The following is a 57671-nucleotide window of genomic DNA, read 5'->3' on the forward strand; positions in this document are numbered from 1 at the left end:
CTATAACTATAAAAAATAGCTATGAAAAAATCTATCGTCATAGATTTCTTCATAGCTAATCTTAGTATGTTTTTTATATTAATGTCTTTATTAATCATTTTGAAATTAGAATATCTTTAAAAATGACTACTTTATTTAATATATTTTTGTACAAATAAGGTAAATTTGAAACTTTCAATGACACTCCTTTAACTTTATAAGTATGTCTTATTTATATTGGAATTAATTGAAGTCATTTGCTTTATTAACTATAAAAGAGAACCTCAAATTTTTATTACGATTAACTTTAAGAACAATGTAGTTCTCTGACTATAAATGATTGGGTTACAAAGCTAAAGATAAAGTAAAGCACTATAGTTAATTAACTTATCATGATTCTTTTTTAAATGATATGAATTATCCAAGTGCAACGTCAAGAATCATCATAATTGTAAAACCAATCATTAGACTTAAAGTTGCCAAATCAGTGTTGTTACTTGATTGAGAATCAGGTATCAGTTCTTCAACAACAACGAAAATCATTGCACCTGCAGCAAACGCTAATGCATAAGGCAATATAGGATTTACCACTAAAATTGCTGCAGCACCGATAGTAGCGAAAATAGGCTCAACAATTGCTGAAGCTTGTCCATAATTAAATGCTTTCCAACGTGTTGCACCTGCAGCACGGATTGGCATCGATAGTGCTGCACCTTCAGGAATATTCTGTATGCCGATACCTATCGCTAGACCAATCGCACCTAAAAATGTAGCGTGACTGTTGCCAGATACAACACCACCGAATGCAACTCCGATAGATAGTCCTTCAGGTATGTTGTGAAGTGTGATAGCTAACACAAGTAATGCATTTTTTCCAAGAGAGGTAGGCACACCCTCTTGTTGTTGGTTTTTATCTTGGGCATTTTGGTGAATATGGGGAATAATATAATCTAGAACCCTGATAAAAACGCCACCGAGAATAAAACCTATTGCTGCAGGAAGCCATGGCATAGCACTATTTTCACTCGATTCAATTGCGGGTTGTAACAATGACCAAAACCTTGCATCGAATTTAAGACTTTATCATTCACTTTCTTAAATATAAAAACTGCTGCCGCACCCAAAGCAGTAAGTAACCACGTGATTATTCCGGCTATAAGCGCCTGAATATAGGGTGGTGCGTTTTGGAATAAATCTGACATATCTAAGTCTCCTTATATCATTTGAATCTAAAAAGGTGTATAATATATAGAACTGAATTTAGCTTAACAAAATTTTTTTGAAAATTCGATAGTTGACAATTTCCAGTATTTGAAAAGGAAGATAAGCATGGAAGCATACAAAATTGAACATTTAAATAAATCCTATGCAGATAAAGAAATTTTTAATGATCTTAACCTATCTATATCTGAGCATGAAAGAATTGGATTAGTAGGTATCAATGGAACAGGTAAAAGTACACTATTAAAAGTCATTGGTGGTCTAGATGAAGATTTTACTGCAGATATTACCCACCCTAATCAATATCGCATTCGTTATTCCTCTCAAAAACAAGACCTCAATGGCCATATGACTGTGTTCGAAGCTGTTTTAAGTTCGGATACTCCTACATTAAGAATTATAAAAAAATATGAAGAAGCAGTTAATCGCTATGCGTTAGATCAAAGTGACTCTAATTTTAATAAAATGATGGAAGCACAAGAAGAAATGGATCAAAAGGATGCATGGGACTATAATGCAGAAATTAAAACGATTTTATCTAAACTAGGGATTCACGATACAACTAAGAAAATAGTTGAACTTTCGGGTGGTCAACAAAAAAGAGTTGTATTGGCTAAAACTCTAATAGAACAACCGGATTTACTTTTGCTAGATGAACCGACGAACCATCTTGACTTTGAATCCATCCGTTGGCTCATTAATTATGTCAAGCAATATCCACATACAGTTTTATTTGTAACACATGATCGCTACTTTTTAAATGAAGTATCGACGCGAATTATTGAACTGGATAGAGGGAAGTTAAAAACATATCCAGGTAATTATGAAGATTACATAGTAATGCGTGCAGAAAATGAATTAGTAGAACAAAAACAACAAGAAAAACAAAAAGCATTGTATAAACAAGAGTTAGCATGGATGCGAGCAGGAGCAAAGGCAAGAACTACTAAACAACAGGCACGTATCAATAGATTTAATCAACTAGAATCAGACATTAAGACGCAACATACACAAGATAAGGGTGAACTTAATCTTGCATATTCAAGGTTAGGTAAACAAGTATATGAATTAAAGAATTTATCAAAATCAATTAATAATAAAGTTTTATTTGAAGATGTCACTGAAATTATTCAAAGTGGTAGACGTATAGGTATTGTAGGACCTAATGGAGCGGGAAAAACAACATTACTTAATATTTTAAGTAATGAAGATCAGGACTATGAGGGTGAGCTTAAAATCGGTCAGACTGTTAAGGTAGCTTATTTTAAGCAAACCGAAGAGACACTTGACCGTGATATAAGAGTGATTGACTACCTAAGAGAAGAAAGTGAAATGGCTAAAGAAAAAGATGGTACCTCAATTTCAGTTACACAATTGTTAGAAAGATTTTTATTTCCGAGCGCTACACACGGTAAAAAAGTTTATAAACTCTCAGGGGGAGAACAAAAGCGTCTGTATTTATTACGTTTACTTGTTCATAAACCTAATGTACTCCTTTTAGATGAACCGACTAATGATTTAGATACTGAAACACTTACGATTTTAGAAGATTACATTGATGATTTCGGTGGTTCTGTCATTACGGTCAGTCATGATCGTTATTTCTTAAATAAAGTGGTACAAGAATATTGGTTTATTCATGATGGTAAAATCGAAAAAATTATTGGATCATTTGAAGATTATGAATCTTTTAAAAAGGAACTTGAACGCCAAGCCATGCTATCTAAACAAACTGAACAACAAAATAAACATAAGCATCAACCAAAAAAGAAAACAGGACTTTCTTATAAAGAGAAGTTAGAATACGAAACAATTATGACGCGTATAGAAATGACTGAAACGCGTTTAGAAGACCTTGAACAAGAAATGATTAATGCAAGTGATAATTATGCAAGAATTAAAGAACTTAATGAGGAAAAAGAGCAACTTGAAGCAACCTATGAAGCAGACATCACGAGATGGAGTGAGCTTGAAGAAATTAAAGAACAATAAGGGGAATGTAATCATGCAAGAGACTTTATCGCATTATTTTGGTTATAAGTCATTTCGACCAGGACAAGAAGAAATTATAACTAAAATATTAAATCATCAGCATACACTGGGAGTACTACCTACCGGTGGCGGTAAATCGATATGCTATCAAGTACCAGGTTTAATGCAGGGTGGCACAACTATTGTTATAAGTCCACTTATTTCTTTGATGAAAGACCAAGTTGATCAACTACAAGCAATGGGAATTCAAGCTGCATATTTGAATAGTAGTTTGACTCATAAACAACAAAAAGAGATTGAAGAGCAAATAAAGCGTGGCGCCATTCAGTTTTTATATGTAGCTCCAGAGCGCTTTGAAAATACTTTTTTTCTAAATTTATTACGTAAAATAGAAATACCCCTTATCGCTTTTGATGAAGCACACTGTATATCGCAGTGGGGACATGATTTTAGACCTAGTTACCAAAGTGTCATACAAAAAGTTTTTACATTACCTCAAAACTTCACAATAGTTGCACTTACAGCTACTGCAACCGTTGAAGTTCAACAAGATATCATGTCTAAGTTATCAATTGGACAAAATGATGTTGTCAAAACAAGTACTAAAAGACGCAATTTAATCTTCAAAGTCAATCCGACTTATCAGCGACAAAAATTTGTTGTGGATTATGTTGCAAATCATGAAGGACAGGCAGGAATCATTTATTGTTCCACTCGTAAGCAGGTAGAAGAATTACACGAAGCTCTAAATAGTGAAAAAATTAAGAGCACAATTTATCATGCTGGTTTAACGAATAAAGAGAGAATTGAGGCGCAAAATGATTTCTTATATGATCGTGTAGAGGTTGTCATTGCGACAAATGCATTTGGTATGGGTATTGATAAATCAAATGTACGTTATGTCATTCACTATAACATGCCTGGAGATTTGGAATCTTACTATCAGGAAGCTGGACGCGCAGGACGTGATGGTTTAAAAAGTGAGTGTATCCTTTTGTTTAGTGAACGAGATAAGGGATTACATGAGTATTTTATTACTGTATCCCAAGCTGATGATGACTATAAAGATAAAATGGGCGAAAAATTAACGAAAATGATTCAATATACCAAAACGAAAAAGTGTTTAGAAGCGACAATTGTTCATTATTTTGAACCCAATGAAAATTTAGAGGAATGCAATCAATGTAGTAATTGTATACAGGAAAATAAAACGTATGATATGACTCGTGAAGCGAAAATGATTATTAGCTGTATTGCTCGAATGAAGCAACAGGAAAGTTATAGTGTTATTATACAAGTTTTACGTGGAGAAGTGACAGATTATATAAAACACCATCATTATAATGAATTAACGACACATGGGTTGATGAAAAATTATACAACATCTGAGTTATCACACTTAATTGATGAGCTACGTTTCAAAGGATATTTAAATGAAAATGATGAAATTCTTATGTGTGATACATCAGTGAAACAATTACTAAATAATCATACCAAGGTTTATACCACTCCGTTCAAACAAAAAACTAAAGAGAAGGTATTTATCAACACTGTTGAAGGTGTGGATAGAGCGTTATATCGTGAGCTTGTTGATGTACGTAAACAGCTAAGTGATAAACTTGGAATAGCACCTGTAAGTATATTTTCTGATTACACGCTCGAAGAATTTGCTAAGCGTAAACCTGAATCGAAACAAGAAATGATTGCTATTGATGGTGTAGGTAGTTATAAATTAAAGCATTATTGTCCTAAGTTTATCGAAACCATACAAAGCTATAAAACTAGAATATAAATGATTGAACGACGAAATCTCTTATCTTTTGATTTCGTCGTTTTTTAATTATATGAAGTTGGATATTAAGTATTCATAATACTTTTTGTTAATTTGAATTTTGAAATACAATAAATGTTAATTTTCAATTAAAAATGATTTAATAGGGAATATAGATTAAAATGGTCTACTATTTTGTAGAGGGAATGAAGGTGAAAAAGTGATTAAATTTAAAAATGTCACAAAGCGATATGCTAATAATATTGCTGTAGATAATGTAAGTTTTAATATTAAAGAAGGAGAATTTTTTGTGTTAATTGGTCCTTCAGGTTGTGGTAAGACAACAACACTTAAAATGATCAATCGTTTAATTCCTTTAAGCGAAGGTTACATATATTTTAAAGATAAACCAATTAGTGATTATCCAGTTTACGAAATGCGTTGGGATATTGGATATGTACTACAACAAATTGCATTATTTCCTCATATGACTATCAAAGAAAACATTGCACAAGTACCCCAAATGAAAAAGTGGAAAGATAACGATATTGATTTACGTGTGGATGAATTATTGACAATGGTAGGTTTAAATCCTGAGCAATTTAAAAATAGAAAACCTGATGAACTATCGGGTGGACAACGACAAAGGGTTGGTGTAGTGCGAGCATTAGCTGCAGATCCTCCCGTTATTATCATGGATGAGCCTTTTAGTGCTCTTGACCCAATTAGCAGAGAGAAGTTGCAGGACGATTTGATTTATTTGCAAACTCAAATTAAGAAAACAATAGTTTTTGTAACGCATGATATTCAAGAAGCGATGAAACTAGGTGACAGAATTTGTTTACTCAATGAAGGGCGTGTTGAACAAATTGATACACCTGATGGTTTTAGAACGCGACCTAAAAGTGACTTTGTAAAGCAATTCATGGGTAGTCATTTGGATACAACGCATAATATTGTGAATCAAGTGAAGATTAAAGATTTAGGAATTAATCGGTCTGTAGATGACAATGCAAGCGTTATTCATTATCCTGAAGTAGATGCTGAGTTGTACTTAAATAATATTTATGAAGATTTGTCTCATTATGATGCAGTTGTGGTCAACGATAAAGAACAACATCGTCGATATTTGTTAAATAGAGAAGATGTGTTTACTTATTTATCTCTTAATAAGGAGGAAGCGACACATGAATGAGTTCTTTGCGACATTAAGTGATAGAAAAGGGCAGCTATTTTCTACTATAATTGAACACATTCAACTTTCTTTTATAGCGCTTTTCATTGCAACTCTTATAGCAGTACCAATTGCAATTTTGCTCACTAAAACAAAAAAACTTTCAGAAATCGTCATGAATATTGCAGCTGTTCTACAAACAATTCCATCACTGGCACTACTTGGTTTGATGATACCAATTTTCGGAATTGGGAGACTTCCGGCAATTATCGCCTTAGTTGTATATGCGTTACTTCCTATTCTACGTAATACATACACAGGTATTAAGGAGGTCGATCCCTCTCTTATTGAAGCGGCTAAAGGCATTGGAATGAAACCACTTAGAAGATTGACCAAAGTCGAACTCCCTATTGCAATGCCTGTTATCATGGCAGGAATACGCACAGCTATGGTATTAATCATTGGTACTGCTACACTCGCAGCTTTAATAGGCGCTGGTGGTCTAGGAGATTTAATATTATTAGGCATTGATCGTAACAATAGTGCACTCATTTTAATAGGTGCTATTCCAGCTGCACTTCTAGCTATTATTTTTGATTTTATTTTAAGATACATGGAACGTTTATCATATAAAAAATTGCTCATTTCTTTAGGGACAATTGTAATTGTGATTATCATAGCTATTGCCATACCTATGGCAGCGCAAAAAGGTGATAAAATCACATTCGCAGGCAAGCTAGGTTCAGAACCGTCAATTATTACGAATATGTATAAAATACTTATTGAAGAAGACACAGATGATACTGTAGAAGTCAAAGATGGCATGGGTAAAACCTCATTCTTATTTAATGCGCTTAAGTCAGATGAAATTGATGGTTATTTAGAATTTACAGGTACTGTATTAGGTGAATTAACGAAAGAAGATTTAAAGTCTAAAAAAGAAAACGATGTATATCAACAAGCAAAGTCTAGTTTAGAAAAAAAATATGATATGACAATGCTTAAACCGATGAAATATAATAATACGTATGCATTAGCTGTAAAACGTGACTTTGCAAAAAAATATCAAATTAAGACAATAGGTGATTTACGCAAGGTAGAAGATAAACTTAAACCAGGTTTTACATTGGAATTTAATGATAGACCAGATGGATACAAAGCTGTTAAAAAAACGTATCATCTTAATCTTTCTAATGTTAAAACTATGGAACCTAAATTACGTTATACTGCAGTTAAAAAGGGAGATATTAATCTCATAGACGCATACTCTACTGATGCAGAATTAAAACAATATAACATGGTAGTATTAAAAGATGATCAACATGTATTTCCTCCATACCAAGGAGCACCGCTATTTAAAGAAAAATATTTAAAAGACCATCCTGAAGTTAAAAAACCGCTCAATAAATTGGCGAATAGAATCACAGATGAAGAAATGCAAGAAATGAACTATAAGGTAACAGTGAAGAAAGAGGATCCTTATAAAGTAGCAAGAGAATACTTAGAAAAAGAAAAATTAATAAAATAAAATTGTGCGTTTCGAGATGGATTTGATAGCTATTCGATGTCTAAATGGTACATCGAATAGCTATTTATAATTTAACTATTTCAACCGATATAGTGAATTTAAAATGTAATGTTAGAAGTGTGATTGATTTTAAGGTATGAGTTTGTTTATAATAGGTACTAAGTTTTTTAAAATTTCAGTCAATTTAAGGTGTGATTTATGTATGAAGAAACAATTAGACCAATTAACAGCATATACGCCAGGGCTTTCTCCAGAATCTTTAAAAAAACAGTATGGCATTAGAGGTGAATTACATAAACTTGCTTCAAATGAAAATGTATATGGTCCAAGTCCAAAAGTTAAAACGGCTATTCAATCTCATTTAGATGAATTATATTATTATCCGGAATCTGGATCGCCAAAATTAAGGGAAGCAATAAGTCAACAACTTAATGTTGATGCATCTCGTATTTTATTTGGTGCGGGTTTAGATGAGGTCATTCTAATGATATCAAGAGCCGTATTATCACCAGGAGATAAGATTATCACTAGTGAATCTACTTTCGGACAATATTATCATAATGCAATTGTGGAATCAGCTGATGTTATCCAAGTGCCTCTCAAAGATGGTGGATTTGATTTAGATGGTATGTTACAACAAATTGATAATAAAACGTCTTTAATTTGGTTATGCAATCCTAACAATCCAACTGGGACTTACTTTTCGCACGATGAATTATTTAATTTCTTAAAACGTGTCCCAAGTGATATTCCTGTATTAATTGACGAAGCATATGTAGAATTCGTTACTGCTGATGATTTTCCAGATACGCTAAAATTACAGGAGGATTTTGACAATGCCTTTTTATTACGTACTTTTTCTAAGGCATATGGATTAGCTGGATTAAGAGTAGGATATGTTATAGCCTCTGAAGACGTCATTGAAAAGTGGAATATCATTCGTCCACCATTTAATGTTACTAGAATTTCAGAATATGCAGCAATCGCTGCCTTAGAAGATCAAGAGTATTTGAAAGAAGTGACACAAAAAAATAGTTTTGAACGAGATAAATTTTATCAAATTCCTCAAAGTCAGCATTTTTTACCAAGTCAAGCGAATTTTGTCTTTGTTAAAACTTCAAGAAGTCAAGCACTTTATGATGCATTGTTAAACGTAGGATGTATTACACGTTTATTCCCTAACGGTGTTAGAATTACTATTGGTTTACCAGAACAAAATAATAAGATGATTGAAGTTTTAAAACATTTTGAGTATTAAACTAACACTCTTTGATAACTTTTGATTTAAAAAAGATGTGATATCGTAGTTAAATAGATTAAACAGAAGGAAAAAATTTTGCTATACTAAACACGTATATCACGAACAGGGAGTGTAAGAGCATGACGCGACAGAGAATCGCCATTGATATGGATGAAGTGCTTGCTGATACATTGGGTGCTGTTGTTAAAGCGGTCAATGAACGAGCGGATTTAAATATCAAAATGGAATCATTAAACGGTAAAAAATTAAAACATATGATACCCGAGCATGAGGGGTTAGTCATGGATATTTTAAAAGAACCTGGATTCTTTAGAAATTTAGATGTAATGCCGCATGCTCAAGAAGTTGTAAAACAACTCAATGAGCATTACGACATATACATAGCCACAGCAGCGATGGATGTTCCAACCTCTTTTCATGACAAATATGAATGGTTATTAGAATACTTTCCTTTTTTAGATCCACAACATTTTGTATTTTGTGGTAGAAAGAATATTATTCTTGCAGATTATCTTATTGATGATAATCCAAAGCAATTGGAAATTTTTGAAGGGAAATCAATTATGTTTACTGCTTCTCATAATGTTTATGAACATAGATTTGAACGCGTAAGTGGTTGGAGAGATGTAAAGAATTATTTTAATTCAATTGAAAAATAGAGAAGATAAAAGTCATAGGTCACTTTATTTGATGGCCTATGACTTTTTTATTAAACATTTTTAAAGTTATCTTTCATAATCATATGCTGTTTCGATAATGCCTTTAAGTTCACTAATTAGCGGTTCTTTTGGATTAGCAGTTGTACATTGATCTTCAAATGCTAATTCAGCCATTCTGTCTATAGTAGAGTGAAGAAGCTCTTCAGTTACGCCTTGTGATTTTAAATTCATATCAATACCAACTGAACATCCTAAATCATACACCGCATTAGCTAGAGCATCCACTAATTCATCAGTTGTATTACCTTTGAGTCCTAAAAATTTTGCAATGTCAGCATAGTCAGTATCTGCTCTAAAGAAATCATATTTAGGAAACAGTGCATGTTTTTGTGGATCTTTGGCATTATAGCGAATGACATGTGGTAATAAAATAGCATTTGTTCTGCCGTGGGGAATACCATATTCACCACCAATTTTATGTGCGATAGAATGAGAAATTCCTAAAAAAGCATTGGCAAATGCCATACCGGCCATTGTTGAAGCATTATGCATTTTTTCTCGTGAGTGTTTGTCATTTTCTTGAACTGATGATTTTAGATAATCAAAAGTTAACTTTATTGCTTGTAAGCTTAAGCCTCTTGTATAATCTGAAGCCATGACAGAGACGTAAGATTCAATGGCATGTGTCAAAACATCCATTCCTGTATCTGCGGTAACATCTTTAGGTACACTTAATACGAATTGTGGATCGACGATAGCAATATCGGGAGTTAACGCATAATCTGCTAGTGGATACTTAACGTGTGTCTCGCTATCAGTAATTACTGCAAAAGGTGTCACTTCAGAACCAGTTCCTGATGTCGTTGGTATACATATAAATTTTGCGTTTTTAGGTTTGGTAATTTTATAAGTACGTTTACGAATATCTAAGAACTTTTGTTTTGCCCCAAAAAATGAAGTTTCTGGATGCTCAAAGAACATCCATATTGCTTTGGCTGCATCCATTGCCGAACCGCCACCGAGTGCAATAATAGTATCAGGTTGGAAATTTATAAACATTTCTAACCCCTTATAGACTGTATGAGTTGATGGATTAGGTTCAACTTCGTTAAACACTTTGATTTGTGGTTGGTTTTCTCGGCGTCTCAGCACTTGTTCAACTATATCAGTATAACCAATATTAACCATTCCTGGATCACAAACTATCATTACACGTTCAACATTATCCATCTCTGTCAAATACATAACTGAATTTTCTTCAAAATAAACTTTAGGTGGGAGTTTAAACCATTGCATATTATTACGACGTTTTGCTATTGTTTTAATATTTAATAAGTCTACTGCGCTTACATTATGAGAAATAGAATTTCTACCATGTGAACCACAACCTAACGTGAGTGAAGGAATGAGTTCATTATACATATTTCCAATTCCTCCGACAGCAGAAGGTGTATTTACCAATACACGGCAAGCTTTCATTTTTAGACCGAATTTTTGTTGTAATTGACTATCCTCGGTGTGAATTACAGCAGTGTGACCTAAACCACCAAATTTTAATGTGTCTTCACAAATTTGTAGTGCATGTCCTGTTGATTTTGCAGTTACCATTGCGAGTACAGGTGATAATTTTTCACGTGATAAAGGATAATCTTTTCCAATTCCATCAATTTCTGCGACTAATAATTTTGTTTTTTCTGGAACACTAATTCCTGACAATTTCGCTATATCTACAGCAGATTTACCAACTATATCAGGTTTAACTGCAGTTTTATCTTCATTCATGATGGCATCTTCTAATTGTTGTAGTTCATTTTTATTAACAAAATATGTTTGGTGTAATTTGAATTCTTTAACGACGTCAGTGTATACTTCTTTATCAACAACCATGACTTGTTCAGAAGCACAAATCATACCATTATCAAAAGTTTTAGAACCAATGATATCATTAACAGCACGTTTGATATGAGCAGTTTTTTCAATATAAGTAGGAACATTACCTGGACCGACTCCTAATGCAGGTTTACCTGTCGAATATGCGGACTTTACCATTCCAGAGCCTCCAGTCGCTAGAACTAAAGCAATATCTTTATGATTCATTAATTGTTTAGTTGCCACAATTGATGGCACTTCTATCCATTGAATACAATCTTTAGGAGCACCTGCTTTTGTTGCAGCTTCTAAAATGACTTTAGCAGCATATTTTGATGATTGTTGTGCACTTGGATGAAATGCGAAAATAATTGGATTACCTGTTTTAATAGCAATCATTGCTTTGAAAATAGTTGTAGATGTAGGGTTGGTCGTTGGTGTCACTCCACAAATAACGCCTATAGGTTCAGCTACATACGTTAATCCTTTTTGTTTATCTTCACCTATGATACCTACTGTTTTATTGTCTTTGATTGAATTCCATATGTACTCTGAGGCATATAAATTTTTGATAGCTTTGTCTTCATAAATACCTCTACCTGTTTCGTCGTAAGCTAGTTTAGCTAAATGCATATGCTGATCAACAGCAGCCATGCTCATCTGATGTACAATGTCATTAATCTCTTGTTGTGATTTTTTAGATAGTTCTTTTAGAGCTTCTTGTCCTTTTTCTGCTAATGAATCAATCATTTGTGTGACTTCATCTTTGTTTGATTCATATGTATTTTTTTTAGTTACAGATAACATATACAACCACTCCTTAGATATTGTGAAATAATTCACAAACATTATAGTACAGCTCTTTCCAAATTAAAAGAAAATACAGACTATTAAAGAGTCAATTGTGATGTTTATATGAACACGTTGTTAACCTATATATGTAGTCGGGGTTGAGGTGTAAGACTTGATGCAATGGGAACAAAACGTATTTGGTAGTTAAAAAAATCAATTTTTAAAAGAAGTAAATTTTAAAAAAATTATTGTAAGTATTCTTACTAAAAATAATGAGGGGTGTTGTAATGAAATTATCGTCTCACACGACTAACGATGTTATCAATTTATAAAATAAAAAACTGAGACAATCATTTATGTCTCAGTAGCTCATGCTTTAAAAATAAATTGATAAAGAATAAGTGAAATTTATATTAATTATTTTGTTCAGTTGCAGTAAGAAGTTGTATCGCTTTGGGTAATACTTGAATCTCAATTGGTGTTTCTAAATTTATTTCGCCGTCAATATCCACTTTCATACTAGGGTTTGTTGAGAGTGTGATGTGCTTACCTGATATGTGATCAATACCTTGTGTGATTTCGTTCCAATTCATACTATCACGTTTTTTTAATATATCATTCAATATATTTAGTGTTTGATCATTAAATACAAATGTGTTTGCTCTTCCATCTTGTGGCGATAAGTCGGTTAGCGGAATTTGTCCACCACCTATATTGGGACCGTTTGCTATTAACATCATCGAAGTATTGCCTTCTTTTGTTTCACCATCAACAGTCAAGGAGAAATCAAATTTAACAGGATTTAATAACGTTTTAACGGTTGATCTAATATAGCTGAATTTACCGAATATATCTTTAGAACCATCTTGAACATTCTCTGCATTTTGTACTATTAAGCCAAGTCCAACGAAATTAAGTACATATAAGTCGTTCACTTTTAACACATCATATGATTCAGCATGTGATGTTAATAATTGCTCACTAGCTGTTTTAAAATTAGGGTGCAGTTGAAGTGTTTTTGTAAAATCGTTAAAGGTACCACCTGGTATTACACCGATTGGTAAATTTAACTGATACTGCATAACGCCATTTACTAGTTCATTAAGTGTACCATCTCCACCTAAAATAAATAAAACGTCTACATCAGAGCTATAATTTTCATTTTTAATAGATTTACAATATTTAATAATATCGCCTTTATTTTCACTGAGTTGAAGAGAGAGGTGTTTACACATTGAACTAAGAGATTTTGCAACTTCTCCTATGCCATTATGTATATCTTTCAAACCGCTATGTTCATGATAGAAAAGAACACCATGGTTATACGGTTGTTTCATAAATATATACCTACTTTCGATAAATAGTTTGTGTAATTAGATTGTTTGAACTTTCCTTTATGTTTGATTTACATTATAAATTAAAATTTATGGTATTGAAACTTAAGTGTTCTATAAAGATAGATGTTCCAAATAAAATAACATAAATTTAAGAGTAAGAATATTAAGTTGGTAAAAATTTGTGTAGACATATAATATTATTTTTAATATCATTTTGGGATGCTATAATGTTGCGCAACGATGCTGTCTGAATTCAGTACCTGGAATTTTTTTACAATATCATTCACATATTGTGACATATCATGTGTGGAGATAATTACTGAAGTTTCCATTGGTAGAGTATGTTTAGTCATATGATAATTTTTATACATAAGACACCCCGTTAATTTAGTTTATTGGTATTTATTAAATTATACGAAAGGGCCTTATTTTTTAAGTATTTCAATGTAAAATTACATATAAACACAAAGTATTTTGACGAGATTCTTGAGGGAACAGGACAAGTTGAAGACTATAGGCTGAAGTTGTCCGCTAAGAAACCAAGCCAACAATACAAAGTATTATAAATAAAAAGCCAGTAAATGAATTTATAAAAAACTCATTTACTGGCTATTTTTCTAGGATTTATATTGTATCCACATTTTAGTGTAATGATTAACGAATACCTTTCATTGCTTTAGAAATCTTAGGAATAAACGCTAATATAATTAACGTAATCACGGTTGCAACAACACCTAAGAAGATAAAGTAATTGGTTTGACCAAGTGGTTTAATTAATTTAACTAATGTACCGTTAATGGCCTGAGCTGAAGCGTTAGTTAATAACCAAAGGCTCATCATTTGTGCGTTAAATGCCTTAGGTGCTAATTTAACTGCTGCACTACTACCAGTTGGAGAGAGACAAAGCTCACCAATAACACAGATAACGTATGAAAGAATAACCCAGTTAACTGAGAATTGTGTATCCCCATAAATATGACCGATTGCTCCCATAAGTATGTAGGATGCGCCTGCTAAAATAGTACCAATTGCAAACTTAATAGGTAGGCTAGGTTGTTTCTTTCCTAGCTTTTGCCATAAAAGAGTAACCACGGGTGCAAATAATAAAATAAATAATGGGTTAATGGTTTGGAAAATAGCTTCACCAAAATGTGTTTTCCAACCAAATAAATTTAATTTCATATCAGAGTTTTCAATACCATAGATATTTAATACATTAGATCCTTGTTCTTGAATTGACCAAAATAACATGCCTAAAATGAATAACGGAATAAATGCTTTTACTCTTGATCTTTCAGTATCAGTAACTTCTTTACTTCTAATCATTGTTGTAAAGTAAATGATTGGTAAAGCAATACCTAAAATTAAAACAGTATTACTGATTAAATTAAATGATAGCGTATGCGTAAAGTAAGCAATCATAAGGATTAATACTATTGCTATAACAACGATTCCGATGATTGTTCCGTACTTTTTCTTTTCAGAAGAAGATAATGGGTTCGTCGGTTTCATACCGATACTACCTAAAGTTTTTCGGTTAAATAGTAAGTACCAAACTAATCCAAGAGCCATCCCTATTGCTGCAATCAAGAAGCCACCATGGAAATTTCTAATATCAATATAGTGTTGTAAAATAATTGGTGAAACGAGTGCACCCATGTTCACTGACATATAGAAGATAACAAATCCAGCATCCATGCGTACGTCGTTTTCAGGATAGAGTCTACCAACAATATTTGAAATGTTTGGTTTCATTAAACCTGATCCTACAATAATAAAGAACATAGAAGTGAATAAACCTACCATTGCAAAAGGAAGGCTTAAACATATGTGACCTATAATAATTAATATAGCTCCGATTAATGTGGCACCTCGGGTACCTGTAATTCTATCAGCTATCCAGCCACCTGGAATTGAAGACATATAAATTAATGATCCATATACAGACATGATAGACATGGCTGTTGTTTTGTCCATTCCAAGTCCGTTTTCCTGGAGTGCAAAATACATATAAAAAATAAGCATTGCTCTCATTCCGTAATAGCTGAATCTCTCCCAAAATTCTACGAAAAAGAGAACGCCTAATCCTTTTGGATGTCCGAAGAATCCATGTTGTGGTATTTCTTGAACTGCTTTTTCATGGGACTTATTTGAAGTCATAAATCATCCCAACCTTTCTTGCCCAAATAACCTTATTAAATTGTTTTAAGGTGATTTTACTATTGTGATAAGAAAATTTCAATAATTTTCAAAAAATTTGAAAAAAGAAAATTCTGTCAATTGATATAATCTGTAACATTTAATCCGATGATATAATTTCAATAATTTTATTACTATATTTATTCAATGACGCGCTATATATAAAATACGCTTTAATGCAGCAAAGTGCAACAAAAAATCTCTACCATCAAATATAACAGTAGAGATTTTTATAAAATATATATTAACGATTATCTATTTTTTCTGGATACATGTCATGATTCATTAATCGATGTTCAGCCATTTTTTCATATTTTGTATCAGGACGACCATAATTCGTGTAAGGATCTATGGAAATGCCACCTCTCGGAGTAAATTTACCCCAAACTTCAATATAATGTGGGTCCATTAAATTAATTAAATCATTCATAATAATATTCATACAATCTTCGTGAAAATCTCCGTGGTTTCTAAAACTAAATAAATATAACTTTAATGATTTAGATTCCACCATCTTGATATTAGGGATATACGAGATATAAATTGTCGCAAAATCTGGTTGACCCGTAATAGGGCATAGTGATGTGAATTCAGGACAATTAAACTTAACAAAATAATCACGACCTTGATGCTTATTATCAAAAGTTTCTAAAACTTCCGGTCTATAATCAAATTCATAAGTGTTATTTTGATTGCCTAATAAAGTAATATCTTTTAATTCATCTTTTTGACGTCCTTGTGTCAATTTTCTAGCTCCTTTAATTATTTTGATTTATAGTTGTTTCACGTCTTGCTTTATCAAACATATAGTAACTTGCTCCGATAATGACAATATATCCTACTGTTGCAAACATATCAGGTGATTCTCCAAACAGAATAAATCCAAATAATGCAGTAAATATTATAGACGCATATGTGAAGATGGAGATATCTTTTGCTGGAGCAAAACTATAAGCCAATGTTATACCAATTTGTCCTACAGCTGCTGATAATCCAGCGCCGAGTAAGAAAAGAATTTGAATTGTTGTCATAGGTGTATAAGTAAATATTGAAAAAGGTATAAGAACTACAACTGAGAATAATGAAAAATAAAACACTATCGTATAAGGTTTTTCACGAGTGCTGAGTGCTCTAACACATGTGTAGGCAGAAGCTGCAAAAATACCGGATAGTAATCCTGCTATTGAAGGAATAACTGATGATGAAAATTCTGGTTTAACAATTAATAGCATCCCTATTATAGCAATAATCATCGCCGTGATTTGATATTTTCTTACCTTTTCATGTAAAAAAATTAAACTAAGAACAATTGTCCAAAAAGGATTTAATTTCATTAATGTATCAGCATCACTTAATACCATGTGATCAATTGCGTAGATATTAAGTAAGACACCAATTAACCCAAGTGTTGAACGTGAGATGAGTAGGGGTTGACTACTTAATTTTCCAAACATAGGTTGCCTATATTTATAAATAAAAAATAATGGTATAAACATGGCTACAAAATTTCTAGCTAGAGATTTTTGAAAGACTGGTAAATCACCGGCCAATCTAAAAAAGACTGACATAAAACTAAAACCCACAGCTGAAATCAATATAGCAATAATACCTTTAACTTTTGAATTCAATATCATCGCCTCAATATTATATGATTAACGACATTATATTAGCATATAAAATCTAACTATGCATAAGTTCTTGATAATTCAATGGAAACGAGCTATAATAAAAAACGAACAAATGTTCGCTTTTAAAGATTGTTATTTCTTATGCGCAATTTAATAAAAAGCTAGAATCATGTTTTTAAAAATGTAATTTATATCTGTTATTGTAGAAATTTACGTAACTATTCTTTTAACCCTATATGTCTAATTTCAATAGAAAAGCAAGTAAAGACACTCAAAAAAATTTTTTTATTTTAAAATAATGACACTAATCTCGTAGTGATGCACTTTCCAAATGATAGGTTGTTTCTGCCATCAATTTTTAACTTTCATTAGTGATATGAGTTATGTATAATGAAACACAGAATATAGTATCAAATTAGAAATGCAAACACTATATATAGTGTTTAGCTGAGAATTTAACGTTGTAGAATTTAATCATTTTAATGCAATTTGACACTACTTTTATCTCGAAAATATTGCAATTATAGTAAAACCCTACTAAAAAGATAATTTATCATGTAGTGCAAATTTAAGTTTTAACCACTATATATTGTGGTTATTTATATATTTTAAAGGCTATTTACAGATTGAAAAAATTTTACGTAAAAGTAACTATTTTCAACTGTTTTTATAAGTAGATGATTTAAATTATATTAAAGATATTTAATCATTTCTAATCTACTTTTGGCTGAATCAATGGTTGACGAAAGAAGGTGATTCAATGAAAGTAGTATATTATTCATTTTCTGGTAATGTTAGACGATTTATTAGTCGTGCTGGTATTAAAGATACATTTGAAATTACTCAAGATAATTGTAACGAATCAGTTAATGAACCCTACATTTTAGTTACTGGCACTATTGGATTTGGAGAGGTGCCGCAGCCGGTTCAATCTTTTTTAAATGTAAATCATACTCAGTTACAAGCTGTTGCTGCGAGTGGAAATCGAAATTGGGGACAAAATTTCGCTAAAGCTGGCCATACAATTTCTGAGGAATATAAAGTTCCATTAATGATGAAGTTTGAAGTACAAGGGACAAATAAAGACATTATTGAATTTAAGGATAAGGTGGGCAATTTCAATGAAAACCATGGAAGAAAAGAAATACAATCATATTGAATTAAATAATGAAGTGACCAAGAGAAAAGACAATGGTTTCTTTGATTTAGAGAAAGATCAAGAAGCATTGAAAGTGTATCTTGAAGAAATCCATGATAAAATGATTTCTTTTGATGATGAAATCGAAAGACTTCATTATCTTGTTGATAATAATTTTTATTTTAATGTTTTCGAAAAATATAGCGAAGCAGAATTAATTGAAATTACTGAATACGCAAAATCAATTCACTTCCAATTTGCTAGTTATATGTCGGCAAGTAAGTTTTATAAGGATTACGCTTTAAAAACGAATGATAAAACTAAGTTTCTTGAGGATTATAATCAGCACGTCGCAATCGTTGCACTTTATTTAGCGAATGGTAATGTTAAACAAGCAAAACAATTTATTTCTGCAATGGTGGAACAACGTTATCAACCGGCGACACCAACATTCTTGAATGCAGGTAGAGCAAGACGTGGAGAACTTGTTTCATGTTTCTTATTAGAAGTAGACGATAGCTTAAATTCTATCAATTTCATTGATTCAACTGCAAAACAACTTAGTAAAATTGGTGGTGGTGTGGCCATTAATTTATCGAAACTTCGTGCACGTGGAGAAGCAATTAAAGGAATTAAAGGTGTAGCTAAAGGTGTTTTACCTGTTGCTAAGGCACTTGAAGGTGGATTTAGTTATGCAGATCAATTAGGACAACGTCCTGGCGCTGGGGCAGTGTACTTAAATATTTTCCATTACGATGTTGAAGAGTTTTTAGATACTAAGAAAGTGAATGCAGATGAAGATTTACGTTTATCTACTATTTCGACTGGTCTTATTGTACCTTCTAAATTCTTTGATTTGGCTAAAGAGGGTAAAGATTTCTATATGTTTGCACCTCATACAGTTAAACAAGAATACGGTGTGACTTTAGATGATATTGATTTAGAAAAGTATTACGACGATATGGTTGCAAACCCTAATATCGATAAAAAGAAAAAAGACGCACGTGAAATGTTAAATATGATTGCACAAACACAATTACAGTCTGGTTATCCATATCTTATGTTTAAAGATAATGCAAACAAAGTACATGCGAATTCAAATATTGGGCAAATTAAAATGAGTAATTTATGTACTGAAATTTTCCAATTACAAGAGACATCAGTAATTAACGACTATGGAATTGAAGATGAAATTAAAAGAGATATTTCATGTAACTTAGGCTCATTGAATATAGTGAATGTTATGGAATCAGGTAAATTCAGAGATTCTGTGTTCACAGGTATGGATGCTCTTACAGTTGTAAGTGATGAAGCAAATATTCAAAATGCACCAGGTGTAAAAAAAGCGAATAGTGAACTACATTCTGTTGGACTAGGAGTAATGAACTTACATGGTTATCTAGCTAAAAATAAAATTGGCTATGAATCTGAAGAAGCAAAAGACTTTGCTAATATATTCTTTATGATTATGAACTATTATTCCATCGAACGTTCAATGGAAATTGCAAAAGAGCGTGGAGAAAAGTATCAAGACTTTGAGCAATCAGACTATGCAAATGGTAAATATTTTGAATTCTATACATCTCAAGAATTTGAACCAAAATTTGAAAAGGTTCGCCAACTTTTTGATGGTATCGATATACCTACTTCAAATGATTGGAAAGAATTGCAAAATAAAGTAGAACAATATGGACTTTATCACGCTTATAGATTAGCTATTGCTCCGACTCAAAGTATTTCTTATGTTCAAAATGCGACAAGTTCTGTTATGCCTATTGTTGACCAAATTGAACGTCGTACGTATGGAAATGCGGAAACATTTTATCCAATGCCATTTTTATCACCAGAAACAATGTGGTACTACAAATCAGCATTTAATACTGACCAAATGAAACTTATTGACTTAGTAGCTACAATTCAAACTCACGTAGACCAAGGTATTTCAACGATACTTTATGTTAATTCAGAAATTTCAACACGTGAACTTTCAAGATTATATGTATATGCACACCATAAAGGCCTTAAATCTTTATACTATACACGTAATAAATTATTAAGTGTGGAAGAATGTACAAGTTGTGCGATTTAATTGATTAAGTTGTAAAGATTTTAGAGTAGAGTGATGAATTGATGTATTTCTTTAAATTATAGATTTACATTGGTTCAAAACTCTTTATTTTATACATAAATATGACAGGAGGATTTTAATGAAGGCGGTAAATTGGAACACCCAAGAAGATATGACTAATATGTTCTGGCGTCAAAATATCTCACAAATGTGGGTGGAAACAGAATTTAAAGTATCAAAAGATATAGCAAGTTGGAAAACATTAACAGATTCTGAGAAAAATACTTTTAAAAAAGCGCTTGCAGGTTTAACAGGTTTAGATACACATCAAGCTGATGATGGTATGCCATTAATCATGCTTCATACTACTGATTTAAGAAAGAAAGCTGTTTATTCATTTATGGCTATGATGGAACAAATCCATGCGAAAAGTTATTCTCATATCTTCACTACATTATTACCATCTAGTGAAACCAACTATTTATTGGATACTTGGGTTATTGAAGAGCCACATTTAAAATATAAATCAGATAAAATTGTAGAAAATTACCACAAACTTTGGGGTAAAGAAGCATCGATTTACGATCAATATATTGCTCGTGTTTCTAGTGTATTCTTAGAAACATTTCTATTCTATTCTGGCTTCTATTATCCATTATATCTCGCAGGACAAGGAAAAATGACTACGTCAGGTGAAATTATACGTAAGATACTTTTAGATGAATCTATACATGGAGTGTTCACAGGTTTAGATGCACAAAGTCTACGTAATGAGTTATCTGAAAGTGAGAAACAAAAAGCTGATCAAGAAATGTACAAATTATTAAATGAACTTTATGATAATGAAGTTTCATATACACATTTATTATATGATGATATTGGTCTTGCTGAAGATGTATTAAATTATGTTCGATATAATGGAAATAAAGCATTATCGAATTTAGGTTTTGAACCATATTTCGAAGAGAGAGAGTTTAACCCTATTATTGAAAATGCACTAGATACATCTACAAAGAACCACGATTTCTTCTCTGTTAAAGGTGATGGCTATACATTGGCTTTAAATGTTGAGCCTCTACGTGATGAAGACTTTGTTTTTGATAATTAATATAGTACTTTTAAAGAGATTTCTATTAAAATTAGTAGGAATCTCTTTTTTTATGAAAGTTGGTATTATAAAATATTTTGATGTATTATTACTGCTGGATAAAACATTTATAAAATTCCCAAAAAATATGAAAAAACTATTGAAAAAAGAAAATAGAGTCTATAATATTGATGTTAATGATAATCATTATCATTATCATTACTTTCGTATATTGACCTTATACATCTTTAATATTTAGCAAGGAGATTAACTAATGAAATTTATTTTTAAAGGTTATACCTTATTTATTTTATTAGTGATTTTAACTATTGTCTCTTTATTTATAGGGGTGAGTCAGCTCTCTCTAATAGATATTTTCCATTTAAGTGATGAACAAATAAACATTTTGTTTTCGAGTCGAATTCCCAGAACAGTTAGTATTCTACTTTCGGGTAGTTCACTAGCTTTATCAGGATTAATTATGCAACAGATGATGCAAAATAAATTTGTAAGCCCAACGACTGCTGGTACTATGGAGTGGGCAAAATTAGGTATTTTAATGTCATTGTTGTTCTTTCCTAATGGTCCCATTTTAATCAAATTATTATTTGCTGTTGTTCTAAGTATTGTTGGAACGTTTTTATTTGTCCAATTAATTAATCTTATCCGTGTAAAAGATGTAATCTTTGTTCCACTTTTAGGCATTATGATTGGTGGTATTTTATCCAGTTTTACTACATTTGTAGCGTTGAGAACCAATGCTTTACAAAGCATTGGAAACTGGTTAACTGGTAACTTTGCAGTTATAACGAGTGGTCGTTTTGAGGTGTTGTATCTCACAATACCATTACTTATTTTGGCATTTGTATTTGCAAATCATTTTACTATTGCAGGTATGGGAAAAGACTTTAGTCATAATTTAGGTGTAAGTTATGAAAAAATCATTAAAATAGCATTATTCATAACAGCAACGCTAACAGCATTAGTTGTTGTTACTGTTGGAACATTACCATTTTTAGGTTTAATCGTACCGAATATCATATCTATCTATAGAGGCGATCATTTGAAAAATGCTTTACCACACACGCTTATGCTCGGTGCAATTTTTGTTTTAATTGCTGATATTATTGGTAGAATAATTGTTTACCCTTACGAAATTAATATTGGATTGACGATAGGTGTATTTGGCACAATTATTTTCCTAATCTTGCTAATGAAAGGTAGGAAAAATTATGCAAATGAGCGCTAATAAAAAAATAAGTATACTGGTCGTTATGGCAATTTGTATGGCAATTTTTTATTTATTGGTAGGTTTAGATTTTGATATATTTGAATATCAATTCCAAAGCCGTTTCAAAAAATTTATTCTTATATTATTAGTAGGAGCATCGATAGGAACGTCCGTAGTTATTTTCCAATCTATTACTACAAATAGATTATTAACTCCTTCTATTATGGGACTTGATTCTGTGTATTTATTTGTCAAAGTCTTACCTATTTTTATTTTAGGTGAACAAGCAACTGTTGTTACAAATATCTACCTTAATTTTTTAATCACTTTGATCGCAATGGTGTTTTTTTCATTGCTATTATTTCAAGTTATATTTAAACTAGGTCACTTTTCAGTCTATTTCATATTACTAGTTGGTGTAATATTAGGAACTTTCTTCCGTAGTATTACAAGTTTTCTCCAACTTATAATGAATCCTGAATCTTTTTTAGCAGTTCAAAATGTTATGTTTGCTAGCTTTGAAGCATCAAATTCTAAATTAGTAACTGTTTCAGGCATATTATTAGTTATATTAATAATTGTTACAATAATACTTCGACCATATTTAGATGTTCTTTTGTTAGGTAGAGCACAAGCAATTAATCTAGGTGTTTCTTATGAGAATATGACGCGTATGTTTCTTATTTTGGTTGCTTTACTCGTCTCTATATCTACTGCATTAATAGGTCCTGTAACATTTCTTGGCTTATTAACTGTCAACTTAGCACACGAATTTATGAAGACCTATGAACACAAATTTATTTTACCGGCAACAATATTATTCAGCTGGATTAGTTTATTTATAGCGCAATGGGTAGTTGAAAATCTATTCGAAGCAACAACTGAATTCAGTTTGATAGTAGATTTAGTTGGTGGAAGTTACTTCATATATTTGCTTGTCAAAAGGAGAAATGCAAATTGATTCAAATTCGAAATTTAGATAAAACGATAGACAATAAACCTATTTTAAAAGATATTAGCGTAGATATTAAAAAGGGAAAATTGACTTCACTCATAGGTCCTAACGGTGCTGGTAAGAGTACATTATTATCTGCTATCAGTCGCTTATTTAGTTATGAGAACGGTTCAATTTTGATTGAAGACAAAGAAATTTCAGAATATAAAACTGACGATTTAGCTAAAAAATTAAGTATTTTAAAACAATCTAATCACACTGATATGAACATAACTATCGAGCAACTAGTTAAATTTGGTCGTTTTCCATATTCAAAAGGTCGAATGAAGCAAGAAGACTATGACAAAGTGGAATATGCTCTTGACTTATTACAGCTTAATGAAATTAAACATCGTAATATTAAAACACTATCTGGAGGTCAGCGACAACGTGCATATATTGCTATGACTATAGCACAAGATACTGATTATATATTATTAGACGAGCCTTTAAATAATTTAGATATGAAACATTCAGTACAGATTATGCAAACGTTACGAGATTTATGTCGTCAGTTAAATAAAACAATCATTATCGTATTACATGATATCAACTTTGCTTCTTGTTATTCAGACGACATCATTGCGCTTAAACAAGGTGAGCTAGTTAAAGCTGATGATAAAGATAATGTTATTCAGTCTGACATTTTAAAAAGTTTATATGAAATGGAAGTACGTATAGAGGAGATAAGGGGACAACGTATTTGTCTATATTATGATGAAACTACTTTTGACTCAGTTTAATGATTAAAATTGAGACGCATAGTAAAAGAGGTTATCCATACGAAAAGAAATTATAAATTTGATTAGGGAGTTGCACATATGAAAAAAACAGTCTTATATTTATTATTGTCTCTAGTTTTAGTTTTAACGGCTTGTAGTAATAGTTCGAATAATAATTCAACTTCGAAAAAGAAAAATAGTGATTCTAAAGAAACTGTAACCATCAAAAATAGTTTTGAAGCAAGTGGTAAAGAAAATAATGGCAGTGATAAGAAAAAAATCTCTAATACTGTCGAAGTACCAAAGAATCCTAAAAATGCCGTTGTATTAGATTATGGAGCGCTTGATGTGTTGAAAGAATTAGGTGTGGCTGATAAAGTAAAAGGTTTACCTAAAGGTGAAAATAACCAATCTTTACCTAAATTTTTAGATGAATTTAAAGATGATAAGTATATTAATACTGGAAATTTAAAAGAAGTGAACTTTGATAAAGTTGCATCAGCTAAACCAGATGTGATTTTTATTTCAGGAAGAACAGCTAATCAGAAAAATTTAGATGAATTTAAAAAAGCTGCACCAAAAGCTAAAGTTGTATATGTAGGTACAAGTGATGACAACTTAATTAAAGATATGAAAAAAAATACAGAAAATTTAGGGAAAATCTACGATAAAGAAGATAAAGCTAAAAAAATTAATAAAGATTTAGATAGAAAAATATCTGATATGAAAGATAAAACTAAAGACTTTAATAAGAAAGTAATGTATTTATTGGTTAACGAAGGTGAACTATCAACGTTTGGACCAGGAGGAAGATTTGGTGGTTTAGTGTTTGATACATTAGGATTTAAACCTGCAGACAAAAAGGTTAGCAAAAGCCCGCATGGTCAAAATATAAATAATGAATATATTAACAAGCAGAATCCAGATGTTATTTTAGCTATGGATCGTGGTTCAGTTGTAGGTGGTAAAGCAACAACAAATCAAGTTTTAAAAAACAAAGTTATAAAAAATGTAAAAGCAGTAAAAAGTAATCATATTTACGAATTAGATCCAAAACTATGGTATTTCTCTTCAGGATCTTCAACGACAACTATCAAACAAATTGATGAATTAAATGAAGTAGTAGAGAAAGTTGAAAAATAATCTTATAATAAGAGAAAATCAACCGAGGTATAAGAAGAAAACTTTAAATGCATGAATAGAATGTTGATATAAGAAGAGCTCCTAAAGCGAATTTTTAAATAAAATTCACTTTAGGAGCTCAAATATTTCAAAAACTTTGTAACAAGTTATTTATACTTCAAAATATAAATGATAATGAAATTTACAACGACTGTTAAAATGCGCTTTACAACGAGGACACATTTCTACCATCATATAGTCACGAATACGCATCTCATGTTTACAAACACCACACATAATAGCTTTTTCATCAAACTCATTTTCAGCCCATCTTTCAATTGTATGAGATACGTGTTCATTATGACATTTATAACACGGATAATATTTGTTGCAACATTTAAATTTAATGGCAATAACATCTAAAGATGAATAATAATGTGTACATCGTGTTTCATTATCTATGAGTGATCCATAAACCTTTGCCAATGATGTGTCCTCCTTGAAGAATTAATCTGTGGGATGATCACCTATAATACGTACCTCAGTATTCAATTCAACATCGAATTTTTCTTTAACTATTTTTTGTACGTGATGTATAAGTGCTTCATAATCAGTTGCTGTACCGTTGTCTACATTAACCATGAATCCCGCATGCTTAGTTGAAACTTCAACGCCACCGATTCGATAGCCCTGTAAATTAGAATCTTGAATGAGTTTACCTGCAAAATGACCCGGTGGTCTTTGGAAAACACTTCCGCAAGAAGGGAATTCAAGCGGTTGTTTAGATTCACGTCTTTCAGTAAGATCATCCATTTTGGCCTGAATTTCATCTAATTTACCTGGTTCTAAGGTGAAAGCAGCCTCTAATACAACTAAATGTTTTTGTTGTACCACACTATTTCTATAGTCTAATTCCAGTTCAGCTGTAGTGAGCTTTAATAAATCACCTTTTTCATTGACACATAATGCATAGTCAATACAGTCTTTAACTTCTCCGCCATAAGCACCAGCATTCATGAATACGGCGCCACCAATTGACCCAGGGATACCGCATGCAAATTCTAAACCGGTTAATACATGGTCACGTGCAACATTTGAAACGTCAATAATTGCTGCACCACTACCTGCTATAATTGCATCATCAGAGGTTTCAATATGATTGAGAGATAATAAGCTGAGGACGATTCCTCGAATTCCACCTTCTCGAATGATAATGTTAGACCCATTTCCTAAATAAGTTACCGGTATACTGTTCTCATGGGCAAACTTTACGATGGCTTGGACTTCTTCATTTTTGGTAGGGGATAAATAAAAATCTGCCTCTCCTCCTGTTTCTGTATATGTATAACGCTTGAGAGGTTCATCCACTTTAATAATATCTTTAGGAAGAATTGACTCTAATCCGCGTAAGATGTCATTTTTATTCAATGTTTTGAACATCCTTTCTCATCTTCTTAATATCAACATTATTATATCAATTATAAAAGTTATTTGCGAAATTTGGATATATGAATTGATTATAAATATAAAATGGTTATGTCGTACTTTATGAGTTTTTACGATAACAAATTAGATTCCTTATATAATTTCTCAAACAAATTTTGTTTTTGAGACTCATATTCACGTATCTTTTTAGCATGTTGCACAATTTCATTTTTCTTACTTGCAAACCATTCTGCTATTGCTTTATCGTTGTGTAGTAAATGATTGACTGTTTGATATTGTTTGAAAAGAGAAGTTTCCATTTGAATAATATGTAATCTTACTTCTTGTTTTAATTCACTTAAATTATTAAAACGTGCCATGACAACTTTTTTCTTGTAAGAATGGTGCAAACGATAAAAACCAGCATAATTTAGGCGCTTTTCATCTAGTGAAGTAATATCGTGCAAGTTATTTACACCAACAAGTATATCTAAAATGGGCTCAGTTTGATAATTAAAATGACAGGTACCACCGATATGCTGAGTGTATTTAATAGGAGAATCTAAAATAGTAAACAATACGTCTTTCACTTTGTTATATTCATATGTAAATTGTTTCACAGATTCATTTTTAATAAAAGGTTGGACATTAGCGTACATGAAATACTCCTCATTTATAAAAATAATATATACAATAAAGTCTGACATACTATAACACAATTCATTTTCATAATAAATACGTTTATGTATAATGTTTAGTGATAAGGAGTGCAAATATGAAAAAACTACTATTTATCATAACAGTTATCATTTTAACCATAGTTGTATCCGCTTGTGGAAATGAATCAAAAAGAGATATTAAACAATTTGAACGTCAATATAAAGAAATTCATCAAAAACAACACAGTGTAGAAAAAGTTATGGATAAAATACCATTAAAAGAGTTAGATAATTTAAGTAAAACTGATACCACTGATAAAAATAAAAAAGAATTTCGTGCACTTCAGCAGGATATTAATAACTATTTGATACCTGAGTTTAAAAAATATAAAAATTCCACTCAACATTTAACAGCAGATACTAATGAGGTTAAGCACTTGAAAGAGGATTATCTAAAAACTGTTGAAAATAAAGAGAAATCTATATATGATTTAAAAGAATTTGTAGATTTATGTAATCGCTCAATTAAAGATAATGAAGATATTTTGGATTATACTAAATTATTCGAGAAAAATAGAACTGAAGTGGAGTCTGACATTAATAAAGCACAAAATAAAGAAGATGCAAGTCAACTTAAATCAAAATTAGAAGAAAATAATCAACAATTAAAAGATACTGCTAAAAAATATTTAAATTCTTCAAATAATGATTCTGATTCAGCGAAAGAAGCAATCAAAAATCATATTTCACCACTTATTGACAAACAAATTACGGATATTAATAAAACAAATATTTCTGATAATCATGTTGATAATGCTAGAAAAAATGCAATTGAGATGTATTATAGTTTGCAAAATTATTATGATACGAGAGTAGATACGATTAAAACTAGCGAAAAATTAGCTCAAATTGATGTTGATCGATTGCCAAAAGAGGGAAAAGATATATCAGAAATGGATAAATCGTTCAAAAGAGAATTTAAAAAAATAAAAGAAAGTGTAAATTAAATACTATCTGAATTTAAAAAAATGAAAATTTATGGTTAACATTACATAGCAGAGTGTGTATAATTGTACCCATTGATAAGATTTTAGGGATAAAAATTTCACGCATATGCTTAGTATGAAGTGATAAATATTTTTAGAGGTGAATAGAATGGCTATTAAGCTGAGTTCAATTGACCAGTTTGAACAAGTATTAGAAGAAAATAAATATGTTTTTGTATTAAAACACAGTGAAACTTGTCCAATTTCTGCAAATGCGTATGATCAATTTAATAAGTTTTTATATGAAAGAGACATAGATGGTTATTATCTAATCGTTCAACAAGAGCGTAAACTATCTGATTATATCGCAGAGAAAACAAACGTAAAACACGAATCACCACAAGCTTTTTATTTTGTAGATGGTGAAATGAAGTGGAATGCAGACCACGATGATATTAACGTTTCTCAACTTGCTCAAGCTGAGGAATAATTAGAAAAGAATGAAATGATGAAGCAGCTTGCCTCAAATGTCAATGTTAGACAGATACAGGCAAGCTATTCTTATGTTATGAAAATTTTAAAATAGTTATGTATAATGTGATAATAAGTATAATTAAGGGACATAATGAAGAACACGCAGAAGATATGTTATTTCTTTAGTGTCAAATCATTGTTACTTAGATTTATAGATTATTCTCATACATCCTTTAGTATGTTTAAAATAATTTTTGGAAAAGAGAAAAATAAGGTGGTTAAGACAATGAAAGTTTTAGTAGCCATGGATGAATTTAATGGAATTATTTCTAGTTACCAAGCTAATAGATATGTTGAAGAAGCGGTAGCAAGTCAAATTGAAGATGCAGATATCGTTCAAGTTCCACTATTTAACGGTCGTCACGAATTATTAGATTCAGTCTTTCTTTGGCAATCAGGAAATAAATATCGTGTGAGTGCGCATGATGCTGACATGAAAGAAACCGAAGCAATATATGGACAAACGGATAGTGGTATGACTATTATCGAAGGTCACTTATTTTTAAATGGCAAAAAACCTATTCAACATCGATCAAGTTACGGTTTGGGAGAGGTTATAAAAGCAGCATTGGACAATCATACAGAACATCTTGTTATCTCTTTAGGTGGAATAGGAAGTTTTGATGGTGGTGCAGGCATGTTGCAAGCATTGGGTGCAACATTTTATGATGATGAAGCACAAATTGTCGATATGAGAAAAGGTGCAGATTTAATAAAATATATTAGACGTATTGATTTATCAGGTGTTCATCCACAATTAACAAAGGTAAACATTCAATTAATGTCAGATTTCTCAAGTCGATTGTATGGGAAAAAAAGTGAAATCATGCAAACATACGAATCATTAGATTTGTCTCAAAATGAAGCAGCCGAGATAGATAATTTAATTTGGTATTTTAGTGAATTATTTAAGAATGAATTGAAAATAGCAATGGGACCAATCGAGCGCGGTGGTGCTGGAAGTGGTATAGCAGCTGTATTAAATAGTCTCTATCAAGCTGAGATTTTAACAAGCCATGAATTAGTGAATCAAATCACACATTTAGAAAACTTAATTCAACAGGCAGATCTTATTATTTTCGGAGAAGGTTTGAAAGAAGAAGATCAAATTCTAGAGACTACAACAATACGTATAGCAGAACTTACCCAACAATACAGCAAGCCAGCTATTGCAATTTGTGCTACAAATGATAAATTTGATTTGTTTGAATCATTGAATGTTACAGCAATGTTTAATACATTTATTGATATGCCTGATTCATATACAGATTTTAAGATGGGTATTCAAATCAGACATTACACAGTACAAGCACTAAAATTATTGAAAACGCAAATAAACTTACCGCTTTCATCCTAATATTAGAAAAAGTTTTTATACACATTTAATTTAAAAGCCATTGACAGTAAGAGTAGCTTTAGAGCTACATACTGACAATGGCTTTTTATGTTATTTATAAGATTGATGGCTGTTTGCTACTTCTTGAGCAATACCAACGACAACATGAACAGCCTTTTCCATTACATCGATAGAAGCGTATTCAAAAGGACCGTGGAAATTGCCACAACCAGTAAAAATATTAGGTGTAGGTAACCCCATAAAAGATAATTGTGATCCATCTGTACCACCTCGAATAGGTTCAGTGTTAGGTACGATGTCTAAAGCCTCAAAGACACGTTTAGGTATATCAATGATGTGTTTCAAAGGTTCAATTTTTTCTGCCATGTTAAAATATTGGTCATGCACATCTACTTTAATTGGAAAATGATTATAATGAACATTAATATCATCACGAATTTCCATCATGCGTTTTTTACGTAGCTCAAACTGTTCTTTGTCATGGTCGCGAATAATATATTGTAGAGTTGCTTTTTCAACATTACCTGTAAAATTCATTAAATGATAGAACCCTTCGTATCCTTCAGTTCTTTCAGGAACTTCATGTGAAGGAAGTAAACTATTAAACTGTTGACCTAAACTAATTGCATTAACCATGGCATTTTTAGCTGAACCTGGATGAACGTTAACACCATGGCAAGTGACAGTTACCTCTGCCGCATTGAAACTTTCGAATTGTAGTTCTCCTAATTGACTGCCATCCATTGTATATGCAAAATCTGCATTAAATCGACTAACATCAAATTGATGCGGGCCTCGTCCAATTTCTTCATCGGGTGTAAAGCCAACTCGAATTGTACCGTGTTTAATGTCAGGATGATCAATTAAATACTTTATCCCTTCCATTATTTCTACAACACCTGCTTTATCATCGGCGCCTAGTAGAGATGTACCATCTGTCACCATTAGTGTATGACCCACAACTTTATTTAATTCAGGAAAAACATCAGGATCTAAGATACGCTGAGATTCACCAAGTTTGATAGGTTGCCCATTATAGGCTTCAATGATTTGCGGATTTACATGAGAAGCATTGAAATCTGGTGAAGTGTCTACATGTGCTAAAAAACCGACAGTAGGTACATTATAATTAATATTGCTTTCGAGTGTAGCAAATAAGTAACCATATTCATCCATGTCTGTTTTAAGACCTAATGATTGAAGCTCTTCTTCTAATAGATTTAATAAATCCCACTGTTTATTCGTAGATGGTGTCGTCTTGGAATCAGGATTAGATTGTGTATCAATTTTTACATATCTCGTTAATCTTTCGATAATTTGTTTCTTCATACGAGTTCATCCCCTTAGATTTATACTCTATTATTCATATTATAGGATTTTTTATAAGTTTTACCCTTGATTTTACCATAAGATTGCTTGATGCGTGAATAAATGTAATAGACTATTTCAGATACAAGTATACCGAATGCAATTGCACCAGAAATTAATGTTACCTCTAAAAAAGTATTAACTGCATTCGTATAATCATTTGATACTAAAAATCTTGTAGCTTCATATGCTGCGCCACCTGGAACGAGAGGTATAATGCCGGGGACGATAAATATAATAACAGGTTGCTTGTACCGTCTACTCATTGTATGACTCATTAATCCTAATATTAGACTTCCTAAAAATGAAGCGCCAACTTTACCTAAATCCATACCTACTGTCATCTGATATATTGTCCAAGCAACAGCTCCAACAAATCCACAAGCTAATAGCAATTTTTTAGGTGCATTAAATATAATTGAAAAAAGGACTGTGGCAATGAAACTAATGATAAAGTGAAACAGATAAATAAACATAACTAACAGCCTTTCTTATAATAATAGTAATACAATAGCTACTCCTGCACCAATAGCAAATGCAGTTAAAGCAGCTTCAACACCACGTGACATACCAGCAAGTAACTCTCCGGCAAGTAAGTCACGAATAGCGTTAGTAATCAAAATACCGGGAACGAGAGGCATGACACTTGCAATAGTAATAATGTCTTGATTTTTAGCTATACCTAGTTTAGTGAATATTGCTGCAATACTAATAACAACAGCAGATGCTACAAACTCTGAAAAGAATTTAATTTGTATATATTTTTGCACGAAACTAAACGTTAAAAAAGCTATGCCACCCGCTAGGCATGCAATCCAAGCGTCGGAAGCTACGCCACCAAACATGAATAAGAAAAAACCACAAGCTACAAAGGCAGCAATGAGATTTGTTAAGAAAGAATACTGAAGAGACGCACGTTTAAGTTGCAGTAACTCACTTTTTGCTTCGTCAATTGTAAGTTGCTTACTCGAAATTTTACGAGATAGGCTATTGGTTAAAGCAATTTTCTCAAGATCGGTTGTACGTTCGCGAATACGAATCAACCTCGTACTAGTACGATCATTTAATGAGAAAATAATTGCAGTTGATGTCACAAAACTGTATGTATCATGTAAACCATAACTATGGGCAATACGATTCATTGTATCCTCAATTCGATATGTTTCAGCGCCTGCTTCAAGTAAGATTCGCCCAGCAATTAAGACTACATCAATCACTTTATTTTCATCAATGATAGTGATTGAATCTGACATATCTCATCACCTCCGAAGCTATTTAATATTTTTATGAACAATTGAAGTTTACAACTTGAAGACTTAAGTTTCAATAGACAGCTTGATTTTAATAACATTTTCAATACTAATTAAAAATAGTAAAAAATGCTATGCATAACTGTATACGCTTTAATAATTTTTTAACGTAGCAGTTAACATAGCATTTAGCTTGATTATAATTTGACAATAGGATTAAACATGACTTTATTTCTTCCTTCACTTTTAGCCACATGTACCATGTCATCAGCATCTTTAAATACTTTACGTTGAGATTTACGATCTTCTTGAGTTAAGTATCCTACACCAATTGAAACTGATAGCTTGATTACTTCTTTGTTTGGTAGGTGGAAAGAAGATTTTTCAACACCACTTCGAATATTTTCTGCTAATTTCACGCTTTGATCTAGTGTGTAATCTCTTATTACAACAGAAAATTCTTCGCCACCGTTTCTAAATATTTTGAACTGGTTTGGGACATAGTTTTTTAATAGTTGAGACATTTGTTTGAGAACAGCATCTCCTGATTGGTGTGAATAATGATCGTTTACATCTTTAAAGCCATCAATATCAATGAGAAGTAAGGCTAAACTTTGTTTCTTTTCTTCAGCTTTACTTGAGACCTCATTTAAGTGTCTATCAAATTCTTTCACATTACCTAGACCTGTAAGATAATCGTATTTATCTTCATTTTCATAACGATTGACTAAAGAGAAAAAGTGCCATATATCAACGAATGTTATTGCTGAAGCAATTGTAATAATAAATGAAATAGGGATAAGCACTAAAATCTCTACGAGTTCATAAATAGGGCTTAATAATGCTAAAAATAACAAAATGATAATGCTAATCAAATTTAAAATAAGTAAAGAAATGATATCGTTTTGCTTTAAGAATGGTCCCACTGCACTGACAATACCTGCAATAACGATTAATGTAATACCATAAATAATTGAGTTTCCAAAGATAAATACATCGACTAAAGATACGATAAAAGCAGCCGTGAGTGTATATATCATGTTGGTATAACGTCCTAAAAACAAAAGAGGTACAAATGTTAAATGGACGAGGTATTCGTTTTGAAATGGGATAGGGTATGCCGCTAAAAGTAAAGAAACGAATGTCATTAGTACTGTTACATATTCTTTAGAAAAAATCATTCTTTTATTTTCAGAATATTGTAACCTATGAAATAAATATATACCTGCCACCATGACAGATATGTTATATATGATAGCTTCAAACATTTCCATACCGACTCCTTTATTAACCATTAGCTATTGTAAGTGAAAACTTACAATTTGTCATCATCTAGCAACAGAAATTACACACAAACAATGGTATTTAATGTTAAAATTAGCACTTAAATGGTATGATTAAAAAAATGTATAGACAATGCAAAGATAATGTAAAGGTCAATCTTTGTAATTTAGACAATAGCTATGTAACATGGATATTTATAATTTAAACATTAATCATATAATTTTAGTTCAATGAAAACTACATTTATGGTTGATAAATATTGCATTAAAAACGATAGATAACAAATTTTACATAGCGTGAGGTACAACTTATTCAATGAAGGTGAACTGATGTATACACTATTACTTATAGCTTTTACTATGATAGTCAGTTTAATAATTACACCCATTATTATTGTAATATCAAAAAAATTAGATTTAGTAGATCGTCCTAATTTCAGAAAAGTACATACGAAACCTATCTCAGTGATGGGAGGAACGGTCATTTTATTTTCTTTCTTAATAGGGATTTGGCTCGGACACCCTATTGAACGTGAGGTTAAACCGCTTATATTAGGTGCAATTACAATGTATATGGTTGGATTGATTGATGATATTTACGATCTAAGACCTTATTTAAAGTTAGCAGGTCAAATTGTTGCAGCTTTAATTGTTACGTTTTATGGAATTACAATAGACTTTATTTCATTGCCAATTGGTCCAACGATTCATTTTGGCATATTCAGCATTCCTATTACAGTAATATGGATTGTAGCAATTACCAATGCTATTAATCTTATCGACGGACTTGATGGACTTGCCTCAGGCGTCTCAGCATTGGCATTAATGACTATTGGATTCATCGCTATTTTACAAGCGAACATATTTATTATCATGATTTGCTGTGTACTTTTAGGGTCTTTACTTGGTTTCTTATTCTATAACTTTCACCCAGCGAAAATTTTCCTAGGTGATAGTGGTGCATTAATGATAGGATTTATTATCGGTTTCTTATCCTTACTCGGCTTTAAGAATATCACATTTATTGCATTATTCTTTCCTATAGTTATATTAGCGGTGCCATTTATTGATACATTATTTGCAATGATTCGTCGAATGAAAAAAGGGCAACATATAATGCAAGCGGACAAGTCACATTTACATCATAAATTACTTGCTTTAGGATATACGCATAGACAAACCGTTTTACTTATTTATTCAATAGCGATTATGTTTAGTTTATCTAGTGTTATCCTCTATTTATCCCAACCGTTGGGTGCACTTATGATGTTCATTCTCATTGTCTTTACGATTGAGTTGATCGTTGAATTTACTGGATTAATAGATGATAATTATCGACCAATATTAAATTTAATTACAAAAAAAGGAAATGGTAAGCAACATCATTATGATGAGCATCACCGTTCATAATAAAAAAACACTATGTAGGTCATAAGCACGCGTTGCTTTAACTTGCATAGTGTTTTTTATTTAATTGGTTTCAATATCAAAAGGTAATAGTTTAAGGTCTTCTTGTTTCAAATCATAATTTCCAGAAGTAATTCGATTTAAAAAGTCTATAAAAGCATCATATTCATTTTTTACTACGTCAATTTGATAACTTACTTTATCGGTATAAAATTGTTCTCTTAATAAGAATGTAGTAGAGGCAAGTTCATATTCAAATTTACCTGTCTGATCATAATCTAACGTAACGGTTACTGGAATAGCTTCTCTTAGTTCGACTCTACCTATATCATATATCACATCACGCACGGCGCCGCTATATGCTCTAATAAGACCGCCTGCACCTAACTTGATACCACCGAAGTAGCGTGTCACGACGACACAAACATTGTGTATCTCTTGTTTTTTCAGTATTTCAAGCATTGGGATGCCAGCTGTTCCACTTGGTTCGCCATCGTCGTTTGCCTTTTGAATATTCATCTCTGGTCCGACAGTATAGGCTGAACAATTATGAGTTGCATCTTTATGTTTTGTTTTAATTTCATCTATAAAAGCTTTTGCTTCATTTTCAGTCGAAACAGGCTTAATATATGCTATAAAGCGTGATTTACTTATCACATTTTCAATTGAATGTGCTTGTTTAATAGTAATTATGGATTTATCCATCTTATTTTTGCCACCTACAATTCAGTTTTCTAACATTATTATACACGTAACAAGATAGGTTCTAAATTATTACGATGATATTTTCTTTTTTAAAAAATTATTGTATCATAACTATGAGTATAATTGAGGAGGATAAGTATTAAGATGAAGATTGCAGTTATGACCGATTCTACAAGTTATTTACCACAACATATAATAGAACAATATAACATACCAGTCGCTTCACTAAGTGTAACTTTCGATGATGGAGTGAATTTCACTGAGAGTGATGATTTTTCTGTAGATGATTTTTATAAAAAAATGGCTTCATCTAAAACTATACCAACAACAAGCCAACCTGCTATTGGCGATTGGATTGAAAATTTTGAGAGATTAAGAGAACAAGGATACACTGATGTCATCGTGATTAACTTATCAAGTGGTATAAGCGGAAGCTATCCTTCAGCAACACAAGCTGGTGAAATGGTTGAAGATATTCAAGTACATACGTTTGATAGCCGTCTTGCTGCGATGATTGAAGGTAGCTTTGCAATTTACGCTGCTCAATTGGTACAAAAGGGATATAAACCTGATGATATTATTAATGAACTAACTGAAATAAGACAACATATTGGTGCATACTTAATTGTTGATGATTTAAAAAAATTACAAAAAAGTGGTCGTATCACTGGAGCTCAAGCTTGGGTAGGTACATTATTGAAAATGAAACCTGTCTTGCGTTTTGAAGAAGATGGTAAAATACATCCACACGAAAAAGTACGTACTAAAAAACGTGCGCTAAAATCTTTAGAAACAAACATTTTTAAAGAAATAGAAGGCATGGAAGATGTGACAGTATTTGTAATAAACGGTGATAAAACTGAAGATGGAAAGTCATTTCTTCAGCAATTAAAGGAAGATCATCCTAATGTTCATATTCAGTATTGTGAATTTGGACCAGTGATAGCATCACATTTAGGATCAGGCGGTTTAGGATTGGGTTACTTCCCAAGAAGAATCGACATTAATTAATATATAATCAAAAGTCTGAAAGCTTGATAGGAAAGAACACAGTGGTAATATCATTAGATATCACTTGTGTTCGCTTATTTGAGTATTTCAGACTTTTTTGAAAGTAGTGAAGTAAAATTAAATATTACGGTAGACTGATTTCTCCAACGCATCAACTTGAAGATGAATCAGTATCTCAAGTTTCAAAAGGTGTTATAAAAGACAGTGAGCGTTGGTATTGTATTCAATGTGGAAACACTTCCTTGCAATATTTTGTGACTTACAATTCAACGATATTGGATAAAACAATCACATACTGTAGACGATGCATTCAATTAGGCAGAATGGATAGTATTACAGATATATGTCTCGTAAAAAGTTTTCAAAAAGCAACAAAAGCGAATTATCAGTTACCTTTTGAATTATCAAAGCAACAGCAATACGCTTCAGAAACTATCGTTCAAGCTATAAAAAATAATAATGACCTCTTGTTATATGCCGTCACAGGATCAGGGAAAACTGAAATGATGTTTGAGGGAATTAGGATAGCTCGTCAGATGGGACATAATATTGCTATTGTATCACCTCGTGTAGACGTTATTATTGAGATAAGTCATCGAATTAAAGATGCTTTTATCGATGAACATATAGATGTGCTACATCAATCTAGTAGACAGCAATATAATGGTCATTTTGTTATTGCTACTATCCATCAATTATTGAGGTTTAAACAGCATTTTGATACTGTATTTGTCGATGAGGTAGATGCTTTTCCGTTGTCTATGGATCCACAATTATCAAATGCAATACAACTTGCTTCAAAATCGAATCATTCACATATTTTCATGACGGCCACACCACCGCGTCATTTTTTAAAACAATTCCCCCCAGAAAAAATAATTAAGTTACCAGCCCGTTTTCACCGATCCCCCCTTCCTATTCCTAAGTTCAAATATTTCAAATTAAAATCAACACGAAAACAAAATTTATTACTTAATATATTTAGATATCAAATTAACCAACAACGTTTTACTTTGGTCTTTATTAATAATATAGAAATTATGAATAAAATGTATCAACAGTATAAAATGGACATCCCTGATTTGATTTGCGTTCACAGTGAAGATGATTTACGATTTGAAAAAATTGAAGCTTTAAGACGAGGACAACACAAAATTGTATTCACTACAACTATTTTAGAAAGAGGATTTACAATGACACACTTAGATGTCGTTGTAGTTGATGCTGGAAGTTTTCAACAAGAGGCTTTAATTCAAATTGCTGGTCGCGTAGGACGTAAACAGCAGTCTCCAAGTGGCTTAGTTTTATTTCTTCATGAAGGTGTTACATTATCGATGATTTTAGCTAAAAGAAACATTATTTCAATGAATCGTTTAGCAATTAAAAGGGGATGGATTGATGCGTAAATGTATCCAGTGCAATCAACCTATTCATGAGACCATTCATATTTATAACTTATTTAAACCACCTCAGATATTTTGTGAACGATGTGAAACATTATGGCTTAACTCCAAAATTCATAAAGATGGTAGGTGTCCTAAGTGCCTTAACAACAAAATTTCTACTGATGGCGAATGTCATGACTGTCAATTCTTAAGTAAAACATTTTATTTAATGGAACAATTGTTTTGTGATTATAGTTATGATGGTATGATGAAAGAAATCATACACCAGTATAAGATTAAGCGAGACTTCTATTTGGCAGAAGTATTGGCGAGAAAATTAGTTTTACCTCAAACGCAATATGATTATATAGTTCCCATTCCTTCTCCAATTGAACGCGACATTGAACGTACATTTAATCCTGTGACCACTGTCTTAGATAAAATGGGCATCTCATATCAAGATGTATTAGGTACACATATACGTCCTAAGCAGTCAAAGTTAGGAAAGATTGAACGTTCAAAAGCCCCTAATCCATTTTATATAAAAGATGAAGAGATAAATATCGAAGGGAAAGTAATACTACTCATAGATGATATTTATACAACAGGGTTAACTATTCATCACGCAGGGTGTAAATTGTACGATAAAAAAGTCAGAAAATTCAAAGTGTTTGCGTTTGCACGATAACATAAACATGGTAAAATATAGGTAAGAAGTATCAATATAGAGGTTTAAGGAGAGATTACTATGATTAGATTTGAAATTCATGGAGATAACCTCACTATCACAGATGCAATTCGCAACTATATTGAGGAGAAAGTAGGTAAATTAGAAAGATACTTTAACAATGTGCCAAATGCTGTAGCACATGTTAGAGTTAAAACTTATTCTAATTCTACAACTAAAATTGAAGTTACAATTCCTTTAAAAGATGTCACTCTTAGAGCTGAAGAAAGACATGATGATTTATATGCAGGCATTGATTTAATTACTAACAAATTGGAAAGACAAGTACGTAAATACAAAACTCGTGTAAATCGTAAACATAGAGATCGTGGAGATCAAGATATCTTTGTTGCTGAAGTACAAGAGTCTACAACAAACAATCATGCAGATGATATAGAAAGTGAAAATGATATTGAAATTATTCGTTCTAAACAATTCAGCTTAAAACCAATGGATTCTGAAGAAGCAGTATTGCAAATGAATTTATTGGGACATGATTTCTTTATTTTTACCGATAGAGAAACTGATGGCACAAGCATTGTTTATAGACGAAAAGATGGCAAATACGGTCTGATTGAAACAACTGAATAAATTGACTTGTATATTATAGACTATAATATTGCCGAAGTTGAATTAAGAATTCTTATCAGTTTATTGAATAAGGTAATAATGATTAATAGAATCAGGGTTACTAATACACATATGTATTCTTAGTTTGCTTGACTACAAAATAGAACTTAATAAACATAGGCTGGGGCATTGTTTTGATATGTTCACTTCAAAGTAGATATGACATTAATCAAGCTTTGGAGTTCGTATTCTTAATAAGTGTCTCAGCTTATTTTGTTTGCTTAAATTTTGAATTAACCAATTAAATGAGTATTTAATAGACAGTATGCTTACAAATATGCTAGTGTGATTTGACGATTTATATTTAAACTTTGATTTTAAATTTCTATATTAGTTAAAGGTATCGCGTTGCGTTATTTTTTAAAAACGTGTTTGATTGCGAGAAAAAAATGATTGCAACGTGTTAAAATAAAATTATTGTTAATTGAAATGTTTATATACATTTTATAATATAAATGATTGTCTATAGAAAAAGGCTGTTGCCAGTCGAATCAAAGTGAAGTGTTGTGAAAAATTGAGTTAACACGCATTACTTCATGAGTATATAAGTATAAATTTAGCGATATAAATGATAAGATAAATTGTTGTAAGCCAAACAGTTTTTAGTTAAAGGAGCGACGCGTGCAATGGGATTTTTATCGAAAATTGTTGACGGCAATAAAAAAGAAATTAAAAGATTAGGTAAGTTAGCAGATAAAGTACTTGCTTTAGAGGAAGATACTGCGATATTAACCGATGAAGAAATACGTGAAAAAACAAAATCTTTTCAAAAAGAGTTAGCAGAAATTGAAGATGTAAAAAAACAAAATGATTATTTAGATAAAATTTTACCTGAAGCTTATGCACTTGTACGTGAGGGGTCAAAGAGAGTATTTAATATGATTCCTTATAAAGTACAAGTAATGGGTGGTATTGCTATACATAAAGGTGATATTGCAGAAATGAGAACAGGTGAAGGGAAAACATTGACTGCAACCATGCCGACGTATTTGAATGCTTTAGCTGGTAGAGGTGTACATGTTATTACAGTCAATGAATATCTATCAAGTTCACAAAGTGAAGAAATGGCTGAACTATATAACTATCTTGGCTTAACTGTAGGTTTGAACTTAAATAGTAAGTCAACTGAAGAAAAACGTGAGGCTTACGCACAAGATATCACTTATAGTACGAATAATGAACTTGGGTTTGATTATCTTAGAGATAATATGGTGAACTATGCTGAAGAGAGAGTAATGCGTCCTCTACATTTTGCAATTATTGATGAGGTCGATTCCATATTGATCGACGAAGCAAGAACACCTTTAATTATTTCTGGTGAAGCGGAAAAATCTACTTCTTTATATACTCAAGCAAATGTTTTTGCAAAAATGCTTAAAGCGGAAGATGATTATAATTATGATGAAAAAACCAAAGCTGTACATCTTACAGAACAAGGTGCAGATAAAGCTGAACGTATGTTCAAAGTAGATAATCTTTATGATGTTCAAAATGTGGAAGTGATTAGTCATATTAATACAGCTTTAAGAGCTCATGTTACTTTGCAACGCGATGTTGATTACATGGTCGTTGACGGTGAAGTATTAATTGTTGACCAATTTACTGGACGTACAATGCCTGGACGTCGTTTTTCTGAAGGTTTACACCAAGCAATTGAGGCTAAAGAAGGTGTAGCAATTCAAAATGAGTCTAAAACGATGGCATCCATTACTTTCCAAAACTATTTCAGAATGTATAATAAGTTAGCGGGGATGACTGGTACAGCGAAAACCGAAGAGGAAGAATTTCGTAATATCTATAATATGACAGTTACCCAAATTCCAACAAACAAACCTGTTCAACGTAAAGATAATTCAGACTTAATTTATATTAGTCAAAAAGGAAAGTTTGATGCGGTAGTTGAAGATGTTGTAGAAAAACATAAAAAAGGACAACCCGTCTTACTAGGTACTGTTGCTGTTGAGACTTCTGAATATATTTCAAATTTACTAAAAAAACGTGGTGTCAGACATGACGTATTAAACGCTAAAAATCATGAACGCGAAGCTGAAATCGTTTCAAACGCGGGGCAAAAAGGTGCAGTTACAATTGCCACAAATATGGCTGGACGTGGAACAGATATTAAACTTGGTGATGGTGTTGAAGAGTTAGGTGGACTTGCTGTTATTGGTACTGAGCGTCATGAATCAAGACGTATTGATGATCAATTACGTGGACGTTCAGGACGCCAAGGTGATAGAGGAGATAGTCGTTTTTACCTATCTTTACAAGATGAATTAATGGTACGTTTTGGTTCAGAACGCTTACAGAAAATGATGAACCGTTTAGGAATGGATGATTCAACGCCAATCGAGTCGAAAATGGTATCTCGAGCTGTAGAATCAGCTCAAAAACGAGTAGAAGGTAATAACTTTGACGCGCGTAAACGTATTCTAGAATACGATGAAGTTTTACGTAAGCAACGTGAAATTATTTATAATGAGCGTAATGAAATCATTGATAGTGAAGAAAGTTCTCAAGTCGTTAACGCGATGTTACGTTCTACATTGCAACGTGCGATTAATCATTTTATTAATGAAGAAGACGATAATCCTGACTACACGCCATTTATCAATTACGTTAATGATGTGTTCTTGCAAGAAGGAGATCTTCAAGATACAGAAATTAAAGGTAAAGATTCAGAAGATATTTTTGAAATTGTATGGTCTAAAATTGAAAAAGCATATGCACAGCAACAAGAAACATTAGGAGACCAAATGAGTGAATTTGAGCGGATGATTTTATTACGTTCAATTGATACACATTGGACTGATCATATTGATACGATGGATCAATTGCGTCAAGGTATTCATTTACGTTCATATGCACAACAAAATCCACTTCGTGATTATCAAAATGAAGGTCATGAATTATTTGATATCATGATGCAAAATATCGAGGAAGATACATGTAAGTATATCTTGAAATCAGTGGTTCAGTTTGAAGATGATGTAGAACGTGAAAAATCTAAAAGCTTTGGTGAAGCAAAACATGTAACTGCTGAAGATGGCAAAGAAAAAGCAAAGCCCCAACCGATTGTAAAAGGTGATCAGGTAGGTAGAAATGATCCATGCCCATGTGGTAGTGGTAAAAAATATAAAAATTGTCATGGGAAAGCGTAATCAATAAAATAGTTTAAATATAAAGGCTGAGGCATATCAAATTATGAATGACTCAGCCTTTATTTACATCGCTTGTAAGTTAAATGCTTAGTAATATGATATAGCGATGGAATGGCCGTTTATTTTTAAAAAATAGGCATATACTGTATGATATAAATATTATGACATAGAATGATTAAATAGGAGAGAAGATGAATGGAACTATCTGAGATTAAAAGAAATTTAGAAGAATATCAAAATCACTTAAATCAAATTAGGGGGTCTCTTTGACTTAGAAAATAAAGAGACGAACATACAAGAGTATGAAGAAATGATGACTGATCCTGATTTTTGGAATGATCAAACTAAAGCACAAGATATCATTGATAAGAACAATGCACTAAAATCTATAGTAAATGGGTATTATCAACTGACAAATGCTGTCGATGATATGAGTGCGACGAGAGAGTTATTACAAGAAGAATATGATGAGGATATGAAGATAGAATTAGAAGAGGAAGTTCAGCAATTTGAAGAACAAATTGATCAATATGAGTTACAATTACTCCTCGACGGACCACATGATGCAAATAATGCTATATTAGAGCTTCATCCCGGTGCTGGCGGTACAGAATCACAAGATTGGGTAAGTATGCTTCTTAGGATGTATCAACGTTACTGTGAACAAAATGGCTTTAAAGTTGAAACGGTTGATTATCTTCCAGGAGATGAAGCAGGCGTTAAAAGTGTCACATTACTTATTAAAGGACATAATGCTTATGGTTATTTAAAGGCAGAAAAAGGTGTTCATCGTTTAGTTAGAATTTCACCTTTCGATTCATCTGGTAGACGCCATACTTCTTTTGCATCATGTGATGTTATTCCTGATTTTAATAATGATGAAATTGAAATCGAGATTAACCCAGATGATATCACAGTGGATACTTTTAGAGCTTCAGGCGCTGGTGGACAACATATTAACAAAACTGAGTCTGCAATTAGAATTACACATCACCCTACAGGTATTGTAGTCAACAACCAAAATGAACGATCTCAAATAAAAAATAGAGAAGCTGCAATGAAAATGTTGAAGTCCAAACTTTATCAATTAAAGTTAGAAGAGCAAGAGCAAGAAATGGCTGAAATTCGAGGCGAACAAAAAGACATTGGATGGGGAAGTCAGATTCGTTCTTACGTCTTTCATCCATATTCAATGATTAAAGATCATCGTACGAATGAAGAAACTGGTAAAGTAGACGCTGTTATGGATGGAGAAATAGGCCCATTCATAGAAGCTTATTTAAGAAAAGAAATGGATAGTCGAGACGTATAATTGATATACGCATAATCATTATTTGATTTATCAATGATTATGCGTATTTTTCATTAAGCAGACAGAATAGGGAGTTAATTTTTAAAGTTATATTTACTTTATATGTAGTCTGCATTTTCTAATGTTACCGTAGTAAATTCAATCTTATACGAGAATGACTTTAATTTGACCTGTACATCATAAGGTTAGGAACTAGTGGAGTAGATAATCACCTCTAGATGTAAAAATACACTTGTTAACTATTATATTACATCAATATAACAATACCCTTAGCTTCATTTGATTGTGCTATATTAAATTTGTGAATTAATAATCAACTAGCAAAGGAATGACAACTAGATGAAAAAAACGCTAACTGTAACGTTAAGTTCGATTGCAGCTTTTATTGCAATCAACACTGCAGCTAACGCACAAGAATCTGAGACGTCGCAACTAGACACATATGCAACGGGTGATGTAATTACAAATCAATCAAACTTAGGTATTTACATTGTAAAACCTGGAGATAGTTTATATAAAATTGCTTTAGAACATAATCTTTCTTTAGAAGAGCTTTATGCATTAAATCCTGGTGTAGAACCTCTTATTTTTCCGGGAGATGAAATTGTAGTATCTGAAACTGCATTTGAACAATTTAATAACACAAACACATTAGTAAATTATGAAACTAACTACATTCCAGTAGGATATAATAATGTATCAACTGATACATCCAACACTACTTATGATAATTATGATAGTGAATCAACTGATACATACTCTGTGTCAAACGCCTATGATGGTTTAAGAAGTGTATCTAACTCAGGTAATTTATACACTACTGGTCAATGTACTTATTATGCATTCGATCGTCGAGCTGAGCTAGGGAAACCAATTGGAAGTCTATGGGGCAACGCTAGTAACTGGGCATATTCAGCTAATCAGGCTGGCTTTAATGTAGATCACACACCTGAGGTTGGTGCTGTATTCCAAAGTGGTCCGGGTCAAAATGGGGCTGGTGCTTATGGACATGTTGGCGTTGTTGAATCAATCAATTCTAATGGTTCTGTAACTGTTTCGGAAATGAACTGGAATGGTGGCGTTAACGTAAAATCTTACAGAACTATTAGCAACCCTAATTCATATAATTACATTCACTAAATGGCTATTTATATTCAAAGTGTGAATGAACTGCGCGTATAATTGTCTCTTATGTTATATAAACGTTCTAGACAATTAAATTGAAAATCATGTTGGTTGAACAACACCTCCATATATATCAACATGTTTTACCCATAAATTACGTATTAGAGTAGAATAGTGAGTTCAAAATGAATTCATTATTCTACTTTTTCTTTTGTAATAAAATAGAAATGATTTACATGATAATTTACTTTCAATAATAATATTGATTGATATAATAACAATAAGAATATAGACTAATTTTAATATTAAGGAGGTGTCTTATTATGGGAATGCATCAATATTTTAAAAGACTATCAGATTTAGAAAAATTAATAAGATTACCAGGTAAATTTAAATATTTTGAACACAATGTCGCAGCTCATTCTTTTAAAGTAACTAAAATTGCGCAATATATGGCTACTGTCGAAGAATATCATGGAAATAAAATCGATTGGAAGAGTCTTTATGAAAAGTCACTCAACCACGACTTTGCTGAAGTGTTTACAGGTGATATCAAAACACCGGTAAAATACGCAAGTAAGGAATTAAAACATTTATTCTCCCAAGTTGAAGAAGAAATGGTCGATACGTTTATCAAAGAGGAGATACCAACACAATATCAGCACGTGTATCGTGAACGTTTACAAGAAGGTAAAGATGATTCTCTAGAAGGTCAAATTCTATCTGTTGCTGATAAAATTGATTTATTGTATGAAACATTTGGAGAAATACAAAAACGTAATCCTGAGTCACTATTTTTTGAAATATATGAAATGAGTTTAGAAACTATTATACAATTTGATCACTTAGAATCTGTAAAAAATTTTATTGAAAATGTTATACCTGAAATGCTCACAGAAAACTTTATTCCTCGAACTGAATTACGTGAAACAACAATGTCAATTCTAAACAGAAGAAATGGGTGACGATAATGATTTGGTATGTTTGTGCGGCCTTCTTTCCTTGTATATTAGTTGTGCTGTTTAGTGTGGTGACTAGAAGTAAATGGATTGGTACATTAGTCACACTGGTAATAATAGGGGCATCAGTTTATAAAGGATTCTTTCACAACGAATGGATTATTTTTATAGATGTGACAAGTTTATTAGCTGGTTATTTAATAATTGATCAACTTGAATTTCATAAGAACCAAAATGATTCTTAAGAATGCGTTTGTTCAAACAAAAATTTTGAAGTATTTGTTTTTTTGATTTATTATTACATTAAATTGTAATAATAGTGATTATAATTTTATTTTAAAATTGTTGAATCATCATTATTGCTCATTTTTTACTTTAAATTGATGTTTATAGTATTTTGAATATTAAGTAATCCATGGTGTAAACATTAATAACTAAATATTAAATAGTAAATATTTTAATAGCTAGAACATAATAATTGATACATTGTGAATATAAAAGCGAAAGATTTTAAAGTACAGTGTGTATATAATATGTATTTGATTGTACGTTTAAGAAAAACATCGCACATCATACATTACTGATAAATAAAGCTCTAAGACAATTTCTTACATAAGAAATCATCTTAGAGCTCTTGTTTTAGAATAAGCATTATAAATGTTATATTTCACAAGCGAACAAATGTTTGTATTGTTCTTATAGAATTTGTTAAAATAGAAAATGATATTCATGAAAAAGTAATTGATTTGAGATGTGTAAAATCTTTATAAATGATAACAATATTAGGAGGCGTATTTTGGAATGGTAGAACATGTTCCATTTAAGTTAAAGTCTGAATTTGAGCCACAAGGTGATCAGCCACAAGCGATACAAAAAATTGTGGATGGCGTAAATGAAAGGAAACGTCATCAAACCTTATTAGGTGCAACTGGGACAGGTAAAACTTTTACTATGAGTAACGTAATTAAAGAGGTTGGTAAACCTACACTTATTATTGCACATAACAAGACATTAGCAGGTCAACTATATAGTGAATTTAAAGAATTTTTCCCAGAAAATAGAGTTGAATATTTCGTTAGTTATTACGACTACTATCAACCTGAAGCATACGTGCCTTCAACAGATACTTTTATTGAAAAAGACGCCTCCATTAACGATGAAATTGACCAACTACGACATTCTGCTACAAGTTCTTTATTTGAACGTGATGATGTCATTATTATCGCAAGTGTTAGTTGTATCTATGGTTTAGGTAATCCGGAAGAATATAAAAATTTGGTTGTTAGTGTACGTGTTGGTATGGAGATGGAACGAAGCGAATTGTTGAGAAAGTTAGTTGATGTACAATACTCACGTAATGACATAGATTTTCAACGTGGTACATTTAGAGTGCGTGGAGATGTTGTTGAAATATTCCCAGCTTCTAGAGAAGAAATGTGTATTCGCGTAGAATTTTTTGGAGATGAAATTGATCGCATCAGAGAAGTTAACTATTTAACTGGTGAAGTAATTCGAGAACGTGAACATTTTACAATTTTCCCTGCTTCACACTTCGTTACTCGTGAAGAGAAAATGAAAGTAGCTATTGAACGTATAGAAAAAGAATTAGAAGAGAGACTAAAAGAATTACGTGATGAGAATAAATTATTAGAAGCTCAAAGGTTAGAACAACGTACTAACTACGATTTAGAAATGATGAGAGAAATGGGCTTTTGTTCAGGTATTGAAAATTATTCTGTTCACTTAACTTTAAGACCATTAGGTTCAACACCATATACATTGCTTGATTATTTTGGAGATGATTGGCTTGTCATGATTGATGAGTCTCACGTTACGTTACCTCAAATTCGTGGTATGTACAATGGGGATAGAGCTCGTAAACAAGTATTAATAGACCATGGATTTCGTTTGCCAAGTGCGTTGGATAACCGACCATTAAAATTTGAAGAATTTGAAGAAAAAACAAAACAACTTGTTTATGTTTCAGCTACACCAGGCCCATATGAGTTAGAACATACAGATGAAATGGTTGAACAAATTATACGACCTACTGGTTTACTTGATCCTAAAATTGATGTGCGTCCAACTGAGAATCAAATCGATGATCTTTTAAGTGAAATCCAAGATCGCGTTGACAAAGATGAACGTGTACTTGTGACAACACTTACTAAAAAAATGAGTGAAGATTTAACTACATATATGAAAGAAGCGGGGATTAAAGTTAATTATTTACACTCAGAAATTAAAACATTAGAACGAATAGAAATTATTCGAGACTTACGTATGGGTACTTACGACGCAATAGTTGGGATCAATCTGCTGAGAGAGGGTATAGATATACCTGAAGTATCTTTAGTTGTAATTTTAGATGCAGATAAGGAAGGCTTCTTACGTTCTGATAGATCTCTTATTCAAACTATTGGGCGAGCAGCACGTAATGACAAAGGAGAAGTCATTATGTATGCGGATAAAATTACAGATTCTATGCAATATGCAATAGATGAAACACAAAGACGTAGAGAAATACAAATTGCTCATAACAAAGAACATGGCATCACGCCGAAAACAATTAACAAAAAGATTCACGACGTCATTAGTGCTACTGTGGAGAGCGATGAGACAAATCAACAACAACAAACTGAATTACCTAAGAAAATGACAAAGAAAGAACGTCAAAAAACAATAGAAAATATAGAAAAAGAAATGAAAAAAGCAGCCAAAGATTTAGATTTCGAAAAAGCAACAGAGTTAAGAGATATGTTATTTGAATTAAAAGCAGAAGGGTGACGATTAAATGAAAGGACCGTCAATTGTAGTAAAAGGTGCACGAGCACATAATTTAAAAGGAGTAGATATTGAATTACCTAAAAACAAGTTGATTGTCATGACTGGACTTTCAGGTTCAGGTAAGTCTTCGTTAGCGTTCGATACTATTTATGCTGAAGGTCAACGACGTTATGTGGAATCGTTAAGTGCATATGCGCGACAATTTTTAGGACAAATGGACAAACCTGATGTAGATACCATTGAAGGTTTGTCACCAGCAATATCTATTGATCAGAAGACGACAAGTAAAAACCCACGTTCTACCGTTGCCACTGTGACTGAAATCTATGATTATATTCGATTATTATATGCGCGTGTCGGTAAACCGTACTGTCCTTATCACGGTATAGAAATTGAATCACAAACTGTTCAACAAATGGTTGATCGTATTTTAGAATTGGAAGAACGTACAAAAATTCAATTACTTGCTCCAGTTATATCACATAGAAAAGGAAGTCATGAAAAATTAATTGAAGATATAGGTAAGAAAGGATATGTGCGTTTACGTGTTGATGATGAAATCGTCGATGTAAATGAAGTGCCTCAATTGGATAAAAATAAAAATCACACAATTGAAGTTGTTGTTGATAGACTTGTAGTTAAAGACGGCATTGAGACGCGTTTAGCGGACTCTATTGAGACAGCACTTGAACTTGCTGAAGGTAATTTAACAGTTGACGTTATTAATGGAGAAGAACTTAAATTCTCTGAGAACCACGCATGTCCTATATGTGGTTTCTCTATTGGTGAATTAGAACCTAGAATGTTTAGTTTCAATAGTCCGTTTGGTGCGTGTCCAACTTGTGATGGTTTAGGTCAAAAACTAAAAGTAGACCTAGATTTAGTCATTCCTGATAAAAATAAAACTTTAAATGAAGGTGCAATTGAACCATGGGAACCAACAAGTTCGGATTTTTATCCAACTTTATTAAAACGTGTATGTGAAGTCTACAAAATTAATATGGATAAGCCATATAAAAAATTGACTGATAGACAAAAAAATATACTTATGAATGGTTCTGGAGAAAAAGAAATTGAATTTACTTTCACGCAACGAAATGGTGGTACTCGTAAACGTAAAATGGTTTTTGAAGGTGTGGTACCTAACATTGACCGTCGTTACCATGAATCTCCCTCTGAATATACACGCGAAATGATGAGTAAATATATGACAGAGTTACCGTGTGAAACTTGTCATGGCAAACGCTTAAGCAAAGAAGCGTTATCTGTATACGTAGGCGACTATAATATAGGTGAAGTCGTTGAATATTCAATTAAAAACGCGCTTTATTATTTCGAAAATTTAAAATTAAGCGACCAAGATAAATCGATTGCAGATCAAATTTTAAAAGAGATTATTTCAAGATTATCATTTTTAAATAATGTTGGTTTGGAATATTTGACTTTAGATCGCTCATCAGGGACTTTATCTGGAGGGGAAGCACAACGTATTCGTTTAGCAACACAAATTGGTTCACGATTAACCGGAGTACTATATGTTTTAGATGAACCTTCTATTGGATTACATCAAAGAGATAATGATAGATTAATTAATACTTTAAAAGAAATGCGTGATTTAGGTAATACACTTATTGTCGTTGAACATGACGATGATACTATGAGAGCAGCTGATTATTTAGTTGATGTGGGTCCGGGAGCTGGTAACCACGGTGGAGAGGTTGTCTCAAGTGGTACCCCTAATAAAGTAATGAAAGATAAAAAATCCTTAACTGGTCAATATTTAAGTGGAAAAAAACGAATTGAAGTCCCTGAATACAGACGAGAAATCACCGATAGAAAGATTCAAATTAAAGGTGCTAAAAGTAATAATTTGAAAAATGTAAATGTAGACTTCCCACTATCTGTCTTAACTGTTGTTACAGGTGTGTCAGGTTCTGGTAAAAGTTCACTCGTCAATGAAATTTTATATAAAGCATTAGCTCAAAAAATTAATAAATCTAAAGTGAAACCTGGGAATTTTGATGAAATTAAAGGAATTGATCAATTAGATAAAATCATTGATATTGATCAATCGCCAATAGGTAGAACACCACGTTCTAACCCAGCCACATACACTGGTGTCTTTGATGACATAAGAGATGTCTTTGCACAAACGAATGAAGCTAAAATACGAGGTTATCAAAAAGGTAGATTTAGTTTTAATGTCAAAGGTGGACGATGTGAAGCTTGTAAAGGTGATGGAATTATAAAAATTGAAATGCATTTTTTACCAGATGTCTATGTACCTTGTGAAGTATGTGATGGTAAACGCTATAATCGTGAGACTTTAGAGGTAACATACAAAGGTAAAAATATTGCGGATGTATTAGAAATGACTGTTGAAGAAGCTACGCATTTCTTTGAAAATATTCCTAAGATTAAACGTAAATTACAAACACTTGTAGATGTTGGGTTGGGGTACATTACTTTAGGTCAACAAGCTACTACATTATCTGGTGGCGAAGCGCAACGTGTAAAACTCGCATCAGAATTGCACAAACGTTCAACGGGGCGTTCTATTTATATTCTTGATGAACCAACTACAGGATTACATGTCGACGATATAAGTCGTTTATTAAAGGTATTGAATCGTATAGTGGAAAATGGTGATACGGTCGTTATTATCGAACACAATCTTGATGTTATTAAAACGGCTGATCATATTATTGATTTAGGTCCAGAAGGCGGTGAAGGTGGAGGAACAATCATCGCAACTGGTACACCTGAAGAGATTGCTCAAAATAAAGGGTCTTACACTGGTCAATACTTAAAACCAGTATTAGAGAGAGACAGCGTTGAATAGTAAGGTGTATGACTAGTAATAAAATGATAGATTAACTTAAAAAGCTTTAAGATGACTTTTACACAAAGAATCTTAGAGCTTTTTATATTAAATTAATTTCATTAATTTGAGCATAAATCATCAAATAGTTATTTGAAATTCGATTTAGATTATTATTTAAGGTATATTTTTTAACTCAATCAGTCAACTACTCGATTGTAAAATGGAGATAAAATCTAGTTTGTCTTAAAACAGTAATGATTTAAGAAACTTTTAAAATTTTAAATCATCATTTTAATATAAAACATGTGTTGATTTTTGATATGATAATAGAAAAGGAAGATACGAATGGCTTATGAAATTTGAGGTGAATGCATGTTAACAACAGATAGATTAGTTAATACGTTAAATTTAGAATTACTTACTGGTGAAGAAGGTTTAGATAGACCAATTAAAAACACAGATATTTCACGTCCAGGTTTAGAAATGGCTGGATATTTTTCACATTATGCTTCAGACCGTATTCAATTATTAGGGACAACGGAGTTATCATTTTATAATTTACTTCCAGATGAAGAGAAGAAAGGAAGAATGAGAAAATTATGCCGACCTGAAACTCCAGCGATTATTGTTACACGTGGGTTAGAACCACCCGAAGAACTTATACAAGCATCTCAAGAAACGCATACACCAATTATTGTTGCGAAAGATGCCACAACGAGTTTAATGAGTAGGTTAACGACATTTCTCGAACATGAACTCGCGAAAACTACTTCTTTGCACGGTGTACTTGTTGATGTTTACGGTGTAGGTGTACTAATTACAGGAGATTCTGGCATTGGGAAAAGTGAAACTGCATTAGAATTAGTCAAACGAGGCCATAGATTAGTGGCTGATGATAATGTAGAAATCAAAGAAATTACTAAGGATGAACTTGTAGGGAAACCGCCTAAACTTATCGAACATTTGCTAGAGATTCGTGGTCTCGGAATCATTAATGTTATGACTTTGTTTGGAGCAGGATCAATATTAACTGAAAAACAAATTCGATTAAATATTAATTTAGAAAATTGGAATAAGAATAAATTATACGATCGTGTAGGTCTTAATGAAGAAACATTGAAAATTCTTGATACGGAAATCACTAAAAAAACGATACCAGTTAGACCAGGGCGTAATGTAGCAGTAATTATTGAAGTAGCTGCTATGAATTATCGTCTTAATATCATGGGTATTAATACAGCAGTTGAATTTAATGAGAGACTTAATGAAGAAATCGTTCGAAATAGTCATAAAAGTGAGGAGTAACACACATGAATATAACATTAGGATATATCGATCCTGTTGCCTTTAGCTTGGGACCAATCCAAGTTCGATGGTATGGAATTATTATTGCTTGTGGTATCTTACTTGGATACTTCATTGCACAAGCAGCATTGAAACAGGTTGGATTACATAAAGACACCTTAATCGATATTATATTTTATAGCGCGATTGTTGGATTCATAGTTGCGAGAATATACTTTGTTACATTTCAATGGCCATATTACATGAATCACTTGAGTGAGATACCAAAAATTTGGCATGGTGGTATTGCCATACATGGTGGCTTAATTGGTGGACTTATCTCTGGGATTATTGTTTGTAAAATCAAAAATCTACATCCGTTTCAAATAGGAGATATTGTGGCACCAAGTATTATTTTAGCTCAAGGGATAGGACGCTGGGGAAACTTTATGAATCATGAAGCGCATGGAGGTCCAGTATCTAGAGCTTTTCTAGAACATTTACATTTGCCAGACTTTATTATTAGAAATATGTATATTGAAGGCCAATATTACCACCCGACGTTTCTATATGAGTCTATTTGGGATGTAATAGGTTTTGTCATTTTAATTACTTTAAGGAAACGTCTAAAACTTGGAGAGACATTCTTTGGTTATCTTATTTGGTATTCTGTAGGGCGCTTTTTCGTTGAGGCGATGAGAACCGATAGTTTGATGCTTACGAGTCATATACGTGTCGCGCAACTTGTTTCTGTCGTGCTTATTATGATTAGTGTGATATTCGTAATTTATAGAAGAGTTAAATACCAACCAATAAAATATGAAAATTCAGGACCATTAACATGGCCGATTAAAAAGGCTAAGTGATTATTTTGAGAAGATTAAGTAAAGAGAAGCATCATCAAGTGAATCCTTTATGGCATATATATAGAAAAATTAAATTCGTAAAAGTGCTAAAGCAAACGTTGATTATAGAAATTGCAAGATTTGTTCCTAGTATGAAACTTAAAAATAAAATATATAAAAAGCTTTTAAAAATGGATGTCGGGAATCATACTTCATTTGCATATAAAGTGTTGCCTGATTTGTTTTATCCAGAATACATTTCGGTTGGCAAGAATACAGTCATTGGTTATAATACAACAATATTAACTCACGAAGTACTTGTTGATGAGTGGAGAGTAGGAAAAGTCATTATAGGCGATTACACTTTAATAGGTGCAAATACGACAATATTACCAGGAATAACCATAGGAAATCATGTTAAAATTGGTGCGGGTACGGTTGTGTCTAAAGATGTTCCCGATTACAGTTTTGCATTTGGTAATCCTATGCAAATACAATTAGATTCAGGAGGTGACAATGAATGGCACAAAAAGAAAATAACATCATTCCAATGATTTTTGATGAGGCTTTTTATCGTAAAATGGCTACCCAAAAGTGGCGACAACAGGACTACAAGAAGGCGGCAGAATATTATGAAAAAGTGCTTGAGTTGTCACCTAAGGATTTTGATATTCAACAACACTATGCTCAATGTTTAGTTAAATTAAATATCGGCAAAAAAGCAGAACGTCTATTTTATGAGAATATTGTTAAAGACTTTCATGTAGCAGAAAGTTTCTATGAACTAAGTCAATTAAATATAGAATTAAACGAGCCAAACAAGGCATTCTTGTTTGGTATTAATTATGTAATATTGTCAGAGGATAAAGATTTTAGAGAAATGCTTGAAAAAACATTCGAAGTCACGTATACAAATGAACAAAAAATTGAATTAGAAGCACAATTGTTTTCAACACAACTTTTATTTCAATTTCTCTTTTCGCAAGGTAGGTTAGAAGAAGCCCGAACATATATTTTGAATCAATCTTACGAGATACAACAGCATAGGGTGATTAGGAATTTACTTGCAATGTGTTATTTGTATCTAGGTGAGTATGATAGCGCCAAAGCAATGTTTGAAGAACTTTTAAAGGAAGATAATTCAGACGTGCATGCACTTTGTCACTACACATTATTACTTTATAATAAAAAAGAAACAGAAAAATATCAAAAATATCTTAAAATACTTAATAAAGTAGTACCACTAAATGACGACGAAACCTTTAAATTAGGAATCGTATTGAGTTATTTAAAACAGTATCGTGCTTCTCAAAATTTACTTTATCCACTTTATAAAAAAGGTAAATTTGTCTCTATTCAAATGTATAATGCATTGAGTTTCAATTTTTATTACCTAGGAAATAAAGACGAAAGTATTGAGATGTGGAACAAGCTCACTCAAATTTCTGAAGTTGATGTTGGTTATGCACCTTGGGTAATTGAGGAAAGTAAAACGGTATTTGAATCACGAGTGTTACCATTATTACTAGATGATAATAATCATTATCGACTTTACGGTATTTTTTTACTTCATCAATTAAATGGAAAAGAAATACTAATGACTGAAGATATTTGGTCAATTCTTGAATCAATGAATGACTATGAGAAACTTTATCTCACATATTTGGTACAAGGACTCACACTCAATAAATTAGATTTTATACACAGAGGTATGCAAAGGTTGTATAATTTTAAGAAATTCAAATATAACACGTCTTTATTTACAGATTGGATTAATCAAGCAGAAATGATTATAGCTGAAAATGTAGATTTAGTAGATGTCGATAGATATGTAGCTGCATTTGTTTACCTATCGTATCGTCGTTCTAGCCAACCACTTACCAAGAGGCAATTGATGGACGATTTTAATGTTTCTAGATACAAACTGAATAAAGCAATTGAATTTATATTGAGCATATAAATTTATGAAATGAAAAGTATGATATATAATGCGCATAATGATTAATAAGTAGGAGGCATTTAAAATGACTGAAGTAGATTTTGATGTAGCAATAATCGGTGCAGGTCCTGCCGGTATGACAGCAGCAGTATATGCATCTCGTGCCAATTTAAAAACTGTCATGATTGAACGCGGTATGCCAGGCGGTCAAATGGCAAACACTGAAGAAGTAGAGAATTTTCCAGGATTTGAGATGATCACAGGTCCTGACTTATCTACTAAAATGTTTGAACATGCTAAAAAATTTGGTGCGGAATACCAATATGGCGATATTAAATCTGTTGAAGATAAAGGCGACTATAAAGTTATCAATTTAGGGAATAAAGAGATAACAGCACATGCAGTTATTATCTCAACTGGAGCAGAGTATAAAAAGATTGGCGTTCCTGGTGAACAAGAATTAGGAGGACGTGGAGTAAGTTATTGTGCGGTTTGTGATGGAGCATTCTTTAAAAATAAACGTCTTTTCGTAATTGGCGGCGGAGATTCAGCGGTAGAAGAAGGTACTTTCTTAACTAAATTTGCAGATAAAGTAACGATTGTTCACCGTAGAGATGAATTACGTGCACAAAACATCTTGCAAGAACGTGCCTTCAAAAATGATAAAGTTGACTTTATTTGGAGTCATACACTTAAAACAATTAATGAAAAAGATGGTAAAGTTGGTTCAGTTACACTTGAATCAACTAAAGATGGTGCTGAACAGACTTATGATGCCGACGGTGTATTCATTTATATTGGAATGAAACCACTCACAGCACCATTTAAAAATCTTGGTATTACAAATGACGCGGGATACATTGTCACACAAGATGACATGAGTACTAAAGTACGAGGTATTTTTGCTGCAGGTGACGTTCGTGATAAAGGGTTACG

Annotated in this window: 47 protein-coding genes and 2 pseudogenes (1 of these 49 running past the window's edge); 34 read left to right on the top strand and 15 right to left on the bottom strand. The window is 32.0% G+C overall.

The features are described 5' to 3' along the window. Nucleotides 1–396: 396 nt before the first annotated feature. Nucleotides 397–1181 (bottom strand): annotated as a pseudogene (locus AC1Q7N_RS07095) (ZIP family metal transporter). Between the two features lie 121 nt (nucleotides 1182–1302). Between AC1Q7N_RS07095 and AC1Q7N_RS07100 the strand changes: the two are divergent. From AC1Q7N_RS07100 to AC1Q7N_RS07125, 6 genes are all read left to right on the top strand, one after another. Then, on the top strand, nucleotides 1303–3192 hold the full coding sequence (locus AC1Q7N_RS07100) for an ABC-F family ATP-binding cassette domain-containing protein (RefSeq protein ID WP_171004421.1): 1890 nt from the start codon (nucleotides 1303–1305) through the stop codon (nucleotides 3190–3192). Nucleotides 3193–3202: 10 nt separating this feature from the next. Next, the gene (gene recQ, locus AC1Q7N_RS07105) at nucleotides 3203–4984 is read left to right on the top strand and encodes a DNA helicase RecQ (protein ID WP_145376474.1); all 1782 of its coding nucleotides are present in this window, start codon (nucleotides 3203–3205) and stop codon (nucleotides 4982–4984) included. A 199-nt stretch (nucleotides 4985–5183) separates the two neighbouring features. Beyond that, entirely contained in the window at nucleotides 5184–6158 is a 975-nt protein-coding gene (locus tag AC1Q7N_RS07110; protein ID WP_002468663.1) for an ABC transporter ATP-binding protein, read from the top strand. After that, the gene (locus AC1Q7N_RS07115; protein WP_002438893.1) at nucleotides 6151–7665 is read left to right on the top strand and encodes an ABC transporter permease/substrate-binding protein; all 1515 of its coding nucleotides are present in this window, start codon (nucleotides 6151–6153) and stop codon (nucleotides 7663–7665) included. Before AC1Q7N_RS07110 ends, AC1Q7N_RS07115 begins: the two co-directional genes overlap by 8 nt. Nucleotides 7666–7867: 202 nt before the next feature. Next, nucleotides 7868–8923 carry a histidinol-phosphate transaminase gene (gene hisC, locus AC1Q7N_RS07120; RefSeq protein WP_145376472.1) on the top strand — a complete coding sequence of 352 codons (1056 nt, stop codon included), beginning with the start codon at nucleotides 7868–7870 and terminating at the stop codon, nucleotides 8921–8923. Between the two features lie 122 nt (nucleotides 8924–9045). Next, nucleotides 9046–9585, top strand: coding sequence for a 5' nucleotidase, NT5C type (locus tag AC1Q7N_RS07125; protein WP_002468869.1), 540 nt, complete (start codon nucleotides 9046–9048; stop codon nucleotides 9583–9585). A gap of 66 nt (nucleotides 9586–9651) precedes the next feature. Here AC1Q7N_RS07125 and adhE read toward each other — a convergent pair whose 3' ends face one another. From adhE to AC1Q7N_RS07155, 6 genes are all read right to left on the bottom strand, one after another. Beyond that, a complete protein-coding gene (gene adhE, locus AC1Q7N_RS07130) occupies nucleotides 9652–12261 on the bottom strand; it encodes a bifunctional acetaldehyde-CoA/alcohol dehydrogenase (protein ID WP_002485611.1) in 2610 nt (869 codons plus the stop codon). Between the two features lie 398 nt (nucleotides 12262–12659). After that, the gene (locus tag AC1Q7N_RS07135) at nucleotides 12660–13583 is read right to left on the bottom strand and encodes a diacylglycerol/lipid kinase family protein (protein WP_002468862.1); all 924 of its coding nucleotides are present in this window, start codon (nucleotides 13581–13583) and stop codon (nucleotides 12660–12662) included. A 209-nt stretch (nucleotides 13584–13792) separates the two neighbouring features. Then, nucleotides 13793–13954 carry a hypothetical protein gene (locus AC1Q7N_RS07140; RefSeq protein WP_001829650.1) on the bottom strand — a complete coding sequence of 54 codons (162 nt, stop codon included), beginning with the start codon at nucleotides 13952–13954 and terminating at the stop codon, nucleotides 13793–13795. Nucleotides 13955–14237: 283 nt separating this feature from the next. Then, nucleotides 14238–15743: a peptide MFS transporter gene (locus tag AC1Q7N_RS07145; RefSeq protein ID WP_002438897.1), complete on the bottom strand. Its 1506-nt coding sequence runs from the start codon at nucleotides 15741–15743 to the stop codon at nucleotides 14238–14240. A gap of 283 nt (nucleotides 15744–16026) precedes the next feature. Next, entirely contained in the window at nucleotides 16027–16527 is a 501-nt protein-coding gene (gene queF, locus AC1Q7N_RS07150) for a preQ(1) synthase (RefSeq protein WP_001832596.1), read from the bottom strand. A gap of 13 nt (nucleotides 16528–16540) precedes the next feature. After that, complete coding sequence (locus tag AC1Q7N_RS07155; RefSeq protein WP_001829684.1) at nucleotides 16541–17416, bottom strand: DMT family transporter; 876 nt, start codon at nucleotides 17414–17416, stop codon at nucleotides 16541–16543. Between the two features lie 754 nt (nucleotides 17417–18170). Between AC1Q7N_RS07155 and nrdI the strand changes: the two genes are divergently transcribed. The 8 genes from nrdI to AC1Q7N_RS07195 all read left to right on the top strand — a co-directional run bounded on the left by nrdI (nucleotide 18171) and on the right by AC1Q7N_RS07195 (nucleotide 25793). Next, on the top strand, nucleotides 18171–18569 hold the full coding sequence (gene nrdI, locus AC1Q7N_RS07160) for a class Ib ribonucleoside-diphosphate reductase assembly flavoprotein NrdI (RefSeq protein ID WP_001829589.1): 399 nt from the start codon (nucleotides 18171–18173) through the stop codon (nucleotides 18567–18569). Then, entirely contained in the window at nucleotides 18532–20637 is a 2106-nt protein-coding gene (nrdE, locus tag AC1Q7N_RS07165; protein WP_001829582.1) for a class 1b ribonucleoside-diphosphate reductase subunit alpha, read from the top strand. The genes nrdI and nrdE overlap by 38 nt, the downstream gene beginning before the upstream one ends. A 118-nt stretch (nucleotides 20638–20755) precedes the next feature. Continuing rightward, nucleotides 20756–21724: a class 1b ribonucleoside-diphosphate reductase subunit beta gene (gene nrdF, locus AC1Q7N_RS07170; RefSeq protein WP_001829597.1), complete on the top strand. Its 969-nt coding sequence runs from the start codon at nucleotides 20756–20758 to the stop codon at nucleotides 21722–21724. After that, entirely contained in the window at nucleotides 21699–21962 is a 264-nt protein-coding gene (locus AC1Q7N_RS07175) for a hypothetical protein (RefSeq protein WP_002456931.1), read from the top strand. The genes nrdF and AC1Q7N_RS07175 overlap by 26 nt, the downstream gene beginning before the upstream one ends. A 15-nt stretch (nucleotides 21963–21977) precedes the next feature. Beyond that, the gene (locus AC1Q7N_RS07180) at nucleotides 21978–22952 is read left to right on the top strand and encodes an ABC transporter permease (protein ID WP_002438902.1); all 975 of its coding nucleotides are present in this window, start codon (nucleotides 21978–21980) and stop codon (nucleotides 22950–22952) included. Then, entirely contained in the window at nucleotides 22936–23895 is a 960-nt protein-coding gene (locus tag AC1Q7N_RS07185; RefSeq protein ID WP_002438903.1) for an iron chelate uptake ABC transporter family permease subunit, read from the top strand. The genes AC1Q7N_RS07180 and AC1Q7N_RS07185 overlap by 17 nt, the downstream gene beginning before the upstream one ends. Beyond that, entirely contained in the window at nucleotides 23892–24671 is a 780-nt protein-coding gene (locus tag AC1Q7N_RS07190) for an iron ABC transporter ATP-binding protein (RefSeq protein WP_001829596.1), read from the top strand. Before AC1Q7N_RS07185 ends, AC1Q7N_RS07190 begins: the two co-directional genes overlap by 4 nt. A gap of 78 nt (nucleotides 24672–24749) precedes the next feature. Continuing rightward, entirely contained in the window at nucleotides 24750–25793 is a 1044-nt protein-coding gene (locus AC1Q7N_RS07195; protein ID WP_145376470.1) for a ferrated catecholamine ABC transporter substrate-binding lipoprotein SstD, read from the top strand. A 150-nt stretch (nucleotides 25794–25943) separates the two neighbouring features. Here the strand turns inward: AC1Q7N_RS07195 and AC1Q7N_RS07200 are convergent, their stop codons facing one another. The 3 genes from AC1Q7N_RS07200 to AC1Q7N_RS07210 form a co-directional block, all read right to left on the bottom strand. After that, nucleotides 25944–26258, bottom strand: a complete 315-nt coding sequence (locus AC1Q7N_RS07200) for a CHY zinc finger protein (protein WP_001829567.1) — start codon at nucleotides 26256–26258, stop codon at nucleotides 25944–25946. Between the two features lie 21 nt (nucleotides 26259–26279). After that, nucleotides 26280–27212, bottom strand: a complete 933-nt coding sequence (gene murB / locus AC1Q7N_RS07205) for a UDP-N-acetylmuramate dehydrogenase (protein WP_001829600.1) — start codon at nucleotides 27210–27212, stop codon at nucleotides 26280–26282. Between the two features lie 116 nt (nucleotides 27213–27328). Next, nucleotides 27329–27856 carry a GrpB family protein gene (locus AC1Q7N_RS07210; RefSeq protein WP_001829625.1) on the bottom strand — a complete coding sequence of 176 codons (528 nt, stop codon included), beginning with the start codon at nucleotides 27854–27856 and terminating at the stop codon, nucleotides 27329–27331. 116 nt (nucleotides 27857–27972) lie between these two features. Between AC1Q7N_RS07210 and AC1Q7N_RS07215 the strand changes: the two genes are divergently transcribed. From AC1Q7N_RS07215 to AC1Q7N_RS07225, 3 genes are all read left to right on the top strand, one after another. Further along, the gene (locus AC1Q7N_RS07215) at nucleotides 27973–28863 is read left to right on the top strand and encodes an EMYY motif lipoprotein (RefSeq protein WP_001829568.1); all 891 of its coding nucleotides are present in this window, start codon (nucleotides 27973–27975) and stop codon (nucleotides 28861–28863) included. A 148-nt stretch (nucleotides 28864–29011) separates the two neighbouring features. Continuing rightward, on the top strand, nucleotides 29012–29332 hold the full coding sequence (gene ytxJ / locus AC1Q7N_RS07220) for a bacillithiol system redox-active protein YtxJ (protein ID WP_001829675.1): 321 nt from the start codon (nucleotides 29012–29014) through the stop codon (nucleotides 29330–29332). A 270-nt stretch (nucleotides 29333–29602) separates the two neighbouring features. Further along, the gene (locus AC1Q7N_RS07225; protein WP_002468850.1) at nucleotides 29603–30733 is read left to right on the top strand and encodes a glycerate kinase; all 1131 of its coding nucleotides are present in this window, start codon (nucleotides 29603–29605) and stop codon (nucleotides 30731–30733) included. Nucleotides 30734–30823: 90 nt separating this feature from the next. Here the strand turns inward: AC1Q7N_RS07225 and pepT are convergent, their stop codons facing one another. From pepT to gdpS, 4 genes are all read right to left on the bottom strand, one after another. Next, nucleotides 30824–32062: a peptidase T gene (gene pepT, locus AC1Q7N_RS07230; RefSeq protein WP_145376467.1), complete on the bottom strand. Its 1239-nt coding sequence runs from the start codon at nucleotides 32060–32062 to the stop codon at nucleotides 30824–30826. Between the two features lie 20 nt (nucleotides 32063–32082). Beyond that, on the bottom strand, nucleotides 32083–32577 hold the full coding sequence (locus AC1Q7N_RS07235) for a threonine/serine exporter family protein (protein ID WP_001829634.1): 495 nt from the start codon (nucleotides 32575–32577) through the stop codon (nucleotides 32083–32085). Nucleotides 32578–32592: 15 nt separating this feature from the next. Further along, a complete protein-coding gene (locus AC1Q7N_RS07240) occupies nucleotides 32593–33354 on the bottom strand; it encodes a threonine/serine exporter family protein (RefSeq protein ID WP_001829644.1) in 762 nt (253 codons plus the stop codon). Nucleotides 33355–33548: 194 nt separating this feature from the next. Then, on the bottom strand, nucleotides 33549–34619 hold the full coding sequence (gene gdpS, locus AC1Q7N_RS07245) for a GGDEF domain-containing protein GdpS (protein ID WP_002494710.1): 1071 nt from the start codon (nucleotides 34617–34619) through the stop codon (nucleotides 33549–33551). Nucleotides 34620–34964: 345 nt separating this feature from the next. Between gdpS and AC1Q7N_RS07250 the strand changes: the two genes are divergently transcribed. Continuing rightward, a complete protein-coding gene (locus tag AC1Q7N_RS07250; RefSeq protein WP_001829686.1) occupies nucleotides 34965–36044 on the top strand; it encodes a glycosyltransferase family 4 protein in 1080 nt (359 codons plus the stop codon). Nucleotides 36045–36104: 60 nt separating this feature from the next. On the opposite strand, the gene AC1Q7N_RS07255 is transcribed toward AC1Q7N_RS07250, so the two are convergent. Next, nucleotides 36105–36746, bottom strand: a complete 642-nt coding sequence (locus AC1Q7N_RS07255; protein ID WP_001829639.1) for a YigZ family protein — start codon at nucleotides 36744–36746, stop codon at nucleotides 36105–36107. 144 nt (nucleotides 36747–36890) lie between these two features. Here AC1Q7N_RS07255 and fakB1 point away from each other — a divergent pair, with 144 nt between their 5' ends. The 16 genes and pseudogenes from fakB1 to trxB all read left to right on the top strand — a co-directional run. Beyond that, nucleotides 36891–37757, top strand: a complete 867-nt coding sequence (gene fakB1, locus AC1Q7N_RS07260; protein WP_145376465.1) for a fatty acid kinase binding subunit FakB1 — start codon at nucleotides 36891–36893, stop codon at nucleotides 37755–37757. A 134-nt stretch (nucleotides 37758–37891) separates the two neighbouring features. After that, nucleotides 37892–39163: a DEAD/DEAH box helicase family protein gene (locus tag AC1Q7N_RS07265; RefSeq protein ID WP_492713041.1), complete on the top strand. Its 1272-nt coding sequence runs from the start codon at nucleotides 37892–37894 to the stop codon at nucleotides 39161–39163. Then, nucleotides 39156–39830 (top strand): ComF family protein, encoded by a 675-nt coding sequence (locus AC1Q7N_RS07270; protein ID WP_001829592.1) that lies wholly within the window; start codon nucleotides 39156–39158, stop codon nucleotides 39828–39830. The genes AC1Q7N_RS07265 and AC1Q7N_RS07270 overlap by 8 nt, the downstream gene beginning before the upstream one ends. Nucleotides 39831–39890: 60 nt before the next feature. Next, complete coding sequence (hpf, locus tag AC1Q7N_RS07275; RefSeq protein WP_001829676.1) at nucleotides 39891–40460, top strand: ribosome hibernation-promoting factor, HPF/YfiA family; 570 nt, start codon at nucleotides 39891–39893, stop codon at nucleotides 40458–40460. A gap of 665 nt (nucleotides 40461–41125) precedes the next feature. Then, entirely contained in the window at nucleotides 41126–43660 is a 2535-nt protein-coding gene (gene secA, locus AC1Q7N_RS07280; protein WP_001829572.1) for a preprotein translocase subunit SecA, read from the top strand. A 195-nt stretch (nucleotides 43661–43855) separates the two neighbouring features. Next, nucleotides 43856–44972, top strand: a protein-coding gene (gene prfB / locus AC1Q7N_RS07285) for a peptide chain release factor 2 (RefSeq protein ID WP_010959142.1) whose coding sequence is annotated in 2 segments (ribosomal slippage) — nucleotides 43856–43927 and nucleotides 43929–44972 — 1116 coding nt in all. Because the reading frame shifts where the segments join, the coding sequence is not laid out codon by codon here. Nucleotides 44973–45458: 486 nt separating this feature from the next. Further along, nucleotides 45459–46112 (top strand): annotated as a pseudogene (locus AC1Q7N_RS07290) (COG3942 and LysM peptidoglycan-binding domain-containing protein); the annotation flags it as partial. Between the two features lie 308 nt (nucleotides 46113–46420). Beyond that, a complete protein-coding gene (locus AC1Q7N_RS07295; protein WP_145376461.1) occupies nucleotides 46421–47062 on the top strand; it encodes a YfbR-like 5'-deoxynucleotidase in 642 nt (213 codons plus the stop codon). 5 nt (nucleotides 47063–47067) lie between these two features. After that, nucleotides 47068–47301: a CsbA family protein gene (locus AC1Q7N_RS07300; protein ID WP_001832593.1), complete on the top strand. Its 234-nt coding sequence runs from the start codon at nucleotides 47068–47070 to the stop codon at nucleotides 47299–47301. A 556-nt stretch (nucleotides 47302–47857) separates the two neighbouring features. Next, entirely contained in the window at nucleotides 47858–49843 is a 1986-nt protein-coding gene (gene uvrB, locus AC1Q7N_RS07305) for an excinuclease ABC subunit UvrB (RefSeq protein ID WP_001829601.1), read from the top strand. A 7-nt stretch (nucleotides 49844–49850) separates the two neighbouring features. Beyond that, a complete protein-coding gene (uvrA, locus tag AC1Q7N_RS07310) occupies nucleotides 49851–52685 on the top strand; it encodes an excinuclease ABC subunit UvrA (RefSeq protein ID WP_001829652.1) in 2835 nt (944 codons plus the stop codon). 354 nt (nucleotides 52686–53039) lie between these two features. Continuing rightward, nucleotides 53040–53972 (top strand): HPr(Ser) kinase/phosphatase, encoded by a 933-nt coding sequence (gene hprK, locus AC1Q7N_RS07315; protein ID WP_001829649.1) that lies wholly within the window; start codon nucleotides 53040–53042, stop codon nucleotides 53970–53972. Between the two features lie 5 nt (nucleotides 53973–53977). Next, on the top strand, nucleotides 53978–54817 hold the full coding sequence (gene lgt / locus AC1Q7N_RS07320; protein WP_001829638.1) for a prolipoprotein diacylglyceryl transferase: 840 nt from the start codon (nucleotides 53978–53980) through the stop codon (nucleotides 54815–54817). A 5-nt stretch (nucleotides 54818–54822) separates the two neighbouring features. Next, nucleotides 54823–55350, top strand: a complete 528-nt coding sequence (locus tag AC1Q7N_RS07325; protein WP_001829620.1) for an acyltransferase — start codon at nucleotides 54823–54825, stop codon at nucleotides 55348–55350. Continuing rightward, the gene (locus AC1Q7N_RS07330; protein WP_002438913.1) at nucleotides 55317–56756 is read left to right on the top strand and encodes a tetratricopeptide repeat protein; all 1440 of its coding nucleotides are present in this window, start codon (nucleotides 55317–55319) and stop codon (nucleotides 56754–56756) included. The genes AC1Q7N_RS07325 and AC1Q7N_RS07330 overlap by 34 nt, the downstream gene beginning before the upstream one ends. A 64-nt stretch (nucleotides 56757–56820) precedes the next feature. After that, on the top strand, nucleotides 56821–57671 hold the 5' portion of the coding sequence (gene trxB / locus AC1Q7N_RS07335; RefSeq protein ID WP_002438914.1) for a thioredoxin-disulfide reductase. The gene runs 82 nt beyond the window's last position; the window shows 851 of its 933 coding nt (coding positions 1–851); its start codon is at nucleotides 56821–56823; its stop codon lies beyond the right edge, outside the window.

It is taken from the genome of Staphylococcus sp. GW823-FHT05F06, assembly GCF_058795495.1.

What these genes read in the sequence shown, in the direction of transcription:
- AC1Q7N_RS07115 (WP_002438893.1), top strand. Translation starts at nt 6,151, where the DNA reads ATGAATGAGTTCTTTGCGACATTAAGTGATAGAAAAGGGCAGCTATTT.
- hisC (WP_145376472.1), top strand. Translation starts at nt 7,868, where the DNA reads ATGAAGAAACAATTAGACCAATTAACAGCATATACGCCAGGGCTTTCT.
- AC1Q7N_RS07125 (WP_002468869.1), top strand. Translation starts at nt 9,046, where the DNA reads ATGACGCGACAGAGAATCGCCATTGATATGGATGAAGTGCTTGCTGAT.
- adhE (WP_002485611.1), bottom strand. Translation starts at nt 12,261, where the DNA reads ATGTTATCTGTAACTAAAAAAAATACATATGAATCAAACAAAGATGAA.
- AC1Q7N_RS07135 (WP_002468862.1), bottom strand. Translation starts at nt 13,583, where the DNA reads ATGAAACAACCGTATAACCATGGTGTTCTTTTCTATCATGAACATAGC.
- AC1Q7N_RS07140 (WP_001829650.1), bottom strand. Translation starts at nt 13,954, where the DNA reads ATGTATAAAAATTATCATATGACTAAACATACTCTACCAATGGAAACT.
- AC1Q7N_RS07145 (WP_002438897.1), bottom strand. Translation starts at nt 15,743, where the DNA reads ATGACTTCAAATAAGTCCCATGAAAAAGCAGTTCAAGAAATACCACAA.
- AC1Q7N_RS07155 (WP_001829684.1), bottom strand. Translation starts at nt 17,416, where the DNA reads ATGATATTGAATTCAAAAGTTAAAGGTATTATTGCTATATTGATTTCA.
- nrdI (WP_001829589.1), top strand. Translation starts at nt 18,171, where the DNA reads ATGAAAGTAGTATATTATTCATTTTCTGGTAATGTTAGACGATTTATT.
- nrdE (WP_001829582.1), top strand. Translation starts at nt 18,532, where the DNA reads ATGAAAACCATGGAAGAAAAGAAATACAATCATATTGAATTAAATAAT.
- nrdF (WP_001829597.1), top strand. Translation starts at nt 20,756, where the DNA reads ATGAAGGCGGTAAATTGGAACACCCAAGAAGATATGACTAATATGTTC.
- AC1Q7N_RS07175 (WP_002456931.1), top strand. Translation starts at nt 21,699, where the DNA reads ATGAAGACTTTGTTTTTGATAATTAATATAGTACTTTTAAAGAGATTT.
- AC1Q7N_RS07180 (WP_002438902.1), top strand. Translation starts at nt 21,978, where the DNA reads ATGAAATTTATTTTTAAAGGTTATACCTTATTTATTTTATTAGTGATT.
- AC1Q7N_RS07185 (WP_002438903.1), top strand. Translation starts at nt 22,936, where the DNA reads ATGCAAATGAGCGCTAATAAAAAAATAAGTATACTGGTCGTTATGGCA.
- AC1Q7N_RS07195 (WP_145376470.1), top strand. Translation starts at nt 24,750, where the DNA reads ATGAAAAAAACAGTCTTATATTTATTATTGTCTCTAGTTTTAGTTTTA.
- murB (WP_001829600.1), bottom strand. Translation starts at nt 27,212, where the DNA reads ATGTTCAAAACATTGAATAAAAATGACATCTTACGCGGATTAGAGTCA.
- AC1Q7N_RS07210 (WP_001829625.1), bottom strand. Translation starts at nt 27,856, where the DNA reads ATGTACGCTAATGTCCAACCTTTTATTAAAAATGAATCTGTGAAACAA.
- AC1Q7N_RS07215 (WP_001829568.1), top strand. Translation starts at nt 27,973, where the DNA reads ATGAAAAAACTACTATTTATCATAACAGTTATCATTTTAACCATAGTT.
- ytxJ (WP_001829675.1), top strand. Translation starts at nt 29,012, where the DNA reads ATGGCTATTAAGCTGAGTTCAATTGACCAGTTTGAACAAGTATTAGAA.
- AC1Q7N_RS07225 (WP_002468850.1), top strand. Translation starts at nt 29,603, where the DNA reads ATGAAAGTTTTAGTAGCCATGGATGAATTTAATGGAATTATTTCTAGT.
- pepT (WP_145376467.1), bottom strand. Translation starts at nt 32,062, where the DNA reads ATGAAGAAACAAATTATCGAAAGATTAACGAGATATGTAAAAATTGAT.
- AC1Q7N_RS07235 (WP_001829634.1), bottom strand. Translation starts at nt 32,577, where the DNA reads ATGTTTATTTATCTGTTTCACTTTATCATTAGTTTCATTGCCACAGTC.
- AC1Q7N_RS07240 (WP_001829644.1), bottom strand. Translation starts at nt 33,354, where the DNA reads ATGTCAGATTCAATCACTATCATTGATGAAAATAAAGTGATTGATGTA.
- gdpS (WP_002494710.1), bottom strand. Translation starts at nt 34,619, where the DNA reads ATGTTTGAAGCTATCATATATAACATATCTGTCATGGTGGCAGGTATA.
- AC1Q7N_RS07250 (WP_001829686.1), top strand. Translation starts at nt 34,965, where the DNA reads ATGTATACACTATTACTTATAGCTTTTACTATGATAGTCAGTTTAATA.
- AC1Q7N_RS07255 (WP_001829639.1), bottom strand. Translation starts at nt 36,746, where the DNA reads ATGGATAAATCCATAATTACTATTAAACAAGCACATTCAATTGAAAAT.
- fakB1 (WP_145376465.1), top strand. Translation starts at nt 36,891, where the DNA reads ATGAAGATTGCAGTTATGACCGATTCTACAAGTTATTTACCACAACAT.
- AC1Q7N_RS07270 (WP_001829592.1), top strand. Translation starts at nt 39,156, where the DNA reads ATGCGTAAATGTATCCAGTGCAATCAACCTATTCATGAGACCATTCAT.
- hpf (WP_001829676.1), top strand. Translation starts at nt 39,891, where the DNA reads ATGATTAGATTTGAAATTCATGGAGATAACCTCACTATCACAGATGCA.
- secA (WP_001829572.1), top strand. Translation starts at nt 41,126, where the DNA reads ATGGGATTTTTATCGAAAATTGTTGACGGCAATAAAAAAGAAATTAAA.
- AC1Q7N_RS07295 (WP_145376461.1), top strand. Translation starts at nt 46,421, where the DNA reads ATGGGAATGCATCAATATTTTAAAAGACTATCAGATTTAGAAAAATTA.
- AC1Q7N_RS07300 (WP_001832593.1), top strand. Translation starts at nt 47,068, where the DNA reads ATGATTTGGTATGTTTGTGCGGCCTTCTTTCCTTGTATATTAGTTGTG.
- uvrB (WP_001829601.1), top strand. Translation starts at nt 47,858, where the DNA reads ATGGTAGAACATGTTCCATTTAAGTTAAAGTCTGAATTTGAGCCACAA.
- uvrA (WP_001829652.1), top strand. Translation starts at nt 49,851, where the DNA reads ATGAAAGGACCGTCAATTGTAGTAAAAGGTGCACGAGCACATAATTTA.
- hprK (WP_001829649.1), top strand. Translation starts at nt 53,040, where the DNA reads ATGTTAACAACAGATAGATTAGTTAATACGTTAAATTTAGAATTACTT.
- lgt (WP_001829638.1), top strand. Translation starts at nt 53,978, where the DNA reads ATGAATATAACATTAGGATATATCGATCCTGTTGCCTTTAGCTTGGGA.
- AC1Q7N_RS07330 (WP_002438913.1), top strand. Translation starts at nt 55,317, where the DNA reads ATGGCACAAAAAGAAAATAACATCATTCCAATGATTTTTGATGAGGCT.